General features: G+C 44.3%; 27 protein-coding genes and 1 pseudogene. 22 read left to right on the top strand and 6 right to left on the bottom strand.

What is annotated here, in order from left to right; all coding sequences use genetic code 11:
* The first annotated feature begins 221 nt into the window (after nt 1-221).
* The 14 genes from RIE73_RS06590 (at nt 222) to RIE73_RS06525 (ending at nt 18,638) form a co-directional block, all read left to right on the top strand.
* On the top strand, nt 222-1,769 hold the full coding sequence (locus tag RIE73_RS06590; RefSeq protein WP_446400435.1) for a glycosyltransferase family 39 protein: 1,548 nt from the start codon (nt 222-224) through the stop codon (nt 1,767-1,769).
* Between the two features lie 237 nt (nt 1,770-2,006).
* Nucleotides 2,007-4,220, top strand: a complete 2,214-nt coding sequence (locus RIE73_RS06585) for a GumC family protein (RefSeq protein ID WP_446400434.1) — start codon at nt 2,007-2,009, stop codon at nt 4,218-4,220.
* A 34-nt stretch (nt 4,221-4,254) separates the two neighbouring features.
* Nucleotides 4,255-6,060, top strand: coding sequence for an ABC transporter ATP-binding protein (locus tag RIE73_RS06580; protein WP_446400433.1), 1,806 nt, complete (start codon nt 4,255-4,257; stop codon nt 6,058-6,060).
* A gap of 36 nt (nt 6,061-6,096) precedes the next feature.
* Nucleotides 6,097-7,011 carry a glycosyltransferase family 2 protein gene (locus tag RIE73_RS06575; protein ID WP_446400432.1) on the top strand — a complete coding sequence of 305 codons (915 nt, stop codon included), beginning with the start codon at nt 6,097-6,099 and terminating at the stop codon, nt 7,009-7,011.
* Between the two features lie 80 nt (nt 7,012-7,091).
* Nucleotides 7,092-7,985: a sulfotransferase family protein gene (locus RIE73_RS06570; RefSeq protein WP_446400431.1), complete on the top strand. Its 894-nt coding sequence runs from the start codon at nt 7,092-7,094 to the stop codon at nt 7,983-7,985.
* A gap of 124 nt (nt 7,986-8,109) precedes the next feature.
* Nucleotides 8,110-9,264, top strand: coding sequence for a glycosyltransferase family 61 protein (locus RIE73_RS06565; protein WP_446400430.1), 1,155 nt, complete (start codon nt 8,110-8,112; stop codon nt 9,262-9,264).
* A 106-nt stretch (nt 9,265-9,370) separates the two neighbouring features.
* Nucleotides 9,371-10,267 (top strand): sulfotransferase family protein, encoded by an 897-nt coding sequence (locus tag RIE73_RS06560; RefSeq protein ID WP_446400429.1) that lies wholly within the window; start codon nt 9,371-9,373, stop codon nt 10,265-10,267.
* Nucleotides 10,268-10,275: 8 nt separating this feature from the next.
* The gene (locus RIE73_RS06555) at nt 10,276-11,526 is read left to right on the top strand and encodes a glycosyltransferase family 4 protein (protein ID WP_446400428.1); all 1,251 of its coding nucleotides are present in this window, start codon (nt 10,276-10,278) and stop codon (nt 11,524-11,526) included.
* The gene (locus tag RIE73_RS06550; RefSeq protein ID WP_446400427.1) at nt 11,523-12,803 is read left to right on the top strand and encodes an O-antigen ligase family protein; all 1,281 of its coding nucleotides are present in this window, start codon (nt 11,523-11,525) and stop codon (nt 12,801-12,803) included. Before RIE73_RS06555 ends, RIE73_RS06550 begins: the two co-directional genes overlap by 4 nt.
* Nucleotides 12,804-12,897: 94 nt before the next feature.
* Nucleotides 12,898-13,953 (top strand): NAD-dependent epimerase/dehydratase family protein, encoded by a 1,056-nt coding sequence (locus RIE73_RS06545; protein WP_446400426.1) that lies wholly within the window; start codon nt 12,898-12,900, stop codon nt 13,951-13,953.
* Nucleotides 13,946-15,205 (top strand): glycosyltransferase, encoded by a 1,260-nt coding sequence (locus tag RIE73_RS06540; protein ID WP_446400425.1) that lies wholly within the window; start codon nt 13,946-13,948, stop codon nt 15,203-15,205. Before RIE73_RS06545 ends, RIE73_RS06540 begins: the two co-directional genes overlap by 8 nt.
* 30 nt (nt 15,206-15,235) lie before the next feature.
* A complete protein-coding gene (locus RIE73_RS06535; protein ID WP_446400424.1) occupies nt 15,236-16,219 on the top strand; it encodes a hypothetical protein in 984 nt (327 codons plus the stop codon).
* Nucleotides 16,220-16,279: 60 nt separating this feature from the next.
* On the top strand, nt 16,280-17,392 hold the full coding sequence (locus tag RIE73_RS06530; protein WP_446400423.1) for a glycosyltransferase family 4 protein: 1,113 nt from the start codon (nt 16,280-16,282) through the stop codon (nt 17,390-17,392).
* A gap of 43 nt (nt 17,393-17,435) precedes the next feature.
* A complete protein-coding gene (locus tag RIE73_RS06525) occupies nt 17,436-18,638 on the top strand; it encodes a glycosyltransferase family 4 protein (RefSeq protein WP_446400422.1) in 1,203 nt (400 codons plus the stop codon).
* Between the two features lie 78 nt (nt 18,639-18,716).
* On the opposite strand, the gene RIE73_RS06520 is transcribed toward RIE73_RS06525, so the two are convergent.
* Nucleotides 18,717-19,343, bottom strand: a complete 627-nt coding sequence (locus tag RIE73_RS06520; protein ID WP_446400421.1) for a type I restriction endonuclease — start codon at nt 19,341-19,343, stop codon at nt 18,717-18,719.
* Nucleotides 19,344-20,448: 1,105 nt separating this feature from the next.
* Here RIE73_RS06520 and RIE73_RS06515 point away from each other — a divergent pair.
* The 5 genes from RIE73_RS06515 to RIE73_RS06495 all read left to right on the top strand — a co-directional run bounded on the left by RIE73_RS06515 (nt 20,449) and on the right by RIE73_RS06495 (nt 29,807).
* Complete coding sequence (locus RIE73_RS06515; RefSeq protein ID WP_446400420.1) at nt 20,449-21,750, top strand: nucleotide sugar dehydrogenase; 1,302 nt, start codon at nt 20,449-20,451, stop codon at nt 21,748-21,750.
* 81 nt (nt 21,751-21,831) lie between these two features.
* The gene (locus RIE73_RS06510) at nt 21,832-23,331 is read left to right on the top strand and encodes a hypothetical protein (protein ID WP_446400419.1); all 1,500 of its coding nucleotides are present in this window, start codon (nt 21,832-21,834) and stop codon (nt 23,329-23,331) included.
* Between the two features lie 93 nt (nt 23,332-23,424).
* Nucleotides 23,425-24,285, top strand: a complete 861-nt coding sequence (locus RIE73_RS06505) for a DUF6492 family protein (protein ID WP_446400418.1) — start codon at nt 23,425-23,427, stop codon at nt 24,283-24,285.
* Nucleotides 24,286-24,753: 468 nt separating this feature from the next.
* Nucleotides 24,754-26,331, top strand: a complete 1,578-nt coding sequence (locus RIE73_RS06500; RefSeq protein ID WP_446400417.1) for a glycosyltransferase family 39 protein — start codon at nt 24,754-24,756, stop codon at nt 26,329-26,331.
* Between the two features lie 695 nt (nt 26,332-27,026).
* Nucleotides 27,027-29,807 carry a DUF4114 domain-containing protein gene (locus tag RIE73_RS06495; RefSeq protein ID WP_446400416.1) on the top strand — a complete coding sequence of 927 codons (2,781 nt, stop codon included), beginning with the start codon at nt 27,027-27,029 and terminating at the stop codon, nt 29,805-29,807.
* A 554-nt stretch (nt 29,808-30,361) separates the two neighbouring features.
* Here the strand turns inward: RIE73_RS06495 and RIE73_RS06490 are convergent.
* Together RIE73_RS06490 and RIE73_RS06485 are read right to left on the bottom strand one after the other, a co-directional pair.
* Nucleotides 30,362-31,786: a sugar transferase gene (locus RIE73_RS06490; protein WP_446400415.1), complete on the bottom strand. Its 1,425-nt coding sequence runs from the start codon at nt 31,784-31,786 to the stop codon at nt 30,362-30,364.
* Nucleotides 31,787-32,258: 472 nt separating this feature from the next.
* Complete coding sequence (locus RIE73_RS06485; RefSeq protein WP_446400414.1) at nt 32,259-33,209, bottom strand: tetratricopeptide repeat protein; 951 nt, start codon at nt 33,207-33,209, stop codon at nt 32,259-32,261.
* A 399-nt stretch (nt 33,210-33,608) separates the two neighbouring features.
* Here RIE73_RS06485 and RIE73_RS06480 point away from each other — a divergent pair, with 399 nt between their 5' ends.
* From RIE73_RS06480 to RIE73_RS06470, 3 genes are all read left to right on the top strand, one after another.
* Entirely contained in the window at nt 33,609-35,663 is a 2,055-nt protein-coding gene (locus tag RIE73_RS06480; RefSeq protein WP_446400413.1) for an elongation factor G, read from the top strand.
* Nucleotides 35,664-35,928: 265 nt separating this feature from the next.
* Entirely contained in the window at nt 35,929-37,200 is a 1,272-nt protein-coding gene (locus RIE73_RS06475; protein ID WP_446400412.1) for a GTP cyclohydrolase II, read from the top strand.
* A gap of 456 nt (nt 37,201-37,656) precedes the next feature.
* On the top strand, nt 37,657-38,967 hold the full coding sequence (locus RIE73_RS06470; RefSeq protein ID WP_446400411.1) for a URC4/urg3 family protein: 1,311 nt from the start codon (nt 37,657-37,659) through the stop codon (nt 38,965-38,967).
* A 282-nt stretch (nt 38,968-39,249) separates the two neighbouring features.
* On the opposite strand, the gene RIE73_RS06465 is transcribed toward RIE73_RS06470, so the two are convergent.
* From RIE73_RS06465 to RIE73_RS06455, 3 genes and pseudogenes are all read right to left on the bottom strand, one after another.
* Nucleotides 39,250-39,867, bottom strand: coding sequence for a CP12 domain-containing protein (locus RIE73_RS06465; protein ID WP_446400410.1), 618 nt, complete (start codon nt 39,865-39,867; stop codon nt 39,250-39,252).
* 360 nt (nt 39,868-40,227) lie between these two features.
* Nucleotides 40,228-40,881, bottom strand: a complete 654-nt coding sequence (locus tag RIE73_RS06460) for a sigma-70 family RNA polymerase sigma factor (RefSeq protein ID WP_446400409.1) — start codon at nt 40,879-40,881, stop codon at nt 40,228-40,230.
* A 179-nt stretch (nt 40,882-41,060) separates the two neighbouring features.
* Nucleotides 41,061-41,314 (bottom strand): annotated as a pseudogene (locus RIE73_RS06455) (hypothetical protein); the annotation flags it as partial.

Here is a 41,314-nt window from a genome sequence, read left to right as displayed (position 1 = left end):
TATATCTGATGGTTATCTCAGTTGACGAATACTTGTTACTCACCCGGTTCTCAACAAGCTTTGGTTTTTGCGGTGAGCAGGTACTAGACTTTTTCCGGAAAAACCCGTATTCTAACTTCATAGTCTTCCAGAGCCTGAGAGGAAACCTCTGCAAACACCGTGCTGTACTAATTATTACCTAGATTAATCCGCTGACTATTTCAGGGAGCTAAGGGATTATTATGAAACGGTCAAACTACTATGTCGCTGTTATTCTGATTATTGGGATTAGCATTTTTTTGCGTTTCTTTTTGTTGGATAACCAAAGTCTTTGGTATGACGAAGGCATAAGTCTAGTTAAATCTGATGGAACAAGTATCCAAGAAAACTTATCAAAACTTTTAGGTCGAGAATCGGGTGACAAATACCAACCGCTATATTACTTACTCTTGTTTTATTGGCGTTCAGCATTTGGAAATACTGAATTTGTCATTCGCTCACTTTCTGCTCTTCTCGGAGTTGGCTCAGTTATCGCTATCTTCTTCACTACCTTACGCATCTATGGGAAAAATCATGCCATCTGGTCATCTCTAATCTTAGGATTCAGTTCTTTCGGCGTTTACTACAGCCAAGAGGCTCGACCTTATTCGTTACTCATCTTTTTAGTCTCGCTGCAATTATATTTTTTTAGTCAATTCTTCAAGGAGGATGATCACAAAGAGATTCTTTGGCGATTCTCGTTTGCGATCGTTACAGCAATAGGATTTTTTGCCAGTATCTTGCTCGGAATATTTAGTGCAGCCCTTTGTTTATCTCATGCCATTATTGATATAAAAATCAGACCGTGGCTAGAGTGGTGGCTGCCAGCGGGAGTTTTGTCTTTCCCTATAGTTTTGTATTATCTTTCTTCACCTGCTATAGCTGAACCAACAGAAACTACAGTTACTCGTACTGGATTTCCCATCATTCAAAACATTATTTTTGTACTCTACGGTATCTTGGTGGGGACAACCTATGGACCGCCACAGGAGCAGTTGCGCGGTGACGATAAGATCCAGGTTGTGTTGGGTTACTTGCCTCAGCTCATTTTATTGTTGATTGTCGGCACTGTAATTTTTATCGCTTTAGTTAAAACTTTATGGAGACAGGGCAATAGGAGCAAATATCACCGCGCTGATTCCCTATTTACCTGCCTTTTTGTCACGTCATTTTTTCTCGGGTTAATTCTTGCTCTATTCACCGGAATGAATTGGTTACCGCGTCACTCTTTTTACCTCTGTGTATCCCTTGCAATCCTGATTCCGTCAGCTTTCAGTCACAGACACAAGCATCGAGTAAAATTTGACAGATTGTCTCGATATGCTCAAATGGCTGTGACATTTCTGATAGTTCTGAATATTTATTCTCTTTTTAACTATTACTTCAATGAAAATTATTGGCGAGATGACTACCGCTCTGCTGTTCAGTACCTGCTCAAAAATCGGGAGTATTCAGCAAAATCTATCTTGTTGGGGTTGGCAGGGAATACAAGATTACTAGAATATTATGGTGATCCGCTGACTTTGGATGGAAAAAATTTAGGAGATGAGTGGCAAGAGGGAAAATTTACCGGACAGTGGGCAGAACAAGTTGAAGATTTTACAAATAATTCGGATACCGTTTTTCTCGTCGTTAATCGCGAACATTATTTTCCCAAAGGCTCGATTGAAAGAGAGATGAGTGATTTGTATACCTTGCAGTCCAAAGTTCATTTCCCCTATTTCAACATATATCGCTTTACCAGGAATTGAATAGAAACACCATCTGTAGGGAATCCTTGATCAACATCAGTGTCAACTTAAGCCACAATCCTTGCCATTTTTAGCTGGAAATGCCTTTCAGCGGCTGGATCTTCGACTAGGGGAGGCAGAGTCTAGGAACGAGGCTGTGCCTGCAAGCCCTGGATACTGCTTTAATTTAATTTAGAGCGAGGATTAGTTATTATAGGGGATATTCCCCTTGCTGATGCATCTGCTGGAGCAAAGCCTATGGAACCGCCCCAAGCCAATGAATATGTTGAAGAAATAGACTTTGAGAAATACTGGCTGGTGCTGAAACGGCGCTGGTTATGGGTCGCTGGTGTTTTTGGTGTCATGGTTACCCTGGCGCTTTTCTCCATCTCTCGCCAGGTTCCGGTGTATAAGGCACAAGGTACACTACTGATCAAAGAAGACCGTTCTGATTTGCTAACAGGGTTAAATACTAAGGTTGGAGAAATTGAGAGCATCTATAAAGATAATAACCCTCTATCTACCCAAGCCCAAATCATTAAATCTCGCCCGATTGCGGAAAAGGTGATTGAGGAACTTGACCTAAAGAATGAAGAGGGTGAACCCTTCAAACCCAAGGTCATTACTGGAGGACTTAAGGTAGAACCTGTACCAGAAACGGACATCCTGCAAATTTCTTATCAGTCTAAAGATCCGAAATTGGCGAGTGCTGTAGTCAACAAGGTACTCGATGTCTACATCGCCAACGACGTTTTGACTAACCGGGCGAAAACTCAAGCTGCCAGCGCGTTTATTCGAGAACAATTGCCTAAAGTTGAAGCCAATGTTGCACAAGCTGATTTAGCCTTACGGCGATTCAAGGAAGAACATCGCGTCGTCGATTTAACCCAAGAAGCGATACGGACAGTTGAACTCACGGCTCAATTAGACAACCAAATTGCTGGAATTCAGGCTCAGCTAGCCAAGGTGACAGCTCGTTCGCAAGCGCTGCGTAACCAGTTAAATATGAGTGCTGAGGAAGCGGTAGCGATTAACTCGTTGAACCAATCTCCCGCCGTGCAGCAGGTACTCAGTCAACTTCAGACAATACAGGAAGAGTTGGTGCTAGAACGGCGTCGATTCTTAGATACTGATCCCACCATTGTCAGGTTACAGGAAAAAGAAGCCGCATTAAATGGTCTGTTGCAAGAACGCATCACCGAAATTATTGGCACTCAGCAGCAAGTTTCTACAGGAGATTTACAATTGGGGGGATTGCGGCAAAACCTGATTGCCAATTTGGTGGAGTCGGAAGTGGAGCGTTTGGGATTGGCGAACCAGCTAACTGTTCTCAAAAGCACCCAGTATACGTACAAACAACGGTCAAATAATTTACCGAAACTGGAGCAAATCCAGCGAGAATTAGAGCGGCGGGTGATGGCGGCACAATCTACCTACGAACTGCTCTTGCAAAAGCTGCAAGAAACCCGGGTGGCAGAAAATCAAAATGTGGGTAATGCCCGGATTATATCAACAGCAGCAGTACCAGAGTCCCCAAATGCCTCCAAGAAAAAACTCATTTTAGCGGGAGGCGGTGTAGCCGGGTTAATGTTGGGTGTGGCGCTGGCTTTTATGATTGATCTGATCGATCAATCGGTGAAGACGGTGAAAGAGGCGAAGCAACTGTTTGGATATACGCTGCTGGGGGTGATTCCCACGGTTGACAAGTCGAGAAAACGCTGGTTGCCGTTTAAGGAGGCAGCACCGACAGAAGCGAAGCTGGTGGTGCAAGATAAGCCCCATTCGCCGATTACGCAAGCCTATCAAATGCTGCGAGCGAATCTCAAGTTTCTCAGTTCTGATCAACCGATTAAGGCGATTGTGGTGACAAGTTCGGTTCCCCAGGAAGGAAAGACAAAGGTTTGTGGGAATTTGGCAACGGCGATGGCGCAGGTGGGACAGCGAGTGTTGCTTGTAGATGCCGATATGCGCTATCCTTCTCAGCATCAGTTTTGGGATCTGACAAATTCGGTTGGATTAAGTAATGTGTTGGTCGGGGAAATACCTGTTCAGATGGCAGTTGAGACCGTGATGCCAGGATTAGATGTGTTGACGGCTGGAGTGATTCCGCCGAATCCGGTGGCAATTCTGGACTCGAAGCGTATGGCGGCTTTGATGGAACAGTTCTCCCAGGAGTATGATGCGGTGATTGTGGATACACCGCCACTGGCGGGAATTGCCGATGCGCCAATTTTAGGGAGTATGGCAGATGGTATTCTACTGGTGGTGCGACCTGGCGTGGTTGATGCAGGTAATGCGAAGGCGGCGAAAGAGTTTCTGGCGCGATCGGGTCAGCAGGTTTTAGGGTTTGTGGCAAATCAGGTGATGGTTAAAAATGAACCAGATAGCTATTTTTATTACACCAGGGAACTACACAAGGAGCAAGATGATGGCAAGAAAGCAGACGTGAGTTTGGAAGCTAGAAAGAGATAGATGTATGACTTAACGTCCTAGTTGAAGCGGTTGTATGCTCAAATATCTTTCAAAAGTATTATATGTACTCACAGGAAAACGAAAAAGTCTGGCTTTACTGTTTGTTATCGTTCTGTTAACTTCGGCGCTAGAAGCGATCGGGATTGGGCTTATTGGACCGTTCCTCAGCGTCGCCTCTAATCCAGACTCAATCCAGCAAATCTCCTTGCTTTCCTGGATTTATCAGCAATTAGCTCTGCGATCGAATCACCAGATTATTCCGATACTGGGTTTGGCAATTATTATTGTATTTTGTGTCAAATCAGTGGCTTACTTTCTGGCTCAGGCATATATTTATAGATTTAGCTATGGGCAGAAAGAAGTCTTAGTGCAGAGATTAATGAAGAATTATTTAAAAGTAGAATATACTTTTCACTTAAGTCGAAATACAGCGAGTATCATTAAAAATGTTGTTTTTGAAGTCCGGAATTTTACAAGTGGCTGTCTCCTTCCTTTATTGAAGGGAGGTTCTAACTTTATTATTATAGTAATTCTATTATTGCTCTTAGCTAAAACGAATATACTCCTGCTCGTGCTAATTCTAGCTGTCCTACTGCCAACAGTTCTTTTGTTTCAAAGACTGGGTAATAAATTCAAAAAATGGGGCAGGATTCGGTCGGAATCTAACCAGGAGATGATTCGCGTGATTAACCATGGATTAGGGGGATTAAAAGAAACACGGGTGATCGGTTGTGAATCGTATTTTGAGGAACAAATGGCTGATCAAGCTCATCAATTTTCCCGGTCAGCCACCTTATTTCAAACGTTTCAGACGCTGCCGCGAATTTTAATCGAGACAACGTTAGTTGTATTTTTGGTTAGTTTTATCTCTCTCTCGATTATCTATGCTCGGCAAGATATGCAAGACTTAACGTCTGTAATGGGCGTTTTTGCGATCGCGGCGATGCGTTTAATTCCATCGGCTAGTCAGCTCATCCAAGCAACAAGTCAACTGCGAAACAATAGTTATGTCTTGGATATGTTGTACTTGGATCTCAAGGAAATTGAAAAACAAGAGCTGGCTAAGGAAAAAGGGGTTTTGCCGACTGACAGAGAAGGGGGGTTACTCCGTGCCAAGACGTTGGTAGGTCGAGGCATGAGTTTTGAGAATAAAATTGGCTTAGTTAATGTTACCTACCGTTATCCGACTACCTCAGCACCTGCTCTGGACAATATCTGTTTACAGATTCAAAAAGGGGAATCCGTTGCTTTCATCGGTAAATCGGGAGCGGGGAAGACAACATTAGTGGATGTGATTTTAGGTCTTTTGCCAGCGGAGAGTGGTGATATCCAAGTAGATGGCGTCTCCATTTATGAAAATATCCGTTCCTGGCAGAATCTGATTGGGTATATCCCGCAATCTATTTTTCTGATTGATGACACGATTGAGAAAAATATTGCTTTTGGTGTCCCTGATGAGTTGATTGATCCTGAACGATTGCATCAGGCGATTAAAGCCGCTCAACTGGAGGAACTCATTGAACAACTTCCCCATGGAATCCAAACCCGAGTTGGAGAACGGGGAATACGCTTGTCTGGGGGACAGCGCCAGCGGGTAGGGATTGCTCGCGTTCTTTATCATGAACGAGAGATTTTGGTTCTGGATGAAGCCACGGCTGCACTGGATAATGAGACAGAGAATCTGGTGACTCAGGCGATTAATGCTCTGAGTGGAACAAAAACATTGATTGTAATCGCTCATCGCCTTTCTACAGTTGAGCATTGCGATTGTGTCTATGTGCTAGAGAGAGGTAAGATAGTCAAGTCAGGGACTTATCGAGAAGTTGTTTTAGAAACATAAAACAATTGTTCTTTATACTATTTTAATTGAATTGTTATGAAAACTCCTGTTGTCTTTATCATCTTTAAGCGACCCGATACGACGGAGAAAGTCTTTGAAGTAATTCGTCAGGTTCAACCCCCGAAGCTTCTCGTCATTGCCGATGGTCCTCGTGCAGACCAACCGGGTGAAGCCGAAAAGTGCGCCGCTACCCGTGCCATAATTGATCAAGTGGATTGGAATTGCGAGGTACTCAAAAATTATGCTGACGTAAATATGGGTCTCAAAAGCCGGGTATCAACTGGTTTAGATTGGGTATTTAGTTTAGTTGAAGACGCGATCATTTTGGAAGATGATTGTTCGCCAGATCCCAGTTTTTTTAGGTTTTGTGAAGAGTTGTTGGAAAAGTATCGATACGACCAACGGGTTTGGATGATTTGTGGTAGTAATCTCCTAGGTGAATATAAATCCCATCTTCAAAGTTACTGTTTTTCTTATCATAGCCATTGTTGGGGATGGGCAACTTGGAAGAGAGCGTGGCAGCATTATGATGTCAACATGAAGCTCTGGTCAAACCCGGAAATTCAGAGCCGAATTAGGGATGTCGTTGGCAATGAACAGCAATATGATACCTATAAAAAACAGTTTGACCGTGTATTCTCTGGAGAGCTTAATACGTCTTGGGCTCTTCCCTGGCTCTGTCTGCGACTTTCCCAGTCAGCTTTATCAATTATTCCGGCTATAAATCTTATTTCCAATATAGGGTTTAACCCCGAAGGAAGTAACACAAGATTTTTAGATGACTCAAGAGCTAATCTTCCTTTGCAGTCAATGTCATTTCCTTTGAGAGAACCTGCAGGATTTGCCAGAGACCGAGGATATGAATTAGGTCGTTACCAAAGGCATGTGTTAGACAATAAAAAATTAGGAATGCGAATCTCTAGAAAAATCAAAAGAATCCTTTTTAAGTAATCACTAAAAATAGGTAGTATTTTAGAGTTAGATAAATTGGTCAAGAGGAAATAGATTAAATCAAAAAATATAAAATAATTATGACAATGCCAAACTTTATAATTATAGGTGCTGCTAAATCTGGAACAACTGCCCTCTATAATTACCTAAAGCAGCATCCACAAATCTATATGAGTCCAACGAAAGAAACAGAATTTTTTGCCTTCGAGGGTGAGACATTAGATTTTCAGGGACCCGGTGATATGGGACGAGCTTCCATTACTAACTTTGAAGCCTATCAAGCACAATTTCAAGCCGTCACAACGGAAACAGCGATTGGTGAAGCGTCTCCTGTTTATCTCTATAGCGAAAAAGCTGTTGACCGAATATTTCACTACCTACCTCAAGCTAAGTTAATTGCTATTTTACGTGACCCAATTGAACGGGCATATTCCCAATTTTTAATGTTTGTCCGAGATGAACGGGAACCGATTTTAGATTTTGCCAAAGCGCTTCAGGAAGAAGAAAATCGGATGCGTCATAACTGGGCATGGGGGTGGCGCTATGTCCAGCTAGGATTTTACTCGGTTCAGTTACAGAGATACTTTGATAGGTTTGACCGCAATCAAATTAAAGTGTATCTATATGAAGACTTAAGTAATAATCCGATTCAGGTTATACAAGATAGTTTTAATTTCCTCGGTGTAGATGCAACCTGTGTGCCGAATATGTCTACCAAACCCAATATATCTGGAATGCCCAAAAACAAAGTTTGGCATTCTTTTCTGCGGAAACCCCATGTCATAAAAGAAACATTTAAACCGTTAGTTCCGGTGCAGCTACGCAAGAAAATTACCATGACGCTGCGAAACCAAAACCTGGTCAAACCGCAACTTTCACCCCAAATCCGTCAACAATTGCTTCCAGTATTCCGTGACGATATTTTGCGGCTTCAGGAACTCATTGGGCGGGATATTTCTCCATGGCTAGAGTAATTATTTTGGGGATTTAAATGAGAGTGAGTTAGGTAGGCACGAATTTAATAGGAGGTTAATGAAAATGCTTGACCTGATCAGGAAAATTACTCGTTTAACTGTTCCATTGTATTTACGAAGCAAAATGAGAGTATTAATTTTTAAAAAATTCCGAAAAATCGGCATTTTATATTTTTTTAGATCATTAGGATTTATTACTTGTAAAAACTATTTGCAAATTCCTTCTTTAAATAAAGAATATTTTTTAAACAAAAACAAAGAATTTACCAAGCAGTATGAACAAATTGAAGAAAATGAAATAAAAAAAGCTGATTATATAGAAGGGGAAGGATTAGATGTATTAAAACCATTTGTCGCAAAAACTTATACAGTAATATTAGAAATTAGTAATGGTGGATTTTCTTTTAGGAATAATCATTTATTAGATAAAGATCTAAATGTTATTGGAGAATTTAGATCAGAAGAAAGCCAGAAAATTCGTACACTTCCTATCTATTCCAAAGTACTCGAAAAACCTAATAAGCTTCACGGAACAGTCGCTTATTTATCCGATCCTGCTCCAGCTAACTACTATCACTGGATGTGTCGAACATTACCACTTTTGAATATTTACCATAAATTTTTTGATTTCAATAAAATTGATTTTTTTTACATTGGCAAATTTCAGGTAACTAGCTTTCATCAAGAGAGCTTAACCAAAGCTGGTATTGCGATGAATCAAATAATTCAGGAGGGTTGTATCGGAGATAAAATGCTAATAGCAATTACTAATCGTACCTGTCGTGGTTTTGGAGATCCAATCAACAGAGAAGCTTTTATGTTTACAAGAAATCTGTTTATTCAAGGTTTGAATAAACCACAAAATCATAGACGGATATATATCCAAAGAGGCAAGGTTATCGGACGGAATGTTATTAATGAAACACAAGTTATTGAATTACTCAATAGCTATGGCTTTGAATCAGTAACAATGGATGATAAAACGATACAAGAGCAAGCAGAACTCTTTTCGCAGTCGGTCGCTATCGTTGCTGCTCATGGTGCTGCTCTTACTAATTTACTCTTTATCCAGCCCGGTGTGAAAGTGATTGAATTAATGCCCTACGGCTATGTGAATGATTGCTTTTACGTTCTAGCAAGCCATGGAGAAGCTAATTATTTTTGTCTACAGGGCAATAATATTAACCAAAGGGATCACGACACACGTAAACTTGACATATATGTAGATGTTCAAAAGCTTGACAAAATCTGTAGAATGGCAGGTTTGGATAAAATTTAAATTGGCTCTACCAAACCTAGTATATAGAAAACCAATGATATCCCCACTAAGCCTAATTGGGCTGGTGATTTATAAAAAATTATTCTATACAGGTAAGCGTATGATAATGCCCAACTTTCTGATCATCGGGGCGGCAAAAGCGGGGACAACAGCACTGTATGCTGCCCTAGAGCAACATCCACAAGTCTACATGAGTCCCTTCAAAGAGCCAAACTTCTTTGCCTTTGAGGGGGAGACGCTAGATTGTCCCTCAGGCACAAAGAAATCCAGCTATCTGGCAAAATGTAACACGAGTCTAGAAGCCTACCAGAAACAATTTCAAAATGTCTCTAATGAAATCGCTATCGGCGAGGCATCTCCCTCCTACCTCTATCATCCTAAAGCTCCTGAGCGCATGCACCACTACATTCCTGATGCCAAGTTAATTGCCGTTCTCCGTAATCCGGTTGAAAGGGCATACTCGAATTTTTTGCATAATATTAGAGAGGGAAGTGAGCCTTGCACGGATTTTGCTCAAGCGCTTGCAGAGGAAGAAAATCGGATGCGTGATAACTGGTGGTGGGGGTTCTACTATCTCCAGGCGGGATTCTACTCCAACCAATTACAGCGGTACTTTGACAGGTTTGACCCCAGTCAGATTAAGGTCTATCTCTATGAAGATTTAAACCGCAATCTGCTGAACGTGGTACAGGATATTTTTCAGTTCCTTCAGGTGGATGAACGATTCACCCCAGACACCTCAACCCGATATAATGTGAGTGGCATTCCCAAAAATAAACTGATATACAATTTTTTGACCCAACAAAATATCATCAAGAAACCATTTAAGCGACTCGTTCCCGATAAGCTACGCAAGCGCTTTGTCAGCCACTTAAAGCATCAAACCCTGGCTAAACCAGAACTATCTCCGCAGGTCAGAAGTAACCTAATTCAAGTGTATCGTGAAGATATCTTACAGTTGCAAGACCTGCTGCAACGGGATCTATCAACATGGCTAGAGTAATAGAGTTGATGAAAAGTTTACTTCTAAGTGCGACAGATATTCAAGGCGGTGCGGCTCGTGCTGCCTATCGCTTACATCAAGGTTTGCAGGCAATTGGTGTCGATTCTCAGATGTTAGTGCAGTATAAGTACAGCGATGATAAAACAGTAATAGCGCCCACAATTACAGGTCAAGGTCTTGCCAAAATGCGACCTGTTATTGATGCGTTGCCGAAAAAGTTTTATCCTCAACGCCAGAAAACTCCATTTGCGCTGCGATGGCTTCCTGATCGGACTATTCCCAAAATTGCTCAACTCCAGCCAGATATCATTAATATCCATTGGATTGGCGAAGCCTTCGTACAAGTCGAAACCATCGCCAAGCTCAAGCAACCCGTAGTTTTGACGCTCCATGATATGTGGGCATTGACTGGGGGATGCCTTTACAGTGGAGAGTGCGATCGCTACACGGATGCCTGTGGCAAATGTCCCCAACTCGGTAGTACCCAAGAGTGGGATTTGTCGCGCTGGGTATGGCAGCGCAAAGCTAAAGCTTGGCAAAACTGTAACTTGACAATCGTTGCTCTCAGTTCCTGGTTAGCTAACTGTGCTGGTGCTAGTTCCCTGTTTCAGAATCGGCGCATCGAGTTAATTCCCAATGGTATTGATACTTACAAGTATCGACCCCTAAATCAGCAGGTAGCAAGAGAATTCCTGGGTTTGCCTCAAGATAAGCACCTGGTTCTTTTCGGTTCACTCAGAGCCACTGATAACCCTAGGAAAGGATTTCACTTGTTGCAACTTGCCCTGCAAGATTTAAGTCAATCAGGGTGGCAAGATAAACTAGAGTTAGTGGTTTTTGGTGCCTCTGAGCCGGAAAATCCCCCGGAATTGGGGTTTCCAGCCCATTACTTGGGACAATTGAACGATGATCTCTCCCTAGCTATCTTGTATTCAGCCGCCGATGTCTTTGTTCTCCCCTCCACCCAAGAGAATTTAGCCAATACAGTCATGGAAGCGATCTCCTGTGGTACTCCCAGTGTCGCCTTTAATATCGGGGGTATGCCGGACATGATTGAACACCAGCACAATGGCTATTTAGCTCAACCTTACAGTGTAGAGGACTTAGCTCAGGGAATTGCTTGGGTGCTAGAAAATCAACAGCGACATCAGAAACTGTCGTACCGCGCCCGTGAGAAAGTCGAACAAGAATTTACATTGGCGATTCAAGCACGCCGCTACGTCTCCCTGTTTACTGAGATTCTAGAGGGTAAATCTTGAAACTAAAGTACTTGAGGCGGTTAGAGCCAATCATTGTTATTGTATTGCTTGTAGGAGCAGCAGGAACTAATTTGCCGGCTCCATTCGGTTCTATCTGGGGTAAGGTAATCACGTTGGGAACTTACGGGTTGATTCCGCTTTTGAGTCTGGTGCGGTGGAAGAGAATTCTGTATGTTGCCACCCGAGACATCCCGATACTCCTCCTGACAGCCATGGCTGTACTCTCGTTTTTCTGGTCTGCTTCTCCATCTGATACCTTGCAATTCGCCAAAGCTTTATTGCGTAACACCTTATTCGGGATATACCTGGCTACCTGCTATAGTCCGAAGGAACAGATGCGTCAATTGCTTTGGGTGTTTGGCATTATTATGATTCTTAGTCTGCTGCTTGGCTTAGGGATGCCATCCTTCGCCATTAGTGACGACGGTCTTTGGAAAGGAGTCTTGGGTCACAAAAACCTTCTGGCTCGCATGATGACCTTGTCTGCCTTGTTGTTTGCTTGCGCCGCCATTGATGATCCCAAACAGCGTCGGATTAGATTGGCTGGATTTATCTTAGCGATAGTCTTGCTGTTACTGACTCAGGGAAAAACAGCTTTAGTACTCTTGCTGTTCGGACTGTCGTTACTTCCCCTGTATAAGGTGATCAAGCAGTATTATAAACTACGGGTATTTCTGCTGCTGACGGCGATTATCCTTGGGGGAACCTTAGCTGTATGGCTCTCAGCTAACCTAGAAACAATCATCGTTGATTATCTAGGCAAGGATATGTCCATGAGTGGACGTGACGAACTGTGGGCGGTTTTAATCCAAAGAGGGTTACAGAGACCTTGGCTAGGCTATGGGTATGCGGGTTTCTGGAATAATCTGCGTGAGGTTTTGATTGTCAACTCCCTGACCTGGTTTGACCACAAAACAGGTGGTCATGCTCATAGTGGTTTTATTGACTTGTTTCTGCAATTTGGCTTCGTCGGGCTTTTTCTTTTTGGATTCAGCTGCTTAACATTACTCACTAGAGTGATTCAGTTATTATTTTCAACGCAAGCGACAGAATATCTTTGGCTACTGGAATTCGTCCTCATTACTACCCTATCCAACTATAGTCTAACCAGTACTGTTCTGGATGAAAGCAATATAGTTTGGCTTTTGTACGTATCCACGGCTTTCTCAACGGCTCTCTGGAGTGAGCGAATCAGAAGAAATTATCACAGAAAGGAACTTCACAATAATCCAGTCATAAAAAGAGGTACGGTTGACAATCTGCCTAATTACCAGTAATTTTATGCATTGAAATGCCCTATGCAATATCGGGTGAGAGATTTTGGGGTAACTCCCCGCTTGACTCGCTCAGGGGTTGTAAGTCAGGAAAACAATGAAAGTCTTAGTTACAGGGTCAAGTGGTTTAATTGGATCGGAAGCGGTTGAGTACTACGATCGCGCAGGTCATCAGGTGATTGGCGTCGATAACAATATGCGGGCGGAGTTCTTTGGTTCCCAGGGTGACACCACTTGGAACCTCAGCCGCTTACAGGAGATGACCAGCAACTTCCAGCATCATCACCTGGATATCCGCGATCGCCCAGCTGTGTTCAACCTGTTCCAAACGCATCCCGTTGATTTAATTATCCACTGCGCGGCGCAGCCTTCCCACGACAAAGCTTGTCAAATTCCTCTATTGGACTTTGAGGTCAATGCTTTGGGGACAATAAATCTCCTAGAAGCAACCCGGCAGTTTTGCCCGGAAGCCGTGTTTATCCACATGAGTACCAACAAGGTTTATGGCGATGCACCGAACGAATTATCGTTGATTGAGCAGGAAAAGCGGTATGATTACGCCAAACCGGAAGATTACCATGGTATTTCAGAGGAATGCCGGATTGACCGTTGCCTCCATTCCCTATTTGGTGCGTCCAAAACAGCGGCTGATGTTGTGGCACAAGAATATGGTCGCTACTTTGGTATAAAGGTGGGTATCTTTCGCGGCGGTTGTCTCACGGGTCCCTCCCACTCTGGAGTAGAACTCCATGGCTTCCTCTCCTACTTAGTCAAAGTCGCTGTAACAGGCGACACATATAAAGTTTTTGGTTACAAAGGTAAGCAAGTGCGGGATAATATCCATAGCTTTGATGTTATCCAGTGCTTTGAGGCATTTCGCCGCAATCCCCGACCTGGAGAGGTGTACAATCTGGGCGGGGGGCGAGACAATAGTGTTTCTGTTCTGGAAGCCTTTGATATCGTGGAAACTCTGACAGGGAAAACCATGAATTGGATGTATGTAGACCAAAACCGACTCGGGGATCACATCTGCTATATCTCAGATTTACGGAAACTGAAATCCCACTTTCCGGAATGGGGGATTACTCGCAGTATAACCCAAATTTTTCAGGAAATTGTTGCCTCTGAGCAGGCTAAATACGCCAATGTCTAGTCAGGGTCAAGTGTTGACAAAAGGTAGGGTTTCGCAGCGCGATCGCCAGCTTCTCTTGTTCGACCTGTTTTACACTGGACATCATGCTGGATATATCCTGCATTTAGTCAGATATTGGCACGAACAGCAACTGCCAGGGCATCTAGATGTTCTCGTATCTCCAACATTCACCAAGTCTCATCCTGATGTCGTTAATTTAGCCTTAGCAAATAGCCAAAGTAACATTAATTTTTTAACCATTACTCCAGAGGAAGAAGCAGCACTGTCATCTCAAAACTCTGGCGTTGATCGCATTGTTCGCAGTTTCCAAGAATGGCGTCTGCTACAAAAATACGTTAGACAGCTATCGCCGACTCACTGTTTACTCATGTATTTTGATTCTATTTTATTGGCTTTAGCTATCTTGGGCAGTTTGCCTTGCCGCTTATCGGGTATCTATTTTCGACCCATATTCCATTATAGTGAGTTTGCAGTTTTTAATCCTTCGCAGCATGAACGTTGGTTGCAACTCAGGGACAAAATTGCCCTATCCCGTCTACTCCATTATCCCCGCTTTCAAACCTTATTTTGCCTCGATCCGCTGGTCATAGAGCATCTCGATAAATTCAAAGGTCATGTCAAACCCGTATACTTACCTGATCCGGTGCAAATCTATAGGGATGGCGAAGCAAATGTCGAGAAATTAAGAGAGAATTTGGCAATAGAACTAAACCGACGAGTATTTCTGATGTTTGGTTCACTACAGAAACGCAAAGGAATTTATCAACTCTTCGATGCGATTGCACGTTTACCGTCTCATCTTTGCCAAAAACTCTGCCTTTTATTTGTCGGACCAATCGATTCCCCCACAGTGTTCCACAATCGCATCGCTCACCTGTGTGAAAGTTTACCCATACAGATTATTACCCAAGACCAGTTTGTCCCTGATCGAGACATTCAACCCTATTTTCAGCTAGCCGATGTCATTCTCGCCCCCTACCAACGGCATATCGGGATGAGTGCTATACTCGTGCGGGCGGCGGCGGCGGGTAAACCTGTTCTCAGTACAAACTATGGTTTAATGGGAGAAATCGTTAAACGCTATAAACTAGGTATTGCTGTTGATGCCAGTATCCCCGAAGAAATTGCTCAGGGATTGACTCAGTTTATCACTCACTCCCCCGAAACGTTCTTTGATCGTTCGAGGATGCAGTGCTTTGCCGAAGAAAACTTAGCGGAAAAGTTTGCAACTACAGTTTTCCAGAATCTTTAGGTAAATCATACAGGAGAGGAGCCACAGAAAATGAAACAGTTATTTATCTCATGGCTTCCGTTTACACGACGTTCTGCATCAATGCAGCCCTATTTTGGTTATGAACTTGAGTTTATCTCATTTGCCTTCAAAAATCGCTTTTTCAGACCCCTAGAGTACCTGCTGAAAGGGTGGAAAACACTGATGTTATTCTTGCATCAGCACCCTCAGGTGATTTGGGCTCAGCTTCCGCCAACCCCCATCCTCTATCTAGCTTATCTCTACAAAGTCCTTTTCAACCGCCAGGTCATTCTCATCGCCGATTGCCACAATGCCACGTTTCGTCCTCCTTGGATAAAGCTTCCAGGTATAGTCGCGCTGCTAAACCGTTGTCACTTCGTACTCGTACACAATAATTGGGTGGAGAAACAAGTCCTAGAACTAGGAGTGAATCAGGAACGTCTTTATGTTCTCGAAACTCGACCTGCACTCATCGACTGTAATAAAGTATCCTGTCACTCTAATTTCCCTCATCCGTGGATTATGTCTCCTTGCTCATTTAACCGAGACGAACCCATTGATATGATTTTAGCAGCGGCTCGTTTAGTCCCCGAAATTACCTTTGTTCTGACTGGAAATGCCAATCGCGCTCAAGGTATTCATGACTTAAGTCAGAAACCTGCTAATGTTCACCTAGTCGGCTTTCTACCTAAGACAGAATTTGACAGCTTACTCTGTACAACCGATGCTGTTTTAGGGTTAACCACATTAGATGGAATACAACTGAGTGTAGCGAATGAAGCAGTTGGCGCTGGCAAGCCAATGGTGATTTCTAATACGAATCTATTGAAAACCCTGTTTTATCAGGGAGCGATCTATGTAGATTCTCTTGATCCCCAGTCAATCGCTCAAGGTTGTCAAGACGCTTTGGCAAAAAAAGACGAACTAACCAAAAAGGTTATTCAACTACAGGAAGCGCGAAATCAACGCTGGCTGACTCAGGCAAGTCAATTAGATAAAATTTTAACTCAGTAATTTAATTAGGGCTATTTTATTTTACCCATAAATTATTGATCCCTAATCGAGTTCATCATAATGAAGATACTTTTTATCAGTAGTGCGGCTATGGATGAAGCTTGGCAGAAATGGGAACAACATAACTATCCAGGGCATCGTCTTTTTGGCGCGACTGAGTTACCTAAATATGGCATTGATATCGATATATTACCGCATGAGAAGTATACTAAATTAAAACAAATCAGTAATCAAATTAAAATTTTAGGTGATTTAGATCAGCAACTGAGAATCCTTTTCCAACAGTCTGATTATGATCTGGTTTATTCAGGTCATGATATCAATATAGCGTTACTCACATTCCTGAGACGTTTTGGACTATACAGGAAACCCATTGTTGCGATCATGCATCGTTCATTTAAACATAATTTATGGAGTCGAATTTATGTCGATTTATTTATAAAAGGTAAAGATAGGCTAATATGTCTAAGTAGCGTGATTCGGGATAGACTCAGAGATTGGTTTGGCATCCCTGAATCAAAGTTGGTTGTCTTAGAATTAGGAGTCGATTTAGCTTTTTATGACCTCAAGCAGAAAGATGTCCAAGTCGAGCAGAATTTATCCCCAGACAATCAGTCTCAATTTATTTTAAGTCTGGGCAAGACGTATCGAGACTACAATACCCTGATCCAAGCCTTTGCCCATATTCACTATCCCTTAAAAATATATTGTTCAGCTAATTCGGCTTCGACCGTTGCTAACATTCCAGCCAATGTCAAACTTAACTATGATCCCACAGATCCCGCCAACTCTGCTGTTCTTTCCTTTGAACAACTCGTCAATGAGTATACAAAAGCTTACGCGGTGGCAATTCCCTTAGATATTCCACCAGAGAGAACAGACAGTGTAACCCTGACTGGCTGTATGAGTTTAATCGAAGCAATGGCGATGGGAAAAGCTGTTGTGATGACCAGAAATCGACAATTTAGTCTGGATGTGGAAAAAGAGGGGATTGGCATATATGTTGAACCCGGAGATGCCAGGGGTTGGCAAAAAGCCATCTCTTATCTTTTAGACAACCCTCAAGAAACTCAGGAAATGGGACAGCGAGGGCGTCGATTATGCGAAACCCAATATAACTTAGACTATTTTGGCTCAAAATTGGCTGAAGAATTAAAGAGCGTATGCCGCTAAATGGTAAACTATAAGCCTTAATCAGGTACATACTTTTATTATCATGGAATCTCAGACTAAAGTACTGATTATTGTTGAGAACCTACCTGTTCCCTTTGATCGCCGGGTATGGATGGAAGCGACTACCCTGACAAAAGCGGGTTATCACGTTTCGGTGATTTGTCCCATTGGCAAAGGTTATGAAAAAGACTATGAGGTGATTGATAACATTCACATTTATCGCCACCCCATGCCACCAGATATCAGCTCAGTCACTGGGTATCTACGAGAATACAGCACAGCCGTGTATTGGGAATTTCGCCTCGCCCATCGGGTATGGCGGGAGCAAGGATTTGATATTGTCCATATTTGTAATCCCCCTGACTTACTCTTCCTAGTTGCGGCATGGTTTAAACTATTTCGGGGAGTGCGAGTCATCTTCGACCACCACGATATCAATCTGGAGATGTACGAAGCCAAATATGGACGACGGGATATCTTTTACTATGGACTGCGTTGGGCAGAACGCTTAACCTTTGCCACGGCTGATATTGCCATTGCTACCAATGAGTCCTACCGAGAGGTTGCTCTAACTCGGGGACATAAAAAACCAGAAGATGTCTTTGTTGTTCGCAGCGGACCCGATTTGTCGCGTTTTCAACCATTACCACCAAACCCAGCCTATCGTCAAGGACGAAAATACCTAGTCGCCTATGTTGGCGTGATGGGGGAACCCGAAGGCATCGACTATCTGCTTAAATCGGTGCGCTACATCCTCCAGGAAAAAAACCGCCAAGATATTCAATTTATGCTGATTGGCAGTGGACCGATGTTTGAAAAGCTGCAAGCTTTATCCGAGGAATTGGGGGTGAGTGAATTCGTCGAATTTACCGGACGGATTCCAGATCAGGAACTGTTAGAGCGTCTGTCCAGTTGTGATATCTGTGTCAACCCAGACAAAAAAATGCCCTATAATGATCGCTCCACGATGAATAAGATTATGGAATATATGGCGATGGGGAAACCCATTGTCCAATTTGATCTCCTAGAAGGGCGGCGATCGGCAGAGGGAGCTTCAGTTTATGCTAAAGGCAATGATCAGGTTGATTTTGCCGAGAAAATCCTGGAACTTTTAGAGAATCCTGAACGGAGACAGCAGATGGGCGCTGAAGGTCAACGGCGCATGGAAGAGAGTCTAGAATGGCGATACCAAGCACCTAAACTCTTGGCGGCGTATGATAAAGTTTTGTCTAACAGGCAAAATTAGATTGGGTTCGTAGTAAGGGAACCTTAGCCCTCTCCAACTATGCGTTAGAGCACTAAAGTGCTTACTACAAACAAAGCCCTAAATTAAACGCCCCAAGTGCTTCAAGATTCTCAACACTTCATAGAGATTGTTGCGATATTGCGATCGCGTGGCAAACAGATCAGAAATCCCATACTGCTTGTCCAATGTTTTGATAAACAAATAGCTGCTACCATTGGTCACCATACCATAGAGCGGTTGTTCTGGCTCTGGATGCGCTGCCATGTAAGCCAAGGTTTGAGGAATCGCCAACTCTAAATCAAACGTAGTCTTTTTGGCTTCAATCAGAACAATCCACAGTTTGCCCTGCAATACCAGCGCATCAATCCGTCCCCGTAAAATTTCTGCGTTGTCCCCTTCTGCCTCAATTTCAACCGGAACCTCTGTCCTGAACTTATAAGGCGCTTGATAGAAACCTGCTAACTCCAGCAATGGTGACAGCACGACCATTTTAATCGTTTCTTCCAGCAAAATCCCATCGGAAATTTGGTAGAGATAGTTGCGGCGCACCTGATCTAACCGAGCTTGCTCTGCTTCGCTCAATGTGGGTAATTCAGCCATCCATTCAGTAAAAAACTGGCTGTCCTCAGTCAAGGTTAACCCCAGTTTCTCCTCAACTTGACGAAACGTCGTAATCGCTTCTCCAATGGCTAGGCTTCTGATCATGAATTAACACGCTTTGGGACTTGCTATTCTACATAGTTTAAGACACAAGCGATCGCATCTTCTCAAACTGCTGAGTTATCGATAAGTAGTCGAACAAAAGTAAAGTTAAGCTGTTCGGCATTTAAACCTTAATGTCAATAATGGCAAAATCCTTGTAGTGCGAGCATCTTGCTCGCTACCCATTCCCAATTTAAATGCATGACAGCTTAACAGTTGAGATTAGGCAACAGGCAAGAGTAAGGATTTGAGGCTCCTTCACATTTCTTAGTACAGCATACAGCATTTATGTCCAGGTACTGATAACCATCGAGGTTAGGACGAATGCCACTGACTTGTATGCTGGTGGGCAATGCCCACCCTACTGGGCTGGCAAGCTTAAAGTTGTGGGTAAATTTTTTCTGGATCGCTACTCTCATAAGGGTTCCTTGAAAATACTTGACCACCGTTTTAACCTTGCCAGTTTACTACGGTATATCAAATAACTGTTGCACGTACAAGAAAATTCAGAGCTGATGTTGCCTTCGCCACTAATCAGGTATAAAATTCTCTCAACTCAAAACGTCGATCCATCTCCAATGGGAGCTTGCCAGTCAGGAACCCCACGCCTAAAGGCGGGGGCTTGGAATTTAGCCCATACCTGACCAGCCTAAGTGCCTAGCGCACTACGTTAACGGTAAGCGTTAAAGTTCCTACCTTGGGATGCTTGCGCCAGTCCCACGCTCTAGAACCGAGCGGTTAAACAGGTGTACAAGGGTTAAGCCAGTGCTGCTTGGAAAGTACCGACCGTTAACATTGGCGAGGCTAACGTTACCCCAGGAATGGGAGTTAGGGGCAATCATACCCCAAAATCAACCTCTATGCGTACAGATTGAAAGCTTTGAGCTTGTAACTGCCCAAGCGAAAGACAAATGCAAGATGTCACCGGAGTGAGTAAATCCAAGGCGGTAGGGGTTTCAAATCGCAGTTATGGACACGGGAAGGATGGATACCAATACGCTTTTTAAGGAAGTCCTGTCGGACTGCTGTTTATGTAAGGGGGCTTGCTTCCTCCCCATACATAAATGACAGGGGTTTCCATTCGCCCCCTTACCAACCCCAATTTTCGATGAAGATTAGCATTTTTGGTCTTGGCTATGTCGGTGCGGTAACGGCAGCTTGTTTAGCGCGAGATGGACAGGAGGTCATTGGCGTCGATGTCAACCCGGAGAAGGTTGCCTTAGTGGGGGCGGGGAAATCGCCAATTATAGAACCACAACTGGGTCAATTACTGGCAGACGGGGTAGCTACCCAGCGGATTCAGGCGACAACAGATGCCGAAGCCGCCGTTATGGAATCAGAGGTTTCCCTGATTAGTGTTGGTACCCCTTCCACAGAACGAGGCGAAACTGACCTCAGCTACGTGTTTAACGTCTGTAAGGAAATCGGCACAGCCATTAAGCATAAAACAACCCCCCACGTCGTTGTCCTACGTAGTACCGTCCCCCCAGGGACATTAGAGCGCTGTCAGGCTTTACTCACCGATACGATTGGCGTCGAAGCCGTACACTTAGCGTTTAATCCAGAGTTTTTACGAGAAGGTTCTGCAATTCGCGACTACGACGCCCCAGCTTACACAATTATTGGCACAGAAGACTCCATCGCCGAAACCGCAGTCCGGCAAATGTATGCCACAGTAAACGCTCCCATCATTGTCGCCAAACCCGCTGTGGCGGAAATGGTCAAATTTGTGGCAAATACCTGGCACGCGGCTAAAATTTCCTTTGCCAATGAAATCGGCAGGATTGCCAAAGCTTTTGACATCGACGGGCGAGATGTAATGAACATTATCGTACAAGATACAAAACTTAACGTTTCGCCCACCTATATGCGCCCCGGATTTGCCTTTGGCGGTTCCTGTCTGCCTAAAGACTTGCGTGCCTTGCTTTATTGTGCCAGAACCATGGACGTTCCCGTCCCCCTGCTCAACGCCATCCCCGCTACCAACAATCTCCAGATTGACTTAGCGACGCAGGCGATACTGCGTTCTGGCGCACGTCGAATCGCTGTCTTGGGTTTAGCCTTTAAATCCGGTACAGATGACTTAAGAGAAAGTCCGGCTGTATTACTGGTGAAGCAGTTACTGGGGGAAGGATGCGAGGTAAAGATTTATGACAAAGCTGTAGAGGAAGCTTGGCTGGTCGGTACTAATTTAGCCTATATTCAGCGTAATATTCCTCACTTTCAGGCATTGCTGATGGAAGAACCGCAACAAGCTTTAGCCGGGGCGGAACTGGTGGTAGTTACCTATGCCACAGCAGAGTTTCGTCAAGTGTTACGGGAATCTGCCCCAGGGATGAAGATTTTAGACCTAGCAGGGCTTTTTACTGAACCCATTGAGGCATTAGATTACCAAGGATTCGCCTGGTAGAGTACGGAATCGAGTAACTTGTCAGCCGTTATTTAGGATTCCTCTATAAACAAAAGGAAGCATCAAGGAGAATATGACCTTATGGGATTAACTAAAAGCGATTTAGATGGACAATTTGTCTTGACACAGCATCCTCAATTTATTCCAGAAAAATGGTATGTGCAAGAAAAAGATGCTTGGTTATTGGCAACTCATCCCTCTCTACCGATTACCCATGTTTACGGAGTGAATAATCATCATATAGGATGGATTATCGGGTATTCCATTACGCCCAGTGGTGATTTTTGTCCATCCCAACTATGTTTTCCGGTCGATTTACAGGAGCCTAACCAAGAGAAAATCATCGAAACAAATCTATACGAAATTGGGGGCAGATTTGCCGCTATTTTTTTAACCGATAGTTTTTCCAGATTTTATCTCGATCCAGCAGGGTTACTGGCTACAGTTTATTCGTTAAATATTCCCCTAGTTGCCTCTACGCCCAGTCTAATTGATGGTGATGGGCATAATTGGGACGAAGAGATTATCAAGATATTAAGAATGCCGAATAGTGGTCTCTGGTATCCATCCGGGTTAACACCGAAAAAAAATGTAGCCAGACTATTGCCGAATCATTTTCTGGATCTTTCTCACTGGAAATCTGTCCGCCATTGGCCCAAAAGCCCCAAAGATTTAGTAGAAGAAAAAAAAGAAGGTTTGGTCAAAACAATTTTTCATAGGCTTAGACATAACATCACTTCAGTCGCAAATCATCACCCAAGTTATATGTCTATAACGGCTGGACGAGACTCTCGCATGCTTCTGGCTAGCATCCTAGAAGACAGAGGAAAAATATTATTTGTTACATTTTCAGGTGACTATATTGATGCAGATATAGTAAAACTATTAGTTAATAAAATTAAATTAAAACATATATTTATTAAACATAAATATGTCAATAATGACCAACGAGAAGACTGGTTTTATCGAACTGGATATTGTTCCAGTACAAGTGGTTCTATTGGATACTTGCAAGATTTAAATGAGAAGAGGGCTTTTTTAAATGGCATAGGCGGAGAAGTTGGACGATGCTTTTATTGGCGTAAATTTGATAAAACCAAAAAACAAATAAACGCCAAAGAATTACTTGCTCGATGTCATATACCTGCTGATGAAAAAATCCTGAAAAAGATGCAAGACTGGCTGTCAGAAGTCGCAAACTTTAATATCTATACAATTCTAGATCTTATGTACATTGAGCAGCGGCTCGGTTGCTGGGCTGCTCCTGAACAGTATGGAGGTGATCACTGTTCTATCTCTATGCTATCTCCTTTTTCTAATCGCAAAATCTTTGAATCAATGTTAAGACTCCCGATTGAATACAGGTGGAAGCAGCAACTGACTTTTGATATTTGTCAAATGGCAGATTCAGAACTTGTGAGTCTCCCATTTAACGATTTTACAGGTTCACTAAAATATCCCAAGCGAATCATTCACTTTTTTACCAATACAGTTGTGTACAAAACTAGGCGGGTAATGACACGTCCTGATATGCCTCAAAGATTCCTGCGAAGTTTATCCTCAAAAATTAGACGAGAGTAGAAACTTGTAAAGCCTTAAAGTCTCAATACCTTCACAAATTCATCGTATTCATTGTAGGACAAAAGTCCAGATTTTTTAGATTAATTCAAAAAAATGAGTTTTCAATTTGCTCTTATAACTCCTAGCTATGCCCCCGACTTTGAACGTTGCCGACTACTATGCCAGAGCGTAGAAAAATTTATATCGCCCTCCGTTTCCCATTACGTCATTGTCGAGCAGCGAGATTTGCCGCTTTTTCGACAAATACAAAGTTCCAATACAGAAATTCTTACTGTTGAATCAGTTCTACCCTGGTGGATTAAACGTCTGCCTTTAATTAAAAAAGGCTGGTTTAGTTTCAAAACTCTTCCTGTCCGAAACTGGATTAACCAGCAACTTGTGAAAATAGCATTCAGTACTCAAATTGATAAAGATGTCTTAGTCTTTGTCGATTCAGATACATTTTTTATACGTCCTTGCAATCTTCAAAGCTTTGTTCATGAAGATAAAGTACGCTTATTTCGCATACCGAATGAAGGTAAAGTGGAAAAAAACTTAAAGTGGCATCGTTCAGCCGGACACCTGCTGGGTTTACCTCCGATGAATTATTCGGGTGCAAGATATATTAGTAATGTAATTACTTGGAGACGTGAAAATGTTATAAAGTTGTGTAAACACCTTGAAAAAATTTCTGGACAAGGTTGGCTGGAAACCCTATGTAATACCTGGAATCTGTCAGAATATATACTCTACGGAGTTTTTATCGATAAGATTTTGCGAGAACAATCAGGACATTACTATGATGAACAGAATATTTGCCACGAATACTGGGCGAGTTCCGGTCCCCCTATGTCCGATGAAGAGTTGCAGAGCTTTTTCTCCGCAATTCGTCCTGAACAGGTAGCCGTAATGATATCGTCTAAAGTGGGTATGTCTGTTGCAGAATATGAGAAATTTTTTAATCAGATTACTTAATTCTCAAAAATCAAAAAGTTAATTTTTTTCAATGCAATTTTTTACCCTATAAGCATATGTAGCCTAAAATAATACAAAATCTGCGTTGACTATTCTCTTTTTTTAGGTAAGCCGCAAAAATATTGTAGAGACGTTATAGGTAACATCTCTAGAATTTTAAAAACAAGGGTTATATAGCGTTTTCATTTGGGTCGTGAACACAGGAACCTGGTAAAAAGGCAATGGGCAATAGGGGAAAGAGATACAGGGTTTTTAAGTAATCTAAGAAAAGACCTCCTTGGTTTACAACTCATTTACAAATGCTACAGCGTTTTCCATACTGGTGAAGCACATTGAGAATAAGACTTTTGCACTCACAGAGGCTAACCTCGTCTTGTTACTGTACCTCCCTAAACTGAGAAATGCTGTATATGAGACCAGATTGGGTATAATATATGGTTAGAGGTCGATTATTGAATCTTCACTTTTATGAGAATTAAATCGATAGTTTATGATAAGTTTTTATGGTTTTTAATCATTACCTTATTAATTCTAGGTATATTTTTCCGCTTTGCTAATATCGATCGCAAAATCTACGAGTTCGATGAAGTCTACACCTCATTACGCATTTCTGGCTACACCATGGCAGAAATGGAGCAAGAACTTCGTGATGGTCATTTAGTCAGCATTGAAGAGTTACAAAAATACCAAGCCCCTAATTCAGAAAAAAATGTAGTCGATACAATCAAAGGCTTAGCTTTAGAAGAATCTCAGCTCACCCCACTCTATTTCATCCTAGCGCGGTTTTGGGTGCAATGGTTTGGTCATTCTGTCGCAGCGATAAGAAGTTTATCCGCCTGCATCAGTCTCCTGACATTTCCCGCTATCTATTGGCTTTGCCAAGAATTATTTGCATCACCGATAATCGGATGGATTGCTATAGCACTGATTGCCATTTCACCTGTTCACGTCATCTATGCCCAAGTCGCCCGATTTTACAGTTTATGGACTGTACTGATTTTACTATCAAGTGCTGCCCTGCTACGAGCTATACGGGTGAAGACAAACCTGAGTTGGAGTATTTATTCAGTAACCGTCATCTTCGGACTTTACACTCATTTATTTTTCGGCTTAGTTGCGATTTCACAAGGAATTTATGTCGTTGTAATCGAACGTTTCCGACTCAGCAAAACATTAATCTCCTACATATTAGCATCCCTGGTGGGGCTGATTACCTTCTCCCCTTGGCTGTTCATTTTGATTACCAGCCCCAACCCAGAAACACTCAGTTGGATGCAGGTTCAGGACACCTTATTAAGGATAACGGTTAAATGGGTTGGCATAGTCAGCCGTACTTTTCTGGATATCGGTGTTAGTCCCAGTAGTCCATTAACACTTAAACTAGGATTAATTCCTTTTATTTTAATCCTATTGATTTTGATTGCCTATGCCATTTATTTTATTTGTCGAAATACACCGCAACGAGTTCATTTTTTTGTCTTAACACTGATTTGCTCGGTCGGACTACCATTAATCCTAGCCGATTTCATTCTGCAACAAAGTTATGGTGCGACTAAATATATACTCCCTTATAGCTTGGGTATCCAACTCGCTTTTGCTTACTTAATCGCCACGAAACTTAACTATTCTTTTGGTAATATATGGCAGCAAAAAATTTGGAAAACTTTAACCTCAATGTTAATTATTATGGGAGTCATCTCCTGTACTATTAGCGCACAAGCAGAAATGTGGTGGAACAGTCATCCCAGCAGCAACCGATATATTCCGCCAATCGCTGATGTCGTCAACCAATCTCCTCAACCCTTGGTAATCAGCGATTATGATGACCTCAAAGATATACAAGTCCTAGGTTACCAACTCGAACCCAAAGTGCGGCTACTTCTGGTAAAGGAACCCAATATACCAGAAATACCCAAAGGTTTTAGTGACGTATTTTTATTCAGACCTTCTGAATCATTAAGAACCGGACTAGGGGAGAGGTATAACACACAAATTAAGCGGATTTACACACCGTTTTGGACGCTAGAAAATCACACTGATGATTAAGGTTTGGGTTCTGTAGGGGCGCAAGGCTTGCGCCCTTTCTTTCCGACTGCTTGTTTGGCATCTGTTCACAAAAATGTCTCTTATACTGAAGTCCCACTCACACAAATGTACTACACCTAGAGCGCCAGTCCAGTAATCGAAATTGATACTATAATCTCCCAAAAACTGTAACAAAAACTACACAATCTCCCCTTTTGTAGAGACGTTCCGGCGGAACGTCTCTACCAATCGCTATTAGTGGACCGACGCTCTAGGCTAAAACCTTATACCGTAATGATTTTAACGCTCAAGCTCCTCAAAAATTGTACCCATGTAGGGCGGCTCAAAAATCGCGGAAAGCCGCACAGTGAGGCAGTTTTATATTTTTTGACTGGGGGAACTTCAGCTTATAGGGTAGCTATCCTATACTGTTCACGGTTACAAACTGAGCTTTTGTCATGGCTCATGGAGTCCTGAGCCAAGCGAAGGAACAGCAGCTCGCGCATCTGGTGAGATTCTTCACTCCGCTATCGCTGCGTTCAGAATGACAGACTCATCAGCAGAAAGTTTTTGAACAATATAAATTTAATAAACTTTCCATGAAGTTAAGGTACAGTTAACCTTGCTTTTATGTAAAGACTTCATGAACTCCTCAACCCAGCATCGATCCCTTATTTATAGTTGTATTGGATAACCAGCAAAATTGGAGTAAAACGTTGAGTCAAACCATCACAGTTACCAATCTTGCCGATAACAAGTATTCAGAGTCCTCTGTTCCTGGGTCATTGAGAGATGCCATTGAACAGGCGAATCCCGGCGATACGATTCAATTTGCGCCGAGTCTTGCCCAGAAAACGATTACTCTTGAGCGGCGGCTAGAGATTGAGAAAGACTTAACCATTGACGCGGTTGATGCTCCGGGGTTAACAATTAGTGGCAATCAGGAACATCAAATTTTCCGCTTATCTGAGAAAGCGACAGATGTGACATTCCGGAATCTCATTTTAGTCGATGCCGAATCTGAACATGCGGGAGCAGCAATTTGGTCATTAATCCCGAATGCCAAAATTACCGTAGAAAATAGTCAATTTTATAACAACATCGCTGGACAAGGACCTGGGATTTGGGCGAAATCAGGCGCTGATGTCACGGTTATCAACAGCAAATTTGAAGGCAATCAGGCTACCGTTGATGTGGATAGTGCTGGTGGGGCAATTAGTGTATTTAGCCGGAGTAAACTTACCGTTAAAGGCAGTGAGTTTACCAACAATAAAGGCTTTGCCGGTGGAGCAATTACCACTATTTTTACTCCTCTAACCCTAGAAGACTCCATTTTCCGTAATAATGAAAGCCGCAGTTGGGGTGGCGCGGTAAACAACGACGGTGCTAGCGTTCCGTTTCAAGAACGCTACTACGATGGCGATTTACCCAGGGATAGGGAGGGCGGTGAAACCATTATTCGCAACACCGTCTTTGACGGCAATCGTTCAGTTTTTCAGGGTGGCGGATTAGCATTATTTGGTTATGACCAAGACTACGTGACAATTGAAGATAGTACATTTATTAATAACGAAGTCATTCAGAACCAAGAGGGAATCGCCAGAGGCGCTGGGCTGCGAGTTGCGGGTTTTGTGACCATAAAAAACACGACCGTTGCCAACAATCGCTCTCACGAAGAGGGAGGTGGCTTATGGTATCAAGGAGAAGTGCCAATTACAATTACGAACAGTACTTTTTCCGGTAACCAAGCAAAGGATGAAAACGGCGCAGGATTGGGCGGCGGAATTTATAGTGGGCAATGGGGTTCAGAAACGAATATTACTAATACGACGTTTGCGAATAATTACGCGGGTAGTGAGGCAGGGGCAATTTATGCCACCAGTCAACGTCACCATCTCACCAATACGATTTTTTATAATAATACCGCTGGCAATAAGTCTCAAATTAAGCAACAGACTAACATTGAGTTAATCGACGCCGGGAACAATCTCCAATATCCTGATCTAGTTACTGATGATCCCGATGACGTACACGTAACCGCAGATATCCAAATCGCTGATCCCCGTCTGGGTGACTTACAAGAGATTGATGGTCGCTTAGTCCATCCCTTGCTTGAAGGAAGTCCAGCGATTAATGCAGGGACAAGAAAGAATGCCCCCAAAACAGATCAACGGGGTTTCCCACGGGATGACCAGTATGACATTGGTGCTTTTGAATTTGCCCCAACTCCAGTTCCTTCACGCGGGGGCGATCGCTCTGGTGGGGTTGATTCAAACGGTGGCGAAGAGAATGTCCGCGATCGCTCTGCTGGGGTTGATTCAAACGGTGGCGAAGAGAATGTCCGCGATCGCTCTGCTGGGGTTGATTCAAACGGTGGCGAGGATAATACCAATGAACCTACTCCTGTAACACCCGTGCTTAACCGCGATCGCTCTGGTGGGGTTGATTCAAACGGTGGCGAGGATAATACCAATGAACCTACTCCTGTAACACCCGTGCTTAACCAGACTGCCAATGATTCCCTCCAGATTACAGGGAACTCGGAATCAGCCCAACTGCAATTTACTTTAACTGATAACCGCTCGACTTTTGTCAATGAAATTGGTATTTTTTACCTAGATGATCAACAAGGTCGGGTCAATGGCATTGCACCGGGAGAGGAGGGTTATCTCAACGCTGTCTTCAACCAACCACAAGTCATTGTCTCTACGCTTCCCGACAACCCCTTTCCAGAACTCAACCTCACTCGTCAATTGACCGTTGACGTGGGTTCACCCATCGGCTTTTACTTTGTCCGAAACAGCACCACTGATACGGTGTTGGCAGATTTAGCCACAGGACAAACACCGTCCAATGTGTTCTTTGCCTTCCCAGACGCCAATCAAGATGGTTTGGACTATGGACAGGTATCCCCACAGGAGGATGGCAGGTTTATCCTGCAATGGCAAGAGGTACAGGGTGGAAGCAATCCTGACTTTGATGACCTATTTCTCACCGTTGAACTATCCGACACTCTCCCCTCTCTAGGAACAACGTTCCAAGGACAGCCAGAAGGCGAACTGATTGACTTGACTGGAGTCACCAATCCAGTATCGGCTGATTTTGTGGTCAATCTAGAAGCGGCTTATGATAATTCTTTTGGCTTGTATGTGGTTGATGATAGTACAGGTCGCATTGGCAATCTTGCTCCCGGTGATCCCGGTTATGCAGAGGCGGCGATTCGTCAGCGATTAGATATTGAGGCAAATACTTTGCCCGGAGATGTCATTATCGCGCCATTTCTGATTGCCGATGGAACCGCAGAGGAGTTTCTGGCGGAGAATCCGGATAATCAGCCCGGTACAGACCCCTTAGCCTATTTTACCTATTCCAGCGCTAATCCGGATCGGGTTGACCACGTCCGCTTGCTGGGAGATAACACCTTTGCCTTTGAAGATATATTCGGTGGTGGTGATTTTGACTATGATGATCTGGTTGTGCAAGTTAATTTGACTTAATTGGGGGCGGCTGCAGGGAGTCTTGTGGTGGGGAGAGGCAACAGGGAACAGGCAACAGGCAACAGTTTCAACCCTCTGTTGAGGTAAGATTCTACAATTCAACAGGGAAAATGCCAGGATGTAGAGCCATAATAACAGGGCACGGCAATGCCCATTGGTGTCAACTTAAGACTTTGTATAACTAGCGCTCAAAGTTTAGATCCCCCTAAATCCCCCATGCAAAAAAAAGCGAAGCATCTCTGGCTTCCCCGCATAACAAAAAGCGAAGCATCCTTTGGTCTCCCCCTTTTTAAGGGGGACGGAAGGGGGATCGAAAAGGGAAGAGGGGGATCAAAAGGGGGACGGAAGGGGGATCAAAAAGGGGGGCTAGGGGGGATCTCTTATTAAGTAAGGAAGGGTTCCAGCCTTAAGTTGACACGGATGACCGACGTGCGCCCAGTTTAACGGTGAAATCTATTCCACAATTTTAGCTGTGTCAGTCCGCCATCGTGTGTTAGCCAAGCGTAACCCACCTTTGCCACCATCTGTGGTGTAGCTGCATAAGTTCTCTGCCCTTAATAAGCTCCCTCATGGAAAAATACCACCCTCACCGTCTCAAACAAAATCCGAATATCCAGCGACAGTGACCAATTCTGAATATACGCCATATCAAACCGAAACACATCCTCAGAATCCTTCACATTAGACCGACCCGAAATCTGCCACAACCCCGTGATCCCGGGTAACACCTCATGGCGAATCTGATGATGTTCCTCAAACCGTTCCACATCCCGTAACGGTAATGGACGAGGACCGACCAAACTCATTTGCCCGAACAACACATTAAATAACTGAGGTAACTCATCCAAACTATACCGCCGTAAAAACCGACCCACGCGAGTAATCCGAGGATCATCTTTCAGCTTAAACAACACTCCTCCAGGCATCTCATTTTTTGCCTCTAACTCCCGTTGCAACTCTGCCGCATTCGCCACCATGGTGCGGAACTTCCACACCTGAAAGTGGTCTCCTTGCAACCCTACCCGTTCTTGTTTATAAAACACAGACCCAGCAGAATCTAACTTAATGGCTAAGGCTATCCCCAGCATCAGTGGACTAAGTAGCAGCAAAATCACCGCTGACGCCACCAAATCAAAACAACGCTTAATCCAAAAATCCCCACCAATAATCGGCGGAGTCCGAAATCGAATCGTGGTCAACCCATCAATCATTTTAATTTCCGACCACTGGCTGGGAAGCTCTAACCGAATTGGTAGAACTCGTAAATCAATCCCCGCATCTCTCAAGTCCCAAAACAGCAAAATTGGGTCGGGAATCGAGTGCCAGGAACAAATAAATACTTCATTAATTCCAGAATTTTGCAGCATGGTCAACGTTTGTTGCCATTGTTCAGGATTGCTCCTTACTGATAGGTCGGCTTCACCCTTAATCTTAAATTGAGCGCACTGTTCCAGCCGCTGTCGGGCTTTTTCCAGATCGTCTGGATTCCCCAGCAAGAAAACCGTTTGACGTAATTTACCACAGCGACGTAAGTAGACAATGATGCTATGAATCAGAAATCGTTCGCTAAAGACTAAAACGATAGAAAAAATCCAAGCCAGTAAAAATGTGAAGCGATGTAGGACTAATTCGGGTTCATAGATAAACACGATGTTCACCAGGATAATTTGACCCAGGGTGAGCGCTTTGATCAGATTCAAGAAACTACGCCGTCTATCATCGGTACTATAAAGCCCTGAGGCTGCCAAAATTCCTAGGTATGAGATAACAATTAGTAAGAGTAAGCCTTGTGACTGATAGGAGATATCCCCCAGAGAATGAAAAGAATGAATCGGACTCCCCAGATAATTCGCCAAGAGCCACGCCAACGATAGCATCGCACTATCCAGGAAAACCAAAACCAGGACTCGCAACCAACCAATGTAGATGCCTTGTCGCAACTTGCCAATTAGAGGTGCGCGGAGATCTAAATGTCTCATCTCATAACCTTGGCTCATTGTGTTGAACATGGTTGCGATACCTCCTAATGTCAGTTCAATGCTGATTTTTTTGTATCACGAAACATCTCGTCTCGTGTCATTTGTGATAAATGTTAATGAAATAGGAATGGGATTCAACCTAGCCAGGGAAGTAAGTGGACTCAATAAAACTTAACGGTTGAGATCAGAAAATCGGCAACCGGAAACCGGGAATCTGGAACCGTAAGGGGTTGAGGACTATTTACACAACTTAATGAGCGTGCTGTTTGCTTTTGTCCGACGCCTGAGAAGCAAATGATAACTGTTTAGTTAGATAAACTATTAGCAACAAAAATAAACAATAAGGTGTATAGACAAATTAGGTTAACATTGAGACATAAAAAGTAGTATTTGGTAATTTAATTTGTTGTCACCACTTTATCTCTCCGAGGTCTTTTAGCCAGTGCAGCCATCTGCCATCTGCCGTCTGGTACTAGTCGGAAATTTGTTGCAATAATTGCTCAGCCCGGATTGCCCATTCCTCGTTTCCCTGGTTTCTGTACAGATTTCGGGCATAGTCGAGAACTTGCTGGGCATCACGGACTCGATTCTGGCGCAGAAAGACTAACCCTGCCCCATAATAAGCATTGGCATAATTCGAGTTACTTTCAGCCGATTGGCGAAAGGCTGCTAGCGCTCCATCTAAATCTCCCTGTTCAAATAAAATTGATCCTAGATTATAGTAAGCTTCGGGGTATTGGGGACTAATGTTGATCGCTTGCTCAAATGCGGCTTTCGCCTGATCAAGCTGCCCCTGTCGCAGATAAACCAGTCCCAAATGATACGCAGGTTCTGGTGCATTGCGGCTCAACTGCATCGCTTGCTGGAACGCCGCGATCGCAACCTCAAATTCCCCCAATTCAGATAGCACTAACCCATAATTATAATGGGCAACCCCCAACTCCGGATCAAGGTCGATCGCCTGTCTCAACGCCTCCCGTGCTTGGGGTAAATTCTTCCCTTCTAACAACGCCGCGCCTAAATTGGCGTAGGCTAAAGCAAAGTCGGGATCAACCTGAGTCGCCTGGTAAAATGCATCGGCGGCGGCTTGTAACTGTCCCGCTTGGCGCAAGGCTAATCCTAGATTATAGTGGGCTGGGGCAAGCTGGGGGTTGAGTTGTGCGGCTTGCTCAAATGCGGCGATCGCTTGGGCGACATTCCCTTGCTGAATTAACCTTAATCCCTGATTTAGCTGTTCGAGTGCAGCGGGTTGGGTGGGCTTCAGGGGAGGAATCGATTGAGCAAGAGAGTGAGTCGCGTCTCTCGGGAATCGGGATGCTGGGGTGCATGTAGAGACATCGCAGACTACGTCTGGGTTCAGGAAAACCTTTCCCACCCGATCCGATGCCAGGGACGGATGAGCGACAACGGGATCAATGCTCATACTCAGCAACAGTACGCTCAAGTTAAGCCTCAAGCGCCGACATCCTAAACCCAACCAAGGAAACCTCAACCTAGGTAGCTGCAAATCCCTACCTGTAAAACGTCTCCCCTGGCTTTTCCACCAAGCTATCATCCTGTTTAACCGCTAGATACCTCGTCCATCATATCCTTGAGGTGCTTCCTTGTTACTTAACTTAACGGTAATTTTCCGCACCCGACCTGACTGGGATGATCAAATTGCGGGCAGAACGCGCTAATTTGATAAACAGAGAGTTGCTCATCTGTTCCAGAATGCAATAAATGCCACAGATGGGCAGATGAACAGGTGAGCCAATCGCTTAATTGATAGAGCAGACAAGACCTCACCGATCACCTGATGACCCGTAGTCTGGGGGAAAATATGAACCAAAACGCCGTAACCGCCACCCGTAATGTGGCAATTGTTGGTCCCTATTTGAGTGGTAAAACCAGCCTGTTAGAAAGTTTGTTGTTCGTTACTGGGGCGACGTCTCGCAAAGGGAACATCAAAGATGGAAACACCGTAGGTGATGCGATCGCCGAAGCTCGCGATCGCACAATGACGGTGGAGATTAATGTCGCCAGTAGCGAATATCAGGGCATTCGCTTTAACTGGATTGATTGTCCGGGTTCGATTGAGTTTGCCCAAGAAACCTATAATGCGCTTATGGGTGTCGATGCCGCTGTTGTCGTCTGCGAACCCACAAGCGATCGCGTGCTGATGCTCGCCCCTTTGTTCAAGTTTCTGGATGACTGGAAAATCCCTCACCTCGTCTTTGTCAACAAAATCGATCAACTCTCCTGTGACGGGGGAGCCTGCGGTCAACCCTATCGCCAGATTTTAGACGCCTTGAAAGGGATATCCTCCCGCCCCATTGTTCCGCATCAGTACCCGATTGGCAAAGGAGAACAGCTAATCGGGTTTATTGATTTAGTCACCGAACAAGCCTTTCATTACCATTCGGGCGCCCCAGCTGACCCTGTACCCCTACCTGAGTCCCTCAAAGACGCCGAACATGCCGCACGGGAAGAAATGCTGGAAGCCTTGGCAGATTTTGATGACCACTTACTTGAAGAACTCTTAGAGGAAATTGAACCGCCCCAAGAGGAAATTGTCAAAGACCTGAAAATGGAATTAGGGGCAGATTTAATTGTGCCTGTCTTTATCGGCGTGGCGGAACAAGATTATGGGGTGCGCCACCTAGTTGATGCCCTATTACGGGAAGCCCCCGCCCCAGAAGCCACAGCGGAACGTCGGGGATTGACGGGCAAAGGTGGCAAAACCGTGGCACAGGTACTGAAAACCTATTACACTCCCCAAGGGGGTAAACTGTCCTTGGCGCGAGTTTGGGCAGGTCAACTCACTGATGGTGCGGTTCTCAATGGCATTCGGGCGGGTGGACTCTACCATATCTTTGGTCAGCAACAGCAGTCTACCCAAGCCGCCCAGGTAGGTGATATTGTGGCGATCGGACGATTAGAGGGGATTCAAACCGGTGACACCCTGAGTACAGAGGAGAAGGGGGCAAAAGAATTACCCAAAGCCCCTGGGATGAAACCCGTCTATGGTTTAGCGATTACTGCCGAAAAGCGCAAGGATGAAGTTAAACTCAGTGGGGCGCTGACGAAGCTTTTAGAAGAAGATCCATCATTAACCTGGGAGCAACATGAGGACACCCATGAAATTATCCTCTGGGGACAAGGTGAAATACACCTCAAAGTGGCATTAGACCGACTGCGGCGCAAATATAACTTGCCGATGGATACTCACCTCCCCCGGATTCCATATAAAGAAACGATTCGTAAATCTACGTCCTCTCACGGGCGCTATAAGCACCAAAGTGGTGGTCATGGGCAATTTGGGGATGTGTACCTAGAGATTAAACCCATGGAGCGCGGTGAAGGGTTTAGCTTCTCGGAAACGATTGTCGGTGGTGTTGTGCCGAAACAGTATATTCCGGGTGTTGAGACGGGGGTGCGGGAGTATTTATCCCAAGGTCCTTTAGGCTTCCCGGTTGTTGATGTGGCGGTTACGTTAACTAATGGGTCTTATCATTCCGTCGATAGTTCCGAACAGGCGTTTAAACAAGCCGCACGAGTGGCAATGACCGAAGGGATGCCCAAGTGTAATCCAGTCCTGTTGGAACCGATTATGGTAATTCAGGTGTCTGCACCAACAGAGTTTACCTCAAAAGTGCTGCAACTGATCTCTGGGCGTCGGGGACAAATTCTCAACTATGAACCGGTTTCGGGTTGGAATGGATGGGACTGTATTTCTGGGTATTTGCCTCAGTCCGAAATGCATGACTTTATCGTGGAGTTGCGATCGCTCACATTAGGAATTGGCTTCTTTAACTGGGAATATGACCATCTCCAGGAAGTTCCGGGTAAGGTAGCTGATCATGTACTAGCAACTACGGGGAATGGCAACAGATAAACACTGAGTTAAAGCTAGGTTTGTAGTTGCGCTTTAGCGCCATAAGCACGCTTCGCGCTGACTACAAATTTTTCAGATCAAATCCGGTTAAACAACCCCACTGTGTTCCTCCTACCATAGCCTCTGATTAAGAAAATATAACAGGGTGTTAACACTTAGCTCTATCAGGTTAACCCAGAACCAAACTCTACTTGCTATGATCAGAGCTTGCTTCAATTAAACGACTCATACGTCAATTTGAGGTGCATTCTACATAGGAGCCATTATGCAACTATCACAACCGTTGTCGAAGTCGAAACCCAAGCACATTGTTTTGACCTCTCATCCAGGGCGTTCCCGGGAACAACCCCCCAGCCTGCATTGGGGAGAAATCGATCCTCTCAAGCGGAGACCGATTATTGGTACGGTGACAAACCTTGCCCATCGTAACGTGATTGGCACTCACTCTGGTTCCTATTCCGTCTATCGGGCATTAGCTGTTGCCAGTGGAGCGCTTCATCCTAATCACCGAGCGGATTTGACCAACACGGCTCCGGTGGTGCCCATTGGTCCCCATCCCAGTTGGGGTGAGCCGAATCGCATCGTCTCCCTTGATCCGTTTGGGGCAATGGTGGGGGATGTTTACACCGATCTCTATGAGCAAGGATACGACATTCGACCCACGATCGCTGTTACTCAAGCCCATGTCAATTTGCCAGAAATCCAAGAGGCGATCCAGAAAAATCGCTTATCAGTTGACGGTAAAATTGTCAAGCCCAACGGCAGTTTAGTCGTCACCAAAGTCGCCATTGACCCCGTGTGGTATCTGCCCGGAATCGCCCACCGACTCAACGTTGAGGAAGGAGAATTACGCCGCGCCCTCTTCCAGCAAACCGGGGGAATGTTCCCAGAACTGGTAACCCGCCCTGATTTACAGGTTTTCCTACCGCCGATTGGGGGAATTACCGCCTACTTAATCGGCGAGGTGGACGCGATTACCGATCCCAATCGCCAACTGGCCGTCCGCGTTCATGACGAATGCAACGGTTCCGATGTCTTTGGTTCCGATATCTGCACTTGTCGTCCTTACTTGGTACACGGCTTAGAAGTTTGTGTACAAACCGCACAAGCCGGAGGTGCCGGGGTTTTGGTTTACTTCCGCAAAGAAGGGCGGGCGTTAGGTGAAGTGACCAAATTCCTGGTTTATAATGCCCGTAAGCGACAAGAAGGCGGCGATCGCGCGGATGCCTATTTCAACCGCACCGAATGTGTGGCGGGTGCCCCCGATATGCGGTTCCAAGAACTAATGCCGGATGTACTACACTGGTTGGGAATTACTCGCATTGACAGTTTTGTCTCCATGAGCGACATGAAATACAATGCGATCACCAGTTCGGGTATTGAGATTGTCAAGCGCATCCCGATTCCCGACGACTTGATTCCCGAAGATGCCATGGTCGAAATTGCTGCCAAACAAGCGGCTGGTTATTACACCGAAACAACCGCACCCGATGCAGTAAAATTAGCGACGATTAAAGGGCGTAGTCTCCTGGGATAGTTTTTGGTTCGTTATTGGGAATTGGGGATGTGAGTAGAACCAATGACGAATGAAATGCCAAAAACAACAGACGATTGCAGATTTGATGTCAGGCAACTTCTTTGTTATTCTTGATCCAGTGACTTAGCTTCCTCATAGTCAGCAGTGTTTCCTTCAATTCAGAACAGTAAGTGTGTCTAATCACAAGTAGAGTGTGTACTCCCGCACTGGCGTCTGTAGTAAGCTATACCGACAGACAGTTATTCAGGGGTACACACTATAAAGTTAGAATTATGAATTATGAAAAAGTTTTGAGTATTGTGTAGGTGCGGGTTTCACTACTATTATGACCTCACAACAGATGTGGCTAAACCTGCCCCAGCTTAATCCTTTGCTTCCAAGTGTCGGACATGGCGCATGAGTTCTAGAATTCACTATTACCTAGAGTCCTATTCCTTGACAAAGGACAAATGACGAATGACAAATGACCAACAAACCATCGCATATCTAAGAACACCCCAAGCGATTCGAGAACGGTGCGATCGCGTCTTGCATCTGGCTGAGGCAAATCAGTTACATTACTTTGGTTGCGATTTAACCCAGCTAAAGAACGTGGCAAATTATGTGATTCAAGTGATGCAGGATGAATATCCTGATTTTAATATCCCATTCCACAGTCGCTGGCGGCATTTTGAAGTCGGAAACGTGCCACGCCTTGCTGAATTAGCACAAAAATTAGCTGGACTTACTCCTCGACAAAACGCCCAAAGTAAATTTGATTTAGCCATTGTCAGTGTCTTATTGGATGCGGGCGCAGGTGCTGATTGGCAGTATGTTGAAACCGAAACGGGACAGGTGTTTCGCCGTTCCGAAGGATTAGCCGTTGCCAGTTTCCGCCTGTTCTGTCAGGGTATGTTTTCGAGTCACTCAGACTATCCCTTACAAGCCGATGCTCAAGCATTACAAAACTTAACGGTTGAGCAATTAGCTCACGGATTGCAAGTTAGTCCAACGAATCCCCTTTTAGGGTTAGAGGGTAGGGTAAAACTCTTACAGCGCTTGGGAGAATCCCTACAGACACATCCGGAATTGTTTGAGGATGAAAACCCCCGTCCAGGTAATTTGGTCAAGTATTTGCTGAGTCTTGCAACTGGCAAGGAAGAGCAGACAAAGGCGGGTTTGACCGATAAAGTTAGGGAAAAAAGCGATAACCTGTCTCAACCCACTGCGATCGGCAAGCTATCCGCTAAAGTAGTGCTATCAGCGGTGTTAGAAGGGTTAGGTGATATTTGGTCAGGACGACTTGCGATCGCTGGCGTGAATTTAGGCGATGTCTGGTATCATTCTGCCCTCTCTGGGGAAAAGCCGAATGATCACTATATACCCTTTCACAAACTTTCCCAGTGGTTAACCTATTCCCTCTTAGAACCCTTACAAGAATTAGGGTTAGAGATTACCGGACTAGAGGAACTCACCGGATTAGCCGAGTATCGCAATGGCGGTTTATGCCTCGATTTAGGTCTGATTGTGGTTAAAGATCCGACAATTTTGCAACAGCGCCACTTACCCGGATCTGAAGTAATTGTCGAGTGGCGGGCGCTGACTGTAAGTTTGTTGGATCGAATTGCAGAGGCTATCCGAAAACAGCTCAACTTAACAGCAACCCAATTACCTTTAGTTAAAGTCCTGCAAGGTGGGACTTGGACAGCCGGACGCAGAATTGCGGCACAATTAAGAGAAGGGGGGGTTCCGCCGATTCAGATTGAGAGTGATGGTACAGTTTTTTGACGACTTGACACTCCCCGCCCATAGCTAGGGGCTGCTGAATAAGTCTTGGGGAAGCTGGGGAAGCTGGGGAAGCTGGGGAAGCTGGGGAAGCTGGGGAAGCTGGGGAAGCTGGGGAAGCTGGGGAAGCAATGATACATTTTCCCTGATAGCAGTGCAAGGGCTTGTAGCAGGTATGCAAGGGTTTTACACAGCCACCACCATAATCTTTGATTTGGTGGTGGAGGATATCACGAGTGGATTTAGTCTTGGTTTCCGGGTAGCCCGATAAACTCTGAAGTCAGATTAACTTTCATAAATTCGAGATTCCAAAGCTTCAGGATATTCTTCGCAATATTCCTCAAACGCTGTTTGGGAGGGCTTTTCTGCCCGTTGGTGTGCCGCTTCTGCTTGCAGTTCTTCCACAATGTCCCAGGCGGCGGCACATTCTTTAGAGGTGGGACCTTTTTGGGCGCAGACAGCCCGTGCTTCTTCTACAGCTTTGCGGATTTCTTCTTCAAGTACAACACTCTTGGGTTTGTCAAGAAAGTCTCCTTTGGTGAGAATATCGGTAACAGAGATAATGCCCAATAGTTTTTCCTTGATCACCGGAGCGCGGCGAATGCCTGTATTGGCAAACAATCGCGCCACGTACTCTACACCGAGGTCAGGATTGACCACAATGCAGGGCTTATTCATAATTTCATAAACCCGCACTTTTTTGGGATCTTTGCCATAGGCAATTACTTTATAAACAATATCAGTTTCCGTGACAATGCCATAAGCATCTTGGTCATGGCGGCGATCTACAATTAAAGCCCGTAGACCCATATCGTTCATCAAATCCACGGCGTCAGCTACGGTGGCTGAACCGCGAATGGTGACCACATCGGTGGTCATGATGTCTTGAGCCTTCATCATCATGTCAGTTTCTCCTGGAGTTGATCTGCCTTTATGATGCGACAGGGAAGTCGATCAGTCCTCAGACAATGGTTACATTGGAAGCTGATTCTTCCAAGCCCCGAACTTTGAGAGATTAGGGTCATTGACCTGTAGGGACTTCTATCGTGGAGCATTTTTGATTAAGGTTGTCTCTTGTTGCTCTACCTTGAGAGTCCCACGGACTTTACCGCCATTTTAACGCGATTTAGGTATTATTGCTTATCTATATAAAAGCTAGGTTTTCCTCAAATCAAGCCAATCGCCACACACATAAGTAAAATTTATCACACCATGTACGGGAGAGCCGGAATCGCTCCTGCACAAAACCCCGTACCCTTAGCATCAATTAACAATTAAATACTCTCTAAACTTAGGACGAAAGCGAACTAGACAGCGCTGATAAAAACTGTTTAGCGTTGATATTTTAATTGCCAGCTCGTTGGAAATTTCTTTCCAGGAGTAGCCAGCTATTACCTTGAGAGCTAAAAATTTAAAATTAGCAACAGGCTGATTCACAATATGGGTACTTTGGAAAATTCCTTCTGGATCTTCCTGTAAAACATCAATAACTTCTTGTAAAATCGAAGGAGTTGATGCATGAGTAAATGGTAGTGACGTTTTTTGTTCGAGCTGTTCCAGTGTTAATCGAGTCACTTGACGCTGGTATGTCCGCTGAAACCCCTTGGGCATCACTTCACGACTGGCTTCGATAAAAAACCGCTTCGCGAATAGGAAATTGACCCAGGATAAGACATCATACTGCGGATTATATCTATCAATATTTTCGCAAATGTAACAGAATAGTTTTTGCTGGGCTTCGGCATAGATATCGTCATATAAGCCTCTAAATTTACCTTTATGCGGATGGCACAGTCTACCCGATCGCAAAATTTCTTTGATCAATTTAGCTAGAGCTAGTCGTCTGTTTTGGCTTTTAGCCGGAGACTGCTGGGCGGTGAGAGCCAGTTGTTTTAGGCGGGCGTTGAGTTCGTTCATGGGTTGGGTGTAGTTATACTGGAAACAAGGTGATTTAATAGCTTGCTGACAGTATCGAACACCCTTTAGATGACTTCAATGGGAAAAAGTCGGATGGTTAACTGAGGCTCGTATCAGGTTTTATCAGTTCTGGGGTGAGTGAAATCAGGAAAAGTCTGTTATTTGTCCTTTGTCATTCGTCAGGGAACGGGGAACAGGGAACGGGGAACAGGGAATAGGGAATAGGGAATAGGGAATAGGGAATAGGATAATGGGCTATAGAAATTGTGTCTCCCATCTCCCCCAGCTCCCCCTGACAGGTGTAGGTTTTTTACTGTGCGGTTGGGGCAAGACAAGGAGGGCAAGGTGGACAAGAGGACAAGGAAGGAAAACCGTACAGAATCTTGTTCGGTCAAACTCACTTCTAAAAGCCGAAACGCCCGATTTTTCGTTC

Origin of the sequence: Coleofasciculus sp. C1-SOL-03 (genome assembly GCF_040220555.1) — a bacterium.
Taxonomy (GTDB): domain Bacteria; phylum Cyanobacteriota; class Cyanobacteriia; order Cyanobacteriales; family Coleofasciculaceae; genus Coleofasciculus.
This window is presented reverse-complemented; position numbering and strand designations above follow the sequence as displayed.

What these genes read in the sequence shown, in the direction of transcription:
- RIE73_RS06470 (WP_446400411.1), top strand. Translation starts at nt 37,657, where the DNA reads ATGACAAATGACCAACAAACCATCGCATATCTAAGAACACCCCAAGCG.
- RIE73_RS06590 (WP_446400435.1), top strand. Translation starts at nt 222, where the DNA reads ATGAAACGGTCAAACTACTATGTCGCTGTTATTCTGATTATTGGGATT.
- RIE73_RS06575 (WP_446400432.1), top strand. Translation starts at nt 6,097, where the DNA reads ATGAAAACTCCTGTTGTCTTTATCATCTTTAAGCGACCCGATACGACG.
- RIE73_RS06560 (WP_446400429.1), top strand. Translation starts at nt 9,371, where the DNA reads ATGCCCAACTTTCTGATCATCGGGGCGGCAAAAGCGGGGACAACAGCA.
- RIE73_RS06460 (WP_446400409.1), bottom strand. Translation starts at nt 40,881, where the DNA reads ATGAACGAACTCAACGCCCGCCTAAAACAACTGGCTCTCACCGCCCAG.
- RIE73_RS06540 (WP_446400425.1), top strand. Translation starts at nt 13,946, where the DNA reads ATGTCTAGTCAGGGTCAAGTGTTGACAAAAGGTAGGGTTTCGCAGCGC.
- RIE73_RS06520 (WP_446400421.1), bottom strand. Translation starts at nt 19,343, where the DNA reads ATGATCAGAAGCCTAGCCATTGGAGAAGCGATTACGACGTTTCGTCAA.
- RIE73_RS06525 (WP_446400422.1), top strand. Translation starts at nt 17,436, where the DNA reads ATGGAATCTCAGACTAAAGTACTGATTATTGTTGAGAACCTACCTGTT.
- RIE73_RS06485 (WP_446400414.1), bottom strand. Translation starts at nt 33,209, where the DNA reads ATGAGCATTGATCCCGTTGTCGCTCATCCGTCCCTGGCATCGGATCGG.
- RIE73_RS06510 (WP_446400419.1), top strand. Translation starts at nt 21,832, where the DNA reads ATGGGATTAACTAAAAGCGATTTAGATGGACAATTTGTCTTGACACAG.
- RIE73_RS06500 (WP_446400417.1), top strand. Translation starts at nt 24,754, where the DNA reads ATGAGAATTAAATCGATAGTTTATGATAAGTTTTTATGGTTTTTAATC.
- RIE73_RS06565 (WP_446400430.1), top strand. Translation starts at nt 8,110, where the DNA reads ATGAGAGTATTAATTTTTAAAAAATTCCGAAAAATCGGCATTTTATAT.
- RIE73_RS06530 (WP_446400423.1), top strand. Translation starts at nt 16,280, where the DNA reads ATGAAGATACTTTTTATCAGTAGTGCGGCTATGGATGAAGCTTGGCAG.
- RIE73_RS06505 (WP_446400418.1), top strand. Translation starts at nt 23,425, where the DNA reads ATGAGTTTTCAATTTGCTCTTATAACTCCTAGCTATGCCCCCGACTTT.
- RIE73_RS06555 (WP_446400428.1), top strand. Translation starts at nt 10,276, where the DNA reads ATGAAAAGTTTACTTCTAAGTGCGACAGATATTCAAGGCGGTGCGGCT.
- RIE73_RS06545 (WP_446400426.1), top strand. Translation starts at nt 12,898, where the DNA reads ATGAAAGTCTTAGTTACAGGGTCAAGTGGTTTAATTGGATCGGAAGCG.
- RIE73_RS06515 (WP_446400420.1), top strand. Translation starts at nt 20,449, where the DNA reads ATGAAGATTAGCATTTTTGGTCTTGGCTATGTCGGTGCGGTAACGGCA.
- RIE73_RS06580 (WP_446400433.1), top strand. Translation starts at nt 4,255, where the DNA reads ATGCTCAAATATCTTTCAAAAGTATTATATGTACTCACAGGAAAACGA.
- RIE73_RS06585 (WP_446400434.1), top strand. Translation starts at nt 2,007, where the DNA reads ATGGAACCGCCCCAAGCCAATGAATATGTTGAAGAAATAGACTTTGAG.
- RIE73_RS06475 (WP_446400412.1), top strand. Translation starts at nt 35,929, where the DNA reads ATGCAACTATCACAACCGTTGTCGAAGTCGAAACCCAAGCACATTGTT.
- RIE73_RS06490 (WP_446400415.1), bottom strand. Translation starts at nt 31,786, where the DNA reads ATGAGACATTTAGATCTCCGCGCACCTCTAATTGGCAAGTTGCGACAA.
- RIE73_RS06570 (WP_446400431.1), top strand. Translation starts at nt 7,092, where the DNA reads ATGACAATGCCAAACTTTATAATTATAGGTGCTGCTAAATCTGGAACA.
- RIE73_RS06480 (WP_446400413.1), top strand. Translation starts at nt 33,609, where the DNA reads ATGAACCAAAACGCCGTAACCGCCACCCGTAATGTGGCAATTGTTGGT.
- RIE73_RS06535 (WP_446400424.1), top strand. Translation starts at nt 15,236, where the DNA reads ATGAAACAGTTATTTATCTCATGGCTTCCGTTTACACGACGTTCTGCA.
- RIE73_RS06465 (WP_446400410.1), bottom strand. Translation starts at nt 39,867, where the DNA reads ATGATGATGAAGGCTCAAGACATCATGACCACCGATGTGGTCACCATT.